The 50,691-nt window shown below is 60.4% G+C and carries 47 protein-coding genes; 24 read left to right on the plus strand and 23 right to left on the minus strand.

The window, feature by feature from the left end; translation table 11 throughout:
• Window positions 1-49: 49 nt before the first annotated feature.
• Window positions 50-1,075: a tRNA (adenosine(37)-N6)-threonylcarbamoyltransferase complex transferase subunit TsaD gene (gene tsaD / locus ACLEJR_RS19180; RefSeq protein WP_440796396.1), complete on the plus strand. Its 1,026-nt coding sequence runs from the start codon at window positions 50-52 to the stop codon at window positions 1,073-1,075.
• A 7-nt stretch (window positions 1,076-1,082) separates the two neighbouring features.
• On the opposite strand, the gene plsY is transcribed toward tsaD, so the two are convergent.
• On the minus strand, window positions 1,083-1,652 hold the full coding sequence (gene plsY, locus ACLEJR_RS19185) for a glycerol-3-phosphate 1-O-acyltransferase PlsY (protein ID WP_003177683.1): 570 nt from the start codon (window positions 1,650-1,652) through the stop codon (window positions 1,083-1,085).
• Between the two features lie 74 nt (window positions 1,653-1,726).
• Between plsY and folB the strand changes: the two genes are divergently transcribed.
• Both folB and folK read left to right on the plus strand, forming a co-directional pair.
• Window positions 1,727-2,080 carry a dihydroneopterin aldolase gene (gene folB, locus ACLEJR_RS19190; RefSeq protein ID WP_440796398.1) on the plus strand — a complete coding sequence of 118 codons (354 nt, stop codon included), beginning with the start codon at window positions 1,727-1,729 and terminating at the stop codon, window positions 2,078-2,080.
• On the plus strand, window positions 2,071-2,598 hold the full coding sequence (gene folK, locus ACLEJR_RS19195) for a 2-amino-4-hydroxy-6-hydroxymethyldihydropteridine diphosphokinase (RefSeq protein WP_440796400.1): 528 nt from the start codon (window positions 2,071-2,073) through the stop codon (window positions 2,596-2,598). Before folB ends, folK begins: the two co-directional genes overlap by 10 nt.
• Before the next feature lie 130 nt (window positions 2,599-2,728).
• Here the strand turns inward: folK and ACLEJR_RS19200 are convergent, their stop codons facing one another.
• From ACLEJR_RS19200 to ACLEJR_RS19250, 11 genes are all read right to left on the minus strand, one after another.
• The gene (locus tag ACLEJR_RS19200) at window positions 2,729-3,955 is read right to left on the minus strand and encodes a multifunctional CCA addition/repair protein (RefSeq protein ID WP_440796402.1); all 1,227 of its coding nucleotides are present in this window, start codon (window positions 3,953-3,955) and stop codon (window positions 2,729-2,731) included.
• A gap of 64 nt (window positions 3,956-4,019) precedes the next feature.
• Entirely contained in the window at window positions 4,020-5,585 is a 1,566-nt protein-coding gene (locus ACLEJR_RS19205; RefSeq protein WP_440796404.1) for a SpoVR family protein, read from the minus strand.
• Window positions 5,582-6,853, minus strand: a complete 1,272-nt coding sequence (locus ACLEJR_RS19210) for a YeaH/YhbH family protein (RefSeq protein ID WP_003206179.1) — start codon at window positions 6,851-6,853, stop codon at window positions 5,582-5,584. Before ACLEJR_RS19210 ends, ACLEJR_RS19205 begins: the two co-directional genes overlap by 4 nt.
• A 117-nt stretch (window positions 6,854-6,970) precedes the next feature.
• Window positions 6,971-8,893: a PrkA family serine protein kinase gene (locus ACLEJR_RS19215; RefSeq protein WP_440796407.1), complete on the minus strand. Its 1,923-nt coding sequence runs from the start codon at window positions 8,891-8,893 to the stop codon at window positions 6,971-6,973.
• 300 nt (window positions 8,894-9,193) lie between these two features.
• A complete protein-coding gene (glpE, locus tag ACLEJR_RS19220) occupies window positions 9,194-9,523 on the minus strand; it encodes a thiosulfate sulfurtransferase GlpE (RefSeq protein ID WP_440796409.1) in 330 nt (109 codons plus the stop codon).
• 25 nt (window positions 9,524-9,548) lie between these two features.
• On the minus strand, window positions 9,549-10,427 hold the full coding sequence (locus tag ACLEJR_RS19225; protein ID WP_440815805.1) for a symmetrical bis(5'-nucleosyl)-tetraphosphatase: 879 nt from the start codon (window positions 10,425-10,427) through the stop codon (window positions 9,549-9,551).
• On the minus strand, window positions 10,427-10,807 hold the full coding sequence (gene apaG / locus ACLEJR_RS19230; RefSeq protein ID WP_440796413.1) for a Co2+/Mg2+ efflux protein ApaG: 381 nt from the start codon (window positions 10,805-10,807) through the stop codon (window positions 10,427-10,429). Before apaG ends, ACLEJR_RS19225 begins: the two co-directional genes overlap by 1 nt.
• 110 nt (window positions 10,808-10,917) lie before the next feature.
• Window positions 10,918-11,736, minus strand: a complete 819-nt coding sequence (gene rsmA, locus ACLEJR_RS19235) for a 16S rRNA (adenine(1518)-N(6)/adenine(1519)-N(6))-dimethyltransferase RsmA (protein ID WP_440815808.1) — start codon at window positions 11,734-11,736, stop codon at window positions 10,918-10,920.
• Complete coding sequence (pdxA, locus tag ACLEJR_RS19240; RefSeq protein WP_440815811.1) at window positions 11,733-12,722, minus strand: 4-hydroxythreonine-4-phosphate dehydrogenase PdxA; 990 nt, start codon at window positions 12,720-12,722, stop codon at window positions 11,733-11,735. The genes rsmA and pdxA overlap by 4 nt, the downstream gene beginning before the upstream one ends.
• Window positions 12,719-14,035, minus strand: coding sequence for a peptidylprolyl isomerase SurA (surA, locus tag ACLEJR_RS19245; protein ID WP_440796419.1), 1,317 nt, complete (start codon window positions 14,033-14,035; stop codon window positions 12,719-12,721). The genes pdxA and surA overlap by 4 nt, the downstream gene beginning before the upstream one ends.
• Entirely contained in the window at window positions 14,016-16,814 is a 2,799-nt protein-coding gene (locus ACLEJR_RS19250; protein ID WP_440815814.1) for an LPS-assembly protein LptD, read from the minus strand. Before ACLEJR_RS19250 ends, surA begins: the two co-directional genes overlap by 20 nt.
• A gap of 130 nt (window positions 16,815-16,944) precedes the next feature.
• On the opposite strand from ACLEJR_RS19250, the gene ACLEJR_RS19255 reads away from it, so the two are divergent.
• From ACLEJR_RS19255 to ACLEJR_RS19265, 3 genes are read left to right on the plus strand one after another with little or no spacing between them, the layout of a single operon-like run.
• On the plus strand, window positions 16,945-17,970 hold the full coding sequence (locus tag ACLEJR_RS19255; protein ID WP_440815816.1) for an aminoglycoside phosphotransferase family protein: 1,026 nt from the start codon (window positions 16,945-16,947) through the stop codon (window positions 17,968-17,970).
• A complete protein-coding gene (gene murU / locus ACLEJR_RS19260) occupies window positions 17,967-18,638 on the plus strand; it encodes an N-acetylmuramate alpha-1-phosphate uridylyltransferase MurU (protein ID WP_440815818.1) in 672 nt (223 codons plus the stop codon). Before ACLEJR_RS19255 ends, murU begins: the two co-directional genes overlap by 4 nt.
• Window position 18,639: 1 nt before the next feature.
• Entirely contained in the window at window positions 18,640-19,407 is a 768-nt protein-coding gene (locus tag ACLEJR_RS19265) for a TerB family tellurite resistance protein (protein WP_440815821.1), read from the plus strand.
• 162 nt (window positions 19,408-19,569) lie between these two features.
• On the opposite strand, the gene ACLEJR_RS19270 is transcribed toward ACLEJR_RS19265, so the two are convergent.
• Window positions 19,570-20,565 carry an alpha/beta hydrolase family protein gene (locus tag ACLEJR_RS19270; protein WP_440815824.1) on the minus strand — a complete coding sequence of 332 codons (996 nt, stop codon included), beginning with the start codon at window positions 20,563-20,565 and terminating at the stop codon, window positions 19,570-19,572.
• Window positions 20,566-20,640: 75 nt separating this feature from the next.
• Here ACLEJR_RS19270 and ACLEJR_RS19275 point away from each other — a divergent pair, with 75 nt between their 5' ends.
• From ACLEJR_RS19275 to trpE, 10 genes are all read left to right on the plus strand, one after another.
• Window positions 20,641-23,037: a PAS domain-containing sensor histidine kinase gene (locus ACLEJR_RS19275; RefSeq protein WP_440815826.1), complete on the plus strand. Its 2,397-nt coding sequence runs from the start codon at window positions 20,641-20,643 to the stop codon at window positions 23,035-23,037.
• A 122-nt stretch (window positions 23,038-23,159) separates the two neighbouring features.
• The gene (locus ACLEJR_RS19280; protein ID WP_440796433.1) at window positions 23,160-23,789 is read left to right on the plus strand and encodes a response regulator; all 630 of its coding nucleotides are present in this window, start codon (window positions 23,160-23,162) and stop codon (window positions 23,787-23,789) included.
• Window positions 23,790-24,137: 348 nt separating this feature from the next.
• A complete protein-coding gene (locus ACLEJR_RS19285) occupies window positions 24,138-25,262 on the plus strand; it encodes an ABC transporter ATP-binding protein (RefSeq protein WP_440815828.1) in 1,125 nt (374 codons plus the stop codon).
• Between the two features lie 49 nt (window positions 25,263-25,311).
• A complete protein-coding gene (locus tag ACLEJR_RS19290) occupies window positions 25,312-26,355 on the plus strand; it encodes an ABC transporter substrate-binding protein (protein WP_042730717.1) in 1,044 nt (347 codons plus the stop codon).
• Window positions 26,356-26,580: 225 nt separating this feature from the next.
• Window positions 26,581-27,828: an ABC transporter permease gene (locus ACLEJR_RS19295; protein ID WP_440815831.1), complete on the plus strand. Its 1,248-nt coding sequence runs from the start codon at window positions 26,581-26,583 to the stop codon at window positions 27,826-27,828.
• A gap of 12 nt (window positions 27,829-27,840) precedes the next feature.
• Window positions 27,841-28,665 (plus strand): ABC transporter permease, encoded by an 825-nt coding sequence (locus ACLEJR_RS19300; protein WP_440796438.1) that lies wholly within the window; start codon window positions 27,841-27,843, stop codon window positions 28,663-28,665.
• 205 nt (window positions 28,666-28,870) lie between these two features.
• Entirely contained in the window at window positions 28,871-30,019 is a 1,149-nt protein-coding gene (locus ACLEJR_RS19305; RefSeq protein ID WP_440796440.1) for an iron-containing alcohol dehydrogenase, read from the plus strand.
• A 78-nt stretch (window positions 30,020-30,097) separates the two neighbouring features.
• Window positions 30,098-30,772, plus strand: coding sequence for a ribulose-phosphate 3-epimerase (gene rpe / locus ACLEJR_RS19310; protein WP_440796442.1), 675 nt, complete (start codon window positions 30,098-30,100; stop codon window positions 30,770-30,772).
• Complete coding sequence (locus ACLEJR_RS19315) at window positions 30,769-31,587, plus strand: phosphoglycolate phosphatase (protein WP_440815833.1); 819 nt, start codon at window positions 30,769-30,771, stop codon at window positions 31,585-31,587. The genes rpe and ACLEJR_RS19315 overlap by 4 nt, the downstream gene beginning before the upstream one ends.
• Window positions 31,588-31,657: 70 nt before the next feature.
• A complete protein-coding gene (gene trpE, locus ACLEJR_RS19320; RefSeq protein ID WP_440796446.1) occupies window positions 31,658-33,139 on the plus strand; it encodes an anthranilate synthase component I in 1,482 nt (493 codons plus the stop codon).
• 258 nt (window positions 33,140-33,397) lie between these two features.
• Here the strand turns inward: trpE and estP are convergent, their stop codons facing one another.
• A complete protein-coding gene (gene estP, locus ACLEJR_RS19325) occupies window positions 33,398-35,305 on the minus strand; it encodes an esterase EstP (RefSeq protein WP_440815836.1) in 1,908 nt (635 codons plus the stop codon).
• Between the two features lie 412 nt (window positions 35,306-35,717).
• Between estP and ACLEJR_RS19330 the strand changes: the two genes are divergently transcribed.
• Genes ACLEJR_RS19330 through ACLEJR_RS19345 form a run of 4 tightly spaced genes read left to right on the plus strand, consistent with a single transcriptional unit; the run spans window position 35,718 to window position 38,909 of the window.
• Window positions 35,718-36,311, plus strand: coding sequence for an aminodeoxychorismate/anthranilate synthase component II (locus ACLEJR_RS19330; protein ID WP_440796450.1), 594 nt, complete (start codon window positions 35,718-35,720; stop codon window positions 36,309-36,311).
• A 9-nt stretch (window positions 36,312-36,320) separates the two neighbouring features.
• Window positions 36,321-37,370 (plus strand): anthranilate phosphoribosyltransferase, encoded by a 1,050-nt coding sequence (trpD, locus tag ACLEJR_RS19335; protein ID WP_440815839.1) that lies wholly within the window; start codon window positions 36,321-36,323, stop codon window positions 37,368-37,370.
• Entirely contained in the window at window positions 37,367-38,203 is an 837-nt protein-coding gene (gene trpC / locus ACLEJR_RS19340) for an indole-3-glycerol phosphate synthase TrpC (RefSeq protein ID WP_440815841.1), read from the plus strand. Before trpD ends, trpC begins: the two co-directional genes overlap by 4 nt.
• A gap of 4 nt (window positions 38,204-38,207) precedes the next feature.
• Window positions 38,208-38,909 (plus strand): lipoate--protein ligase family protein, encoded by a 702-nt coding sequence (locus ACLEJR_RS19345; protein WP_440815843.1) that lies wholly within the window; start codon window positions 38,208-38,210, stop codon window positions 38,907-38,909.
• Here the strand turns inward: ACLEJR_RS19345 and crp are convergent.
• A complete protein-coding gene (crp, locus tag ACLEJR_RS19350) occupies window positions 38,906-39,550 on the minus strand; it encodes a cAMP-activated global transcriptional regulator CRP (RefSeq protein ID WP_245139161.1) in 645 nt (214 codons plus the stop codon). The two genes, ACLEJR_RS19345 and crp, sit on opposite strands and share 4 nt — an antisense overlap.
• A gap of 230 nt (window positions 39,551-39,780) precedes the next feature.
• Here crp and ACLEJR_RS19355 point away from each other — a divergent pair, with 230 nt between their 5' ends.
• On the plus strand, window positions 39,781-40,203 hold the full coding sequence (locus ACLEJR_RS19355; RefSeq protein WP_440815845.1) for an OsmC family protein: 423 nt from the start codon (window positions 39,781-39,783) through the stop codon (window positions 40,201-40,203).
• 67 nt (window positions 40,204-40,270) lie between these two features.
• Here the strand turns inward: ACLEJR_RS19355 and coq7 are convergent, their stop codons facing one another.
• The 6 genes from coq7 to hemJ form a co-directional block, all read right to left on the minus strand.
• Window positions 40,271-40,918, minus strand: coding sequence for a 2-polyprenyl-3-methyl-6-methoxy-1,4-benzoquinone monooxygenase (gene coq7 / locus ACLEJR_RS19360; RefSeq protein WP_440815848.1), 648 nt, complete (start codon window positions 40,916-40,918; stop codon window positions 40,271-40,273).
• Between the two features lie 74 nt (window positions 40,919-40,992).
• On the minus strand, window positions 40,993-41,331 hold the full coding sequence (locus ACLEJR_RS19365) for a histidine triad nucleotide-binding protein (RefSeq protein ID WP_440796460.1): 339 nt from the start codon (window positions 41,329-41,331) through the stop codon (window positions 40,993-40,995).
• Between the two features lie 80 nt (window positions 41,332-41,411).
• The gene (locus ACLEJR_RS19370; RefSeq protein ID WP_440796461.1) at window positions 41,412-42,200 is read right to left on the minus strand and encodes an SDR family NAD(P)-dependent oxidoreductase; all 789 of its coding nucleotides are present in this window, start codon (window positions 42,198-42,200) and stop codon (window positions 41,412-41,414) included.
• A gap of 62 nt (window positions 42,201-42,262) precedes the next feature.
• Window positions 42,263-43,216 carry a DUF805 domain-containing protein gene (locus ACLEJR_RS19375; RefSeq protein ID WP_440815850.1) on the minus strand — a complete coding sequence of 318 codons (954 nt, stop codon included), beginning with the start codon at window positions 43,214-43,216 and terminating at the stop codon, window positions 42,263-42,265.
• A gap of 51 nt (window positions 43,217-43,267) precedes the next feature.
• Complete coding sequence (locus tag ACLEJR_RS19380; RefSeq protein WP_440815852.1) at window positions 43,268-44,236, minus strand: NAD(P)H-dependent flavin oxidoreductase; 969 nt, start codon at window positions 44,234-44,236, stop codon at window positions 43,268-43,270.
• A 36-nt stretch (window positions 44,237-44,272) separates the two neighbouring features.
• Window positions 44,273-44,704, minus strand: coding sequence for a protoporphyrinogen oxidase HemJ (hemJ, locus tag ACLEJR_RS19385; RefSeq protein WP_440815855.1), 432 nt, complete (start codon window positions 44,702-44,704; stop codon window positions 44,273-44,275).
• A gap of 134 nt (window positions 44,705-44,838) precedes the next feature.
• Between hemJ and argC the strand changes: the two genes are divergently transcribed.
• Entirely contained in the window at window positions 44,839-45,873 is a 1,035-nt protein-coding gene (gene argC, locus ACLEJR_RS19390) for an N-acetyl-gamma-glutamyl-phosphate reductase (protein WP_440815857.1), read from the plus strand.
• A 133-nt stretch (window positions 45,874-46,006) separates the two neighbouring features.
• Entirely contained in the window at window positions 46,007-46,357 is a 351-nt protein-coding gene (erpA, locus tag ACLEJR_RS19395) for an iron-sulfur cluster insertion protein ErpA (RefSeq protein ID WP_003177727.1), read from the plus strand.
• A 67-nt stretch (window positions 46,358-46,424) separates the two neighbouring features.
• Here erpA and ACLEJR_RS19400 read toward each other — a convergent pair whose 3' ends face one another.
• Together ACLEJR_RS19400 and ACLEJR_RS19405 are read right to left on the minus strand one after the other, a co-directional pair.
• The gene (locus ACLEJR_RS19400; RefSeq protein WP_440815859.1) at window positions 46,425-47,516 is read right to left on the minus strand and encodes an anhydro-N-acetylmuramic acid kinase; all 1,092 of its coding nucleotides are present in this window, start codon (window positions 47,514-47,516) and stop codon (window positions 46,425-46,427) included.
• A 3-nt stretch (window positions 47,517-47,519) separates the two neighbouring features.
• A complete protein-coding gene (locus tag ACLEJR_RS19405; RefSeq protein WP_440796467.1) occupies window positions 47,520-48,935 on the minus strand; it encodes a peptidoglycan DD-metalloendopeptidase family protein in 1,416 nt (471 codons plus the stop codon).
• Between the two features lie 210 nt (window positions 48,936-49,145).
• Here ACLEJR_RS19405 and tyrS point away from each other — a divergent pair, with 210 nt between their 5' ends.
• Entirely contained in the window at window positions 49,146-50,345 is a 1,200-nt protein-coding gene (tyrS, locus tag ACLEJR_RS19410; RefSeq protein WP_440815861.1) for a tyrosine--tRNA ligase, read from the plus strand.
• The last annotated feature ends 346 nt before the right edge of the window (window positions 50,346-50,691 follow it).

Raw genomic sequence — 50,691 nt, forward strand, 5'->3', positions numbered from 1 at the left:
GCGACTATTATGCGCGCCTTCGAATTCAGCCCCTACAAGGCGCAGACCCATGCTAGTACTGGGATTGGAAACTTCCTGCGACGAAACCGGTGTCGCACTCTATGACAGCGAGCGCGGCCTGCTGGCCGATGCGCTGTTCAGCCAGATCGACTTGCACCGCGCCTACGGCGGCGTGGTCCCCGAGCTTGCGTCCCGCGATCACGTCAAGCGCATGCTGCCCTTGATCCGTCAGGTCCTGGCCGAAAGCGGCTGTGTACCGACCGAGATCGACGCCATCGCCTACACCGCCGGGCCCGGGCTGGTGGGCGCGCTGCTGGTTGGCGCGTCCTGCGCCCAGGCGCTGGCGTTTGCCTGGGGTATTCCAGCCCTCGGCGTGCACCACATGGAAGGTCACCTGCTGGCACCGATGCTCGAGTCCAAACCGCCCGAGTTTCCGTTCGTCGCTTTGTTGGTGTCGGGCGGCCATACGCAGCTCATTCGGGTTGACGGAATCGGCCAGTACGAATTGCTTGGCGAGACCCTCGACGATGCTGCCGGTGAAGCCTTCGACAAAACCGCGAAAATGATGGGCCTCAATTATCCTGGCGGACCGGAAATTTCCCGGCTGGCGGCTCAAGGCGTCGACGGGCGCTTCGTCTTCCCGCGTCCGATGTGTGATCGGCCCGGCCTGGATTTCAGCTTCAGCGGCCTGAAAACCTTTGCCCTGAACACCTGGCAGCAATGCGTCAGCGCCGGGGACGACAGCGAGCAAGCCCGTTGCGACATCTCGCTGGCGTTCCAGCAGGCCGTGGTGGAGACTTTGACCATCAAGTGCAAGCGGGCCCTGAAGCAGGCCGGGCTCAAGCGTCTGGTGATTGCCGGTGGCGTGAGCGCAAACAAGGCCCTGCGGCTATCGCTGGAGAAAATGCTTGGCACCATGGACGGCGACGTGTTCTACGCCAGGCCGCAGTTCTGCACCGATAACGGTGCGATGATTGCCTTCGCCGGCTGTCAGCGCCTGAAAGCCGGGCAGCACGAAAGCCTGGCGATCAGCGTGCAGGCGCGCTGGCCCATGGAGCAGCTATCGCCGTTGTGACGTTTATCTAGAAATGCCGTTCGCGCCCGGCGAACAGGTCGCGTAGATTGCCCCGGTGACGCCAGACGATCAGTGCGACCAAGGCGGTCATCGGCAGCAAGGCCGCCGGTTCCTGCCAAGCCAGCAGTGGCAGGGTCAGGGGGGTGGCAATCAACGCGGCCAGCGAGCTGGTTCGGGTGAGGTAGAACGTCAGTAGCCAGGCGCAGACCGCCAGCAGAGCTGCAGGCGGATACAGACCCAGCAACATGCCGGCAGCGGTGGCAACGCCCTTGCCGCCACGAAAGCGGAAGTACAGCGGAAACAGGTGGCCGATGACGGCGCAGACGCCGATCCAGGCCTGCTGTTGCAACGAGAGCCCTGCAAGGCTGGCGATCAATACGGGCACAAGGCCTTTGCAGAGGTCACCGAGCAGGGTCAGGACAGCCAGTTTGCGTCCTGCCAGGCGCAGCATGTTGGTGGCGCCGGCATTGCCTGAACCACTCATTCGCGGATCCGGGCGACCGGTCAGGCGGCTGAGCAAAATGGCGAAGGACAGCGAGCCGAGCAGGTAGGCGAGAATCGCCAGTAACCAAAACATGCTAACTATTCCGGGCGAGGACGCCCTGATTCTAACGGCGCATTGCGCCCTTGTCGTGCTGCGGAGAAGAGTGCTTGGACAGAGTGTTTATCGAAGGCCTGGAAGTCGACACCGTCATTGGTGCCTACGACTGGGAGCGAGGCATCCGACAGTGTCTGCGGCTTGATCTGAGTTTTGCCTGGGATAACCGTCCGGCTGCGGCGGGTGATGACCTGACCCTGGCGCTCGACTATGCCAGCGTATCGTCGCGCATCCAGGCGTTCGCCGCGCAAGCGCAGTTTCAATTGGTCGAGACCTTCGCCGAGCGACTGGCCCAAGAACTGATGGACGAGTTCAAGATCACTTGGCTGCGCCTGAAATTGACCAAGCCTGGCGCCGTTCCGGCCGCCAGTGGAGTAGGCGTGGAGATCGAGCGCGGATGTCGCTGACTCAGGTTTTTCTCGGGCTCGGCAGCAATATCGAGCGTGAAACCCATTTGCGCGCCGGGCTTGAAGCCTTGGCGAGTTTTCTTTCGGATATGCGCTGTTCGGCGGTATTCGAGAGCCAGCCGGTGGGGATCAAGAGCGGGCCGTTCTTCAACTTTGTCGTTTCGGCCTTCACCGATCTGCCGCTGATGGAACTGGATCGTCGCCTCAAGTTCATCGAGGCGGACAACGGTCGTTATGCACCGGACCGCAAGGGGTTGCCGCTGGACATCGACGTGTTGCTGTATGGCGAACAGGTCGGAAACTTCGATGGGTTGGTGTTGCCTCGCGCAGAAATTCTCAGGAATGCTTTCGTTCTGTGGCCGTTATCCTTGATCGCTCCTGATCGGGTTCATCCTGGCGTGGGTAAAAGCTTCGCCGCTTTGTGGGATGAGTCGCAGATCGATCAGGTTCTGGCGCCGGTGGCTTTCGAGTGGCGGGGCGAGCAGTTGACGCCATTGGAACTGCTGCGTCCTTCCTGACACCATCGCGAGCAGGCTCGCTCCCACATTGACGCAGGTTCGGCGCCCACCGCAAACCCTATGGGAGCGAGCCTGCTCGCGATGAAGATGGAACATCCGCCAAAGATGCCAACTGACACAACGTTCCCTGTCAGCCCGCCGCTTCCTTGTACACCTTCAATGCCCTGAGCCGCTCGCGCTTGATCGCCTCGCCCAGTTCCGGCCCCTTGAAACCTTTCTCCAGCAACGGCTGCACCGCTACCGCACGCGCCGCTGCTGCCGCGCCACGCAAATAGTCCGCCTGTGGATAACTCCGCTCCTCCAACCCTTTGCGCCCACGCGCATCCATCTCGCAGGCCGCGATGAATTCCTCGAAGCGCTGGGGGCGACGATACACGTCGAAACTTTGCAGCAGTTCAAGCAGGGTGGATGCTTTCAACTCGAGTGCCCTGTGGCCATGGGTGTGGTACTGACCGACCAGTAGTGCCAGCTCCTGGCAGTCGCGCGGCACCTTGAAGCGCTCGTTGATCGCCTTGATCGGTTTCAACCCCTTGTGTTCATGGGCGATATGACGCGGCCACTCATCCTCGGGTGTCAGGCCTTTGCCCAAGTCATGAAGCAGGCACGCCCAGCGAACCGTCAGCGGTTGGCAGTGCAGGGCGGCCTGCTCCAGCACGCTCAGGGTGTGGATGCCGGTGTCTATTTCCGGGTGATGCACCTCAGGTTGTGGTACGCCGAACAGCGCGTCGACTTCGGGCATCAGGACTTTGAGGGCCGTGCAGTCACGCAGTACCTGAATAAATACCTGCGGTTGTTTTTCCATCAGGGCGCGGGAGATTTCCTTCCAGCTGCGTTCGGCGGTCAGCGCTTGCAACTCGCCGGAGCCACTGAGTTGGCGCATCAGTTCCAGAGTTTCACCCGCGACCTTGAAACCCAGAGGCGCGTAGCGCGCGGCAAAGCGAGCAACCCGCAGGACTCGGAGCGGATCTTCGGCAAAAGCCGGGGAAACGTGGCGAAGCATGCGGGCTTCAAGATCGCGCTGGCCGTTATAGGGGTCGGTCAGGTTGCCGTCGTCATCTTCCGCCATGGCGTTGATCGTCAAGTCCCGGCGGATCAGGTCTTCCTCTAGGGTCACGTCAGGGCTGGCATGGAACACGAACCCGCCATAGCCTCGGCCGCTTTTGCGTTCGGTACGGGCGAGGGCGTATTCCTCGCCAGTGTCTGGGTCAAGGAAGACCGGAAAGTCAGCCCCGACGGGACGAAAGCCCAAGGCAAGCATTTGCTCGGCGGTGGCACCCACTACGACCCGGTCGATGTCGGTGACGGGAATGCCTAGCAGGCGGTCGCGAACGGCACCGCCGACTTTATAGATCTGCATAAAAAACCTCCGTTGGTCCGACAGGATAACCTTTGTGCCGGACCTTCGGAGGCGCAAACATCGGTCAAAGGTGGGTCACTGCCAGGTCCAGGCGGCCATAGTCCCCCTCGGCTTGTTCGTTTCTGGGCGGTACGTGATGGGTTTTCATGACCTGGTCGCCTTGCAGGGTTTCCAGATGAATATCGAACCCCCAGAGGCGATGCAGGTGCTTGAGCACCTCATCGGTGGAGTCACCCAAGGGTTTGCGGTTATGTGCCTGGTGTCGCAGGGTCAGTGAGCGATCTCCCCGGCGGTCGATGCTGTAGATCTGCACATTGGGCTCGCGGTTGCCCAGATTGTACTGCGCCGCCAGGGTTTCGCGGATGATGCGATAGCCACTTTCATCATGGATGGCGGGCACCACCAAGTCATCTTTCTGATCGTCGTCGAGGATGCTGAACAGTTTCAGATCGCGAATCACCTTCGGTGAGAGGTACTGCAGGATGAAACTTTCATCCTTGAAGCTGCTCATGGCGAATTTGATCGTGGACAACCAGTCGGAACCGGCAATTTCCGGAAACCAGCGGCGATCCTCTTCGGTGGGGGCCTCGCACATGCGACGGATGTCGCGGTACATGGCGAAACCCAGCGCGTATGGGTTGATGCCGCTGTAGTACGGGCTGTCAAAGCCGGGCTGGAACACCACGCTGGTGTGGGACGTCAGGAACTCCATCATGAAGCCATCGGTGACCAGGCCTTCGTCGTACAGATCGTTCATCAATGTGTAATGCCAGAACGTTGCCCAGCCTTCGTTCATGACCTGAGTCTGACGCTGTGGATAAAAGTACTGGGCAATCTTACGCACGATACGCACGATTTCCCGCTGCCATGGTTCCAGCAGCGGTGCATGTTTCTCAATGAAGTAGAGGATGTTTTCCTGGGGTTCGGCGGGAAAACGGGCGTTGTCCTTTTCGTTGTACTTGTCCGCGCCCTTGGGAATGGTGCGCCACAGATCATTGATCTGCTTCTGCAGGTGTTCTTCCCGGTCCTTCTGGCGTCGGCGCTCCTCTTCGGCGGAAATCGGATACGGTCGTTTGTAACGGTCCACCCCGTAGTTCATCAGGGCGTGGCAGGAGTCCAGCAGATCTTCTACCGCATCGATGCCGTGGCGCTCTTCGCATTGCATGATGTACTGCTTGGCAAACACAAGGTAATCGATGATCGAGCTGGCGTCGGTCCAGGTGCGGAACAGGTAGTTGCCCTTGAAGAAGCTGTTGTGCCCATAGCAAGCGTGCGCCACTACCAGCGCCTGCATGCAGATGGTGTTTTCTTCCATCAGGTAGGCGATGCAAGGATCCGAGTTGATCACGATTTCGTAAGCCAGCCCCATCTGGCCGCGTGTGTAGGACTTTTCGGTGCTGAGGAAGTGCTTGCCGTAGGACCAGTGGTGGTAACCCAACGGCATGCCGACCGACGCATAGGCGTCCATCATCTGCTCGGCGGTAATCACCTCGATCTGGTTCGGGTAGGTGTCCAGGGCATAGCGATCCGCGATACGGCTGATTTCCCGATCGTAGGCCTGGATCAGCTCGAACGTCCATTCGGAGCCTGTCGAAATGGGCTGGCGCTTCTGCTCTTTTTTGGCGGTCATGTCACTAACCTGCGCTGGAAGAGTTCACGGAAGACCGGGTAGATATCCCCGGCCGAGACCAATTGCTGCTGAGCAAATGTGTCGCTGAAGGCTTCGGCGATCCGCTCATATTCGTACCACAAGGCCTGGTGTTCCCGTGGAGTGATTTCCACATAGGTGTAGTACTGGACGAACGGCATGATCTGGTTGATCAGGATGTCGCGGCAAATCGGTGAATCGTCGTTCCAGTTGTCACCGTCCGACGCCTGCGCGGCATAGATATTCCACTCGTTGGCCGGATAGCGCTCGGCCATGATTTCCTGCATCAGTTTCAAGGCGCTCGAAACGATGGTGCCGCCGGTCTCCCTGGAGTAGAAGAACTCTTCTTCATCCACTTCCCTGGCGCTGGTGTGATGGCGGATGAACACCACGTCGATCTTGTCGTAGTTGCGTTTCAGGAACAGGTACAGAAGGATGAAGAAGCGCTTGGCGATGTCCTTGGTGGCCTGGGTCATGGAACCGGAAACGTCCATCAGGCAGAACATCACCGCCTTGGAGCTGGGGTTGGGTTGTTTGACCAGCAGGTTGTACTTGAGGTCGAACGTATCCAGGAACGGAACACGATGGATGCGTGCGCTGAGTTTCTCGATTTCCGCTTCCAGGTCCTGAATGTCGCCGAAATTGTCAGGTTCTTCGCGTTTGAGGCGGGCCAGTTCTTCTTTCGCCTCGCGCAGTTTGGCCCGGCTGCTGCCTGACAGCGCGATGCGCCGGGCATGGGCCGAACGCAGGGTCCGAATGATGTTGATGCGCGAAGGGTTGCCTTCGTTGCTGATACCGGCGCGTACGGTCTTGAAGGTATCGGTGCCGGTCAGGTTACGCTTGACCAGGTTCGGCAGCTCCAGGTCCTCGAACATGAACTCCAGGAACTCCTCCTGAGTGATCTGGAACACGAACTCATCCATGCCTTCGCCGGAATTGCCTGCCTTGCCAGGCCCCTTGCCGCCGCCACCGCCCTGGGGCCGTGGGATATGTTCGCCGCTGGTGAACTCCTTGTTGCCGGGGTGTACGACGGTCTGTTTACCGCCGCGGCCATGGTGTAGCACCGGCTCGTCGATATCGCGCCCGGGAATGCTGATCTGTTCGCCATGTTCCATGTCGGTAATGGAACGCCGGCTGACGGCCTCTTCGACGGCCTTCTTGATGTGGTCACGGTAACGCCGCAAAAAGCGCTGGCGGTTTACCGTGCTTTTGTTCTTGCCATTAAGGCGTCGGTCGATCACATAGCTCATGCGGCCCTCCGGGCAGCTTCAAGTGATGAGCTACAAGCTTCAAGTAGAAGCGGTTACCCGGTTGCCAGGGCTGACGCGCTTTTCCTTGCAGCTTGTAGCTTGTGGCTTGCAGCTGTTTTACTGCGATTTGCGGACCCGCAAGTACCACTCGGAGAGCAGCCGTACCTGTTTGTCGGTGTAGCCACGTTCGACCATGCGTGTAACGAAGTCGTTGTGTTTTTGCTGGTCCTCCTTGCTGGCCTTGGCGTTGAAGCTGATAACTGGCAACAGGTCTTCGGTGTTGGAGAACATTTTCTTCTCGATGACCACACGCAGCTTTTCATAACTGAGCCAGGTGGGGTTCTTGCCGTTGTTGTTGGCCCGGGCGCGCAGCACGAAGTTGACGATCTCGTTGCGGAAATCCTTCGGATTGCTGATACCGGCCGGCTTCTCGATTTTCTCCAGCTCTTCGTTGAGGGCGACGCGGTTGAGGATTTCTCCGGTTTCCGGGTCGCGGTATTCCTGGTCCTGGATCCAGAAGTCCGCGTACAGCACGTAGCGGTCGAAAATGTTCTGACCGTATTCGCTGTAGGACTCCAGGTATGCCGTCTGGATCTCCTTGCCGATGAATTCGATATAGCGCGGCGCCAGGTATTCCTTGAGGAAGCGCAGGTAGCGCTCACGGGTTTCCGCCTGGAACTGTTCCTGCTCGATCTGCTGCTCCAGCACATACAGGAGGTGGACCGGGTTGGCGGCAATTTCGTGTGGATCGAAGTTGAAGACCTTGGACAGGATCTTGAACGCAAAACGAGTCGACAGACCGTTCATCCCCTCATCGACCCCGGCGTTATCGCGGTATTCCTGAATCGATTTGGCCTTCGGATCGGTGTCCTTGAGGTTTTCCCCGTCGTACACGCGCATTTTCGAATAGATGTTGGAGTTTTCCGGCTCCTTGAGGCGCGACAGTACGGTGAATTGGGCGAGCATCTTCAGGGTGTCTGGCGCGCAATGGGCTTTGGACAGCGAGCTGTTGAACAGCAGCTTGTCGTAGATCTTCACCTCATCGCTGACCCGCAGGCAGTACGGCACCTTCACGATGTAGATCCGGTCGATGAACGCTTCGTTGTTCTTGTTGTTACGGAAGGTGTGCCATTCCGATTCGTTGGAGTGGGCCAGCAGGATGCCGGTGAAAGGGATAGCCCCCAGGCCCTCGGTACTGTTGTAGTTGCCTTCCTGGGTGGCCGTCAGCAGAGGGTGCAATACCTTGATGGGCGCCTTGAACATTTCGACGAATTCCATCAGGCCCTGGTTGGCCCGGCACAGCGCCCCCGAGTAGCTGTAGGCGTCGGCATCGTTCTGCGGGAATTCTTCGAGCTTGCGGATATCGACCTTGCCCACCAGTGCCGAGATATCCTGGTTGTTTTCGTCACCGGGCTCGGTCTTGGCGACTGCGATCTGGTTGAGGATCGATGGGTAGAGCTTGACCACCCGGAACTGGCTGATGTCTCCCCCGAACTCGGCCAGGCGCTTGGTGGCCCATGGCGACATGATGGTATTGAGATAGCGCCGTGGAATGCCGAAATCCTCCTCGAGGATCGCGCCGTCTTCAGTGGCGTTGAACAACCCCAGGGGCGATTCGAAAACCGGTGAGCCCTTGATGGCGTAGAAGGGCACTTTCTCGATCAGTTGCTTGAGCTTCTCGGCCAGGGATGATTTACCGCCACCAACCGGGCCAAGCAGATAAAGGATCTGCTTCTTCTCTTCCAGGCCTTGGGCGGCATGGCGGAAATAGGACACGATCTGTTCGATGCACTCTTCCATCCCATGGAAGTCGGCAAAGGCCGGATAGCGGCGAATCACCTTGTTGGAAAAGATCCGCGAGAGCCTCGAGTTGGTCGAGGTATCCAGCAGTTCCGGTTCTCCGATTGCCAGCAACAGACGCTCCGCGGCCGATACATAGGCACCGCGGTCCTGCTTGCAGAGTTCGAGGTATTCCTGCAGCGAGTATTCCTCCTGCCGCGTGGACTCGAAACGTTGCTGGAAGTGGCTAAAAATACTCATGACGTCACCTCGCTCGATACGTGGAGCCGGTGTCGGATCAATCAGTCGATGCTGGACAGCCGCTGGGAACCCAGTTGCCGTTTACCCCCCAGAATACTCCCAGGATTACAGGTTCCTGAAAGCTGACTCCCGATGACCCGCGCGCCGGTGTACCGGCTCTCCCCTGTTTTGGATGGCCTGAGGCTAAGGATAGTTCGGAATCCGAGAGGTAAAGGTGGAATACGTAATTAGTTGTGGCAGACCGTTCGTCTGCTGCCGCTCTAGCCCACGGTACACGCGGGCTTGAACGACATGAAAAAATTATTCCGATGTACCTTGTGCTGTTTCGTCCGGGTAAGTCGTGCGCCATAGCTCGAAACCGCCGTCCATGCTGTAGACATCAGTGAAGCCCTGGCTGATCAGATAGGCGGCTGCGCTCTGGCTGGAATTGCCGTGATAGCAGACCACCACGACGGGAGCGTCGAGGTCGGCGGCCCGGATGAAATCGGCGATGGAGTGGCTATCCAGGTGCTTGGAACCGCTGATGTGCAGCGCAGCGAAAGTCGCCGGGTCGCGGACATCGACGACGACTGCGCCTTGCTCACGCAGGACCTGGGCCTGCTGGGGGGGAATGCGTTTGAATTCGGACATGTGGGACTCCTGTAGCCAACACCGGTCAGATGGCAGTACCGGCCGACGATGATGCGGTGGTCAAGGGATGGTGGGGTTTGGGGTGGCCCTGTTCGTCGCAATCGCAACGCAGTAGCTCGCCGCTGTCGACGTTCATCAGCGTCATGGCGCTACCCCATACACAGCCGGTGTCGAGGGCAAATACCCCAGGTTCATCGGATTGGCCTTCAAGCGCCGCCCAGTGGCCGAAAATGATCCTGAGGCTACGGGTCTTGCGCTCCTTGTGCCTGAACCACGGGGCATAACCGGGAGGCGCAGTCTCGATGCCTTCCTTGCCCTTGAGATCGAGCTTGCCGTCGCGGGTGCAGAAACGCATGCGGGTGAAGTAGTTGGTAATGACCCGAAGGCGGGCAGCGCCGGTGAGGTCATTGTCCCACTTGACCGGTTCGTTGCCGTACATGCCATCCAGGTAGGGCCCGAACAGGCTGTCGTCGCGTAGTGCCTGTTCGACCTCGGCCGCACACTTGAGAGCCTTGCGCAATGACCATTGGGGTGGAATGCCGGCGTGGACCATCGCCAGGTTGCGCTGCTCGTCGTAATGCATGAGTTTCTGCTGGCGAAGCCATTCCAGCAGCTCGACGCAATCCGGGGCCGCCAGTATTTCAGCCAGCGTATCGGATTTTTTCAGTCGTTCGATGTTCCGCCAGGCCGCCAGCAAGTGCAGGTCATGGTTGCCAAGCACGCACACCAGCGACTGGCGGATGCTGTAGAGAAAACGCAGTGTCTCGAGCGATTGCGGACCTCGGTTGACCAGGTCCCCCACCAGCCACAGTGTGTCCTGCTGCGGGTCGAAGGCGACTCGTTCCAGCAGGCACTTGAGCGGGTCGAGACAGCCCTGCAGGTCGCCGACTGCATACGTGGCCATCAGTGCAGCGCCCCGGGCACCGCCAGGCGAAAGGGCTTGATGACGGCATCGAAGCGTTTGCCGTCCTCGGCCAGCATCTGGTAGGTGCCCTGCATCGTGCCGACCTGGGTGGTCATCACGGTGCCGCTGCTATAGCTGTGGCTTTGGCCGGCCTCGATCAGCGGTTGCTGGCCGACGACACCTTCGCCGCGAACTTCTTCGACATGCCCGTCACCGTCGGTGATGACCCAATGCCGCGACAGCAGCCTGGCGGGCAAGGAGCCGTTATTGCGCACGGTGATGTGGTAGGCGAAAGCGAAACGGTTGTGCTCGGGTTGGGATTGTTCTGTCAGATAACGGGTGGTGACGCTGACGTCGACCTGGTAGCGAGGATCGGACATGCAAAAGGCCTTAAAAACGAAGCGGGACGCAGGCGTGGCTGATGGCATCAGTCTAGGCCAAGTATCGGGTAGGAGACCAGCGTGGCGTCCTACCCGTTGCCGCGCACTCGTCAGTTGGCGTCGGCTTTCGATGCAGCCTGCTCGCTGAGCTTGTCGGCCAGGCGTACGAAGGCCGCCAGGTCCAGTTGCTCGGGGCGCAGGCCGCCATCGACGCCGGCGGCTTCGATCTCGGCGCTGCTGAGCAGCAGTTTCAAGGTATTGCGCAGGGTCTTGCGGCGCTGGTTGAAGGCTTCGCGCACCACGCGCTCCAGCAGGCGATGATCCTTGGCCGGATGCGGGAGGACGGCATGGGGAACCAGGCGAACGATGGCCGAGTCGACCTTGGGCGGCGGGTTGAATGCCCCGGGGCCCACGTTGAACAGGTGTTCGACCCGGCAATGGTACTGAACCATGATCGACAGGCGGCCCCAATCGCCGCCACCCGGACCTGCGGCGAGACGCTCGACCACTTCTTTTTGCAGCATGAAGTGCATGTCGCGGATCAGCCCGGCATTGCTCAGCAGGTGGAAAATCAGCGGCGTGGAAATGTTGTACGGAAGATTACCCACCACCCGCAGGCTGTTCGGTGCGGCGTCCAGGCTGTTGAAATCGAACTTCAGCGCGTCACCCTGGTGCAGGTTGAAATTGCTTCTGTCGGCAAACTGCTGGTTGAGGATCGGCACCAGGTCCTTGTCCAGTTCCACCACGTCCAGTTGCGCGCCGCTGTCAAGCAGGCCTTCGGTCAAGGCGCCCTGGCCCGGACCGATTTCCAGCATGCGATCGCCGGACTTGGCATTGATGGAGCGCAGGATGCGGTCGATCACGCCGGCGTCATGCAGGAAGTTCTGGCCGAAGCGCTTGCGCGCGCGGTGTTGGTATTGCTCAATCATAAACGGGTCTCGGCCATCTGGTAGGCGGTTTCCAGCGCGACTTGCAGGCTGCCGGTATCGATCTTGCCGCTGCCCGCCAGGTCCAGGGCGGTGCCATGGTCCACGGAAGTGCGGATGATCGGCAGGCCCAGGGTCACGTTGACTGCCGCGCCGAAGCCTTTGTACTTCAGCACGGGCAGGCCCTGGTCGTGGTACATCGCCAGCACCGCGTCGCAGTGCTCCAGATATTTGGGGGTAAACAGAGTGTCGGCAGGCAGCGGGCCACGCAGGTCCATGCCCTCGCTGCGCAAGCGCTCCAATGTGGGTTCTATGATGTCGATTTCTTCCCGGCCCAGGTGTCCGCCTTCACCGGCATGGGGATTGAGCCCGCATACCAGGATGCGTGGCTGCGCGATGCCGAACTTATTCTGCAGGTCGGCGTGCAGGATTCGTGTGACCCGCTCCAGGCGCTCTGCGGTGATGGCGTCGGCGACGTCGCGCAGGGGCAGGTGAGTGGTCACCAGCGCAACGCGCAGGCCATGGGTGGCGAGCATCATCACCACCTGGGCGGTGTGAGTCAGGTCCGCGAGGAATTCAGTGTGCCCGGAAAAGGCGATTCCGGATTCGTTGATCACGCCCTTGTGTACCGGCGCGGTGATCATGCCGGCGAACGCACCCTCCAGACAGCCCTGGCCGGCACGGCTCAGGGTTTGCAGGACGAATGCGGCGTTAGCCTTGTCCAACTGCCCGGTGACGACCGGAGCGCCCAGCGGGGTATCCCAGACGTACAGGCTGTTGGCGGGCGCCGGAGCGTCCGGCCAGGCATCGGGCGTCACCGGCAGCAGATCGACGACCAGCCCCAGCTGCGCGGCCCGCTCAATGAGCAGGTCGCGGCTGGTGATGGCAATCAAGGGATGTGGCTGGGGTTGCGAGGCGAGCAACAGGCACAGGTCGGGACCGATGCCGGCAGGCTCGCCGGGCGTCAGCGCAAAGCGCTTGGGTTTCACTGCGCGGCCTGGTCTGCACCAGGAAGTTTGATCTCGACGTAGGCTTCGTCGCGAATCTGACGCAGCCAGGTTTGCAGTTCTTCGTCGTATTTGCGATTACGCAATACGGTCATCGCTTGCTGTTCACGCGCCTGGGTCGTGCTATCGGTAGCGCGGCGGCCAAGGACTTCCAGCACGTGCCAGCCATAAGGGCTCTTGAATGGCTTGGACAACTGGCCTTGTGGCGTCTGGGCCATGACCTGGCGGAACTCGGGAACCAGCGCGTTAGGATCGACCCAGTTCAGGTCGCCGCCGTTGAGGGCTGAACCCGGATCCTCGGAAAAGCTCTTTGCCAGCTCGGCGAAATCCTCGCCCGCTTCGATGCGGTCGTAGAGTTTTTCCGCCAGGCGCTTGGTCTCGGCTTCGCTACGGATTTCACTTGGCTTGATCAGGATATGGCGGACATGCACTTCGTCACGCACCTGGGTGCCGCCACCGCGTTTTTCCAGGACCTTGAGAATGATAAAGCCGCCGGGCGTACGCGCTGGCTGGGTGATATCGCCTACCGCCATGGCACTCAGTTCGCGGTCGAACGGAGGAGGCAGTTGAGCGGGCTTGCGCCAGCCCATGTCGCCGCCTTCCAGGGCGTTTTCACTGGCAGAGCGGGCGACGGCCAATTGACCGAAATCGGCACCTTGCTTGAGCTGCTGGTAGACGTCCATTGCCTGGCGATAAGCGCTCTGGATCGCCTCGGAGTTAGCGCTTTCCGGGGTCGGGATCAGGATGTTCGCCAAGTGCAGTTCTTCGGAAAGCTGCATTTTGCCCAGGTCGGATGCGAGGAAGTTCTTCACCTCCTGCTCGGACACCTGGATGCGCTCGGCCACACGACGCTGGCGCACACGGCTGATGACCATTTCGCGACGGATCTGGTCGCGGGCATCGTCGTAGGAGAGACCGTCACGCGCCAGGGCAGCGCGGAATTGGTCCAGGGTCATGTTGTTGCGCTGGGCGATGGTACCGACGGCCTGGTTCAGCTCTTCATCAGTGATACGAATGCCGGAGCGCTCGCCGATCTGCAATTGCAGGTTCTCGACGATCAGGCGTTCGAGCACTTGCTGGTCCAGCACGCCCGGTGGTGGCAGGCCGCCGCCGCGCTTGGCGATGGTTTGCTGCACTTCATGGACACGCTGGTCGAGCTGGCTCTGCATGACCACATCATTGTCGACGATGGCCACCACTTTATCGATGGACTGTACCGCGGCGTTGGCCGCGGTCCCCAGGAACAGCGCGCCCAGCATCAGCGGGCGCAGACAATCAGAAAGCTTGGTCTTCACGTTCACGATAACCTTGGATGCCTTTGTCGAGGAAGCTCTCTACTTTGGCGCCAGTGAGGCCGCCGAGTCCCTTCAGAACAATTTGGAGGAAGACGCCGTGGTCGCCTTTTTCGTTTTCCGGAGCGTCTTGACTGAATTCGTCGTAATCGACCCAGTAACGGTTGATCAGGCGCAGTTTCCAGCAGCAATTGTCGTATTCGAAACCACCGAAGGCTTCCAGGGTCCGATTGCGGTTGTAGTCATATTGCCAGCGGCTGATGGCGTTCCACTGCGGCACGATCGGCCAGATGACCGAGAAGTCGTGCTGCTTGATCTTGTAGTAGTCCTTCACGTAGCCCGGGGTGCCTGGGGTGCCGTAGTCACCGCCACCGACTTGCCACCGTCCGGTGGTCTGGTCGTAACGAACCAGGTCATTGCGATAGCGATAGCCGGCGTTGATGACCTTGTTCGGGTTGTCTTCAGGCTGGTAGTGGAACATCGCGCTGCCCGAGCGAGGGCTGTGGGTGTCCGGGTCCCAGTTGTAGTCGGCGGTGGTGCGCCAGTCGCGGTTCCAGCGGTATTCGTATTCCAGGGCATAAGGCGAGACGCTGGAATGCGCATCTTCGCGAGTCTTGAAATCGATACCTGGCAGTTGAACCTCGCGGTCCTTGAAGTAGAAGGCCTGGCCGACGCTGATGCGCTGGCGTTCGAAGCCGTTTTCTTCGATCCAGCGGTTGGTCACGCCCAGGGACAGCTTGTTTTCGTCGCCGACACGGTCGGAGCCGGTGAAGCGGTTGTCCCTGAACAGCGAGGAATAGTTGAAGGTGCTTTCGCTGGTATCGAAGACCGGGATGTCGCTTTGGTCTTTCTCCGGCACATAGAGGTAGTACAGGCGTGGCTCCAGGGTCTGGCGATAATTCTTGCCAAACCATTGGGTATCACGGTCGAAGTACAGGCCACTGTCGATGCTGGCGATTGGTACGCTACGGCTCTGGTTGCGGCTGTAGGTGCCGTTCAGGCGATCGCCTTCGGCGCCTTGAGCCGCGATATCGGCCTTGCCCCGATTATCCAGGTCCAGGTCATACTGGGTGTATTGATACTTGAGCGATGGCTTGATGTACCCGTAGCTTGCGTTCATTGGCAGACTGATGACGGGAGCCAGGTTCATCCGGTCGCCGGTGGCGCGGGCTAGTCCTCGAACGTTTGTGTCCAGGAATGGATCGGCAGTGCCGTCCTCGTTCGTGTAATCCCCGATCCTCAAATCCCGATCAAAGCGCACAAACTCTGTGTTGTACGCAATATCCAACCCACCCGGATGCTGCGGCAACGCACCATTGAAGGTGATCTGCGGCAGGCGATCGTACGGGGTGATGTTGGACACGGTGGCCAGTTGATAGGCCTGAACGTTCAAACGTGCCGTGAAGTTATCGCCGCGGTAGCTGACCGCGCCCTGCTGGTTCACGAAGTCCCTGGATTCGACGCCGATCTGGTCGGTCTGCAGATCCTGGAAATAGTAGGGGTCGCTGATCTTGGTGTAGTCGACTTCGGTCGACACGCGCGAATCCAGGCCGCCCCTGTGCTGCCAGTTGTACATGTAGCGGGTCTTGCTGTAGTCGGTCTGCTTGCTGCGTTCGTCTTCCTCGTCATTGAGGTACGCAGCGCCGAACTGACCTTCGCTGGACTTGGTCAGGTAGCGGAATTCGCCTTCCATCAACAGGCCGCGCTTGGCCATGTAGCGCGGATACAACGTGGCGTCGTAGTTCGGCGCCAGGTTGAAGTAGTACGGGGTGACGAGCAGGAAGCCGGTGTCGCTGCCGCTGCCGATGGTCGGCGGCAGGAAGCCGGACTGGCGACGGTCATCGATCGGGAAATAGATGTACGGCGTATACAGGACCGGAATGTCCTTGACCCGCAATGTCACGTTGGTCGCGGTACCGAAGCCGGTGGCCGGGTTCAGGGTGATGTTGTTGCCCTTGAGCGTCCACGCGTTGCTGTTCGGTTCGCAGGTGGTGTACGTGCCGTCCTTGAGGCGGATGATCGCGTTTTCGGCACGCTTGGCGTACAGGGCGTTACCGCGGATACGCGACTTGTGCATCACGTATTCGGCATTGTCGACCTTGGCTTCGCCGGTATCCAGCTGCACATCGGCGTGGTCGCCAACGATCAGCGCACCGTTGTCGCGAACCCGCACGTTGCCGCTCAGCTCGCCACGGTTCTCGGCCTGGTACAGGCTGGCCTCGTCGGCCTCCACCTGCATGCTGCCTTGGCGCATGACCACATCGCCGGCCAGGGTCGCCACCTGTTGCTCCTGCTCGTAGCGGGAAGCCTTGGCGCCGAGGAAGGTCGGGGCGTCGCTTTTCGCGGTCTTGTCGTTCATGCCGGGACGCGTCGGCTCGATGTAGGCACCCGAGCAGTACGGACCGGTTTCAGCCAATTGGGCCGGGGTGAGGTTCTCGCGCGGAACCCAATCCAGGTGGCTGTAGTCTGCACTGCGCGACTTCAGGCCGCGGCCTTTGGATTCGGTGACGAGCATCGGCTTTTCGCCAGCCTCTTGGCCCGAACCGCTCTCGGCGGGAGCCTCGCCACTGGCGGAAACCGCACTGCCATCATGCACCGGGCGCGGCGGCAAGGCTGCGGCGGGCGTCTTTGGCGCACAGTCCCAGGCACCCGTAGCGGAGACAGAGCAGTCATACTGCTGCGCCGCAACGACGAATGAAGAGGCCAGGGGTTGCAGGGCCAGCAGACTGCCAGTGACCAACAACGGAAATTTTTTACGAAACGCGGGGGATTTCAATGCCATCTTATTAGTCCGGGCTTCCTGCGTGCCATCTGCCCGCGGTGTGGGCCGCACGCCTCTCGATGGTCTGAAAAAGATGCTGGATAATAAAGCATGACCCGCTTGACGGCTAGGGCCGTCGGAGACCCTTGCAATGCCCGACCAAGATGTACGCCTGCAACACCTGAAAGTTTGGCTCGATGAACAACTGCCGGGCCTTTTCGCTCGACAAGGATGGGGTACCGTACCCCCGGCCACATTGACCGCGGCCAGCAGCGACGCGAGTTTCCGGCGGTATTTCCGCTGGGAGGGCGAGGGCCGAAGCCTGATCGTGATGGACGCGCCACCGCCCCAGGAAAACTGCAAACCCTTCGTGGACATCGCTTTTCTGCTGGCGAAATCCGGCATCAACGTGCCGAAAATTTATGCAGAAGACCTTGATCGCGGGTTTCTTTTGCTCAATGACCTGGGCAGCAAGACCTACCTGGACGTCATCGACGGTGAGAATGCCGACGATTTGTTCCGCGATGCCTTGCAAGCGCTGCTCGCTTTCCAGCAACTGCCGATGGTCGCGCCATTGCCCAGCTATGACGTTGCGCTGCTGCGCCGCGAGCTGGAGCTGTTTCCCGAGTGGTACGTCAAGCGCGAGCTGGGGATCGAATTCGATCCGACCCAGCAGCAACTCTGGCAACAGGCGTCCGACCTGTTGATCAACAGTGCCCTGGCCCAGCCGAAAGTGCTGGTGCATCGCGACTTCATGCCGCGCAATCTGATGCTCAGCGTGCCGAATCCCGGTGTGCTGGATTTCCAGGATGCGGTCTATGGGCCCGTCACCTACGACGTGACCTGCCTGTTCAAGGACGCCTTCCTCAGTTGGCCCGAGGCGCGTGTGCGTGGTTGGCTCGAGGATTATTGGCAACAGGCCGGTGCGCTGGGCATACCGGTCCAGCCGGATCTCGAGGATTTCCTGCGGGCCAGCGACTTGATGGGCGTGCAACGTCATCTCAAGGTCATCGGGATCTTTGCACGCATCTGCCACCGCGATGGCAAGCCGCGGTACTTGGGTGACGTACCGCGCTTCTTTGCTTATATAGAGGCGGTTGTTGCCCGGCGTCCCGAGTTGGCACCGTTGGCCGAGCTGCTACAGAGCCTGCGTAAGGCGAGCGGAGCCACGGCATGAAAGCGATGATCCTGGCGGCCGGCAAGGGCGAACGCATGCGCCCGCTGACCCTTGCTACGCCCAAGCCGTTGATCCGCGTGGCCGGCGTTCCGTTGATCGAGTACCACTTGCGAGCCCTGGCCCGGGCCGGGTTCACCGAGATCGTGATCAACCATGCCTGGCTCGGCCAGCAGATCGAAGATCACCTCGGGGACGGTTCACGCTTTGGCGTGAATATCCGGTTTTCGCCGGAGGGGGAGCCGCTGGAAACCGGCGGCGGGATCTTCCGGGCCCTGCCGCTGTTGGGCGATGAAGCGTTTGTGGTGGTCAATGGCGATGTCTGGACCGATTACGATTTCAGCGCACTGCACCGATCCTTCGACGGGCTGGCGCACCTGGTGCTGGTGGACAACCCCGAGCATCATCCGGGCGGCGATTTCGTCCTGGTTGACGGAAAGGTTCACGATAGCGCGCAAGCTGCCGACAAACTGACCTACAGCGGCATCTCGGTCATTCACCCGCGGCTGTTCGAAGGCTGTTCGGATGGCGCATTCAAACTCGCACCCCTGCTGCGCAAGGCCATGGCCGAGGGGTGCGTCAGTGGCGAACGGCTGGAAGGACACTGGGTCGATGTCGGCACTCATGAACGTTTGGCGCAGGTCGAAACCTTGATAGAAACGGGCGGTTGATATGTGGTGGCCAGGGACTCTGATTGGAGCCGGTGCGGGCTTTGCCATAGCCAGCATTCCGGGGGCCATGCTCGGTGCGTTGTTAGGGCAGGCGCTAGATCGGCGCCTGAACCTGCACAGTTGGGCGCAGGTGCGTGAACGCCTGGGCGGACGCCCGGCGTTGCGCAACGATGAGCTGTTGTTCGTGTTGCTGGGCCGACTGGCGAAAAGCGATGGTCGGGTGGTCGATGGCCACATCCAGCAGGCTCGCCAGGAAATGCGTGCGTTGGGGCTGAGCGAACCGGCGCAACGCCGGGCCATCGCTGCGTTCAACCGGGGCAAGTCCGGCAACGATCGCTTGCGCGGTTATCTGCGCCGGCTCGCCACCCAGCCCCATGCGGCCGAAGGTGTATTAAGAGCCTGTTGGCGGATGGTTTACGCGGATGGGCGTGCGGGCACAAGCGAGCGCGAATTGATTGCCCGTTGGGGTAAGTGGCTGGGCTGGACGCAGCAACAGGTCCAGGCGCTGGCGGCAGATTACGGGCCGCAGAAACTGTCGCTGCCCAGCAGCGGCGTGACCTATCAGGAGGCGCTGCGCCTGTTGGGGGTTAGCGCCACCAGCGAGCCGTCGCAGATCAAGCGGGCTTACCGTCGTCTGCTCAGTCGCCATCATCCGGACAAGATCGCCGGCAGCGGTGCAACGCCGTTGCAGGTGCGCGAAGCCACGGAGAAAACCCGGGAGTTGCATCACGCCTATCGGCTGATTCGCGAGCGACGGGATTTTCGCTAGTCAGCCGCTCACCTGTGGCGAGGGAGCTTGCTCCCGCTCGACTGCGCAGCGGTCGCAATCGGTCTGGACCGTATCGGATGGAGTCAGGACTGCTTTGCAGTCCAGCGGGAGCAAGCTCCCTCGCCACGGGAGTGCGCACCGGCATAAGAGCCGGTGCAAGGCTCAATTCCCTGGATTCTGCGGATTCAACCAACCCCGGATCCGTCGAAACACTTGCTCCTGTTGCGCCGCTGAATCAGGCACCGATTTGAGGGACACCTGGCTGAACGTCGAGCCTTTCAAGCGTTTACTCGCCTGCAAGCGCTCCAGCGCCGCGTTGCGATCCAACGGTTTGTCCGTAAAGAAAATATCGGCGGTCGGCATTTTCAGGGGTGCCGTCAATTCTGCCAGCCCGGGTTTGGCGGTCACCGGGGTCTGGGCGGCGATCATCACGAAACGGGCGATTTGCGCGGGCTGCCTTTCATTCAGGTAGCGCGCTGCCCAATAGGCGCCGGTGCCATGGCCCAGCAGTACGACGCTGCGGGCACTCTGTTGCTCGGCGTAGGCCAGTGCCGCATCGATGCGTGCGAAGATGCGTTCGGCATCCGCCCGGGCGTGTTCTTCATCGGTTTGCGCAACCACCGGGTCTACCGCGTCGGCCTCGCCCCCGGCGATCTGTTCGATAGGTGCAGCGGTGGTGGCGTCCGGCGCCGCAGCCGCTGCGTCGGCTGGCTTGACCTCCGGCGGGGCTTCCACCGTGCGCGGTGCGATGACATCGCTTTGCAGGTCCGGCAGGGTGATACTCAGGCTGCTCCATTCAATGTCGGGCAACTTTTTACGCAACGGGCCGACCACTTGTGGCCAGTCAGCGGTTTCGCCGGCGCCGGGAACTATGATGACGGCACCCTTGGGTTCGCTGGTGTTGGCCGGTTTCCAGAGAGCCAGGAACGTGTCGCTGCCAGTCTGCAATTGTTGTTGCTCCTGGACCGGGACCGTTCTTTGCAGTGCGCTCGCTTCTTCCTGGCTACGCTCGAGCAAGGGCTGGCGTTGGGCGGGCTTTTGTTCGGAGGATTGTTCTGTGGCGTCGGGTGTTGGCTCGTCGGCCTGTACAGAAAACGCACCCGGCAGGATCAGCGACAGGCACAATGCTGGCAATGCCAGGCGGTAAACAGAGGGCATCGGATATTCCATGACCAGAAAATATTTCCGGCAGCCTAATGGGTTGGTCAGTGTTTGTCAGTGCATGAGACTTAGATGATGCGTTTTTGCTGCCTGTGGGTTATCGGCTGTTTATGGCTTCCCTTGATGACGTGGGCCGCGCCCGCGCCATCCACGCACGGAGCCCAACTCAATGCACAGCAGCGCCAGTGGCTGGCGCAACATCCGCAACTGCGGGTCGGCCTGGTATTGCAGGCGCCCTATGCGCAATATGACCGGCGCTTGCAGCGGCTGTCCGGGACCAACGTCGAGCTGATGCAGTGGCTGGGCAAGGCGTTGAATGTCGAACTGACCTGGCGCAATTTCCAGGACGTGGCGCAGCTGGAAGCGGCGGTGCGCGACGGCGAGGTGGATGTCGCCCCGGGCCTCACCCAGTCCCCGAGTGGGCTCAAGATCTGGCAATTTTCCGACCCCTACATGCGGGTGCCGCAGTTGATCGTCGGCGAGCAGAAAAGCGCTGAGGGCGTGGAGCTGGAAAAACTCGACCCCCAGGCCCGGGTCGCGGTGCGCATGCCCAGTCCCACGGCCGATTACTTGCGCAGCAACTACCCGATGCTGAATGTGCAAGGCGTACCCATGGAACGCCAGGCCCTGCAACTGTTGCTCAGCCAGCAGGCCCGCTACGCAGTGGTCGACGAGGCGCAGTTGGGGCGTTTGATGGTCGAACCCGAGTTCGCCGAGCTGGTGGTGGTAGGCGACATAGGTTTGCCGCAACTGCTACGGGTCGCCACCCGCCGCGACTGGCCGGAGCTGGCGGAGATTATTGACAGCGGTTTGCGGGCGATTCCGGCCAAGTCGCTGGAGCAGTTGCACAACCGGTGGATCAAGCCCAAATACCCGCGCTTGAGCGAAAGCCCGGGGTTCTGGCAGAACCTGACGCTATTGATGCTGGCGCTGCTGCTCGGCAGCATGGCGATCGTCTTCTGGCAGCGTCGTCAGCAGCGAGGGCTGGAGCGACGCCTGCGTGCCGCGCGAGAAGACATTGCCCAACGCGCCGCCAGCGAGGAAGCCCTGCGCCTGACGCAATTTTCCATTGACCAGAGCACGGTCGGCATCCTCTGGGTCAACTGGGACAGCCATGTGCGCTACGCCAACCGTGCCGCCGAAACGATGCTCGGCTACTCCTCGGGCGCGATCATCGACCGGCCGTTGATCGACTTCGAGCCGGGCCTCCATATGGATCGCTGGCTGAACCTGTGGAAGCGCGCCCGGGCCAGCGAGGACGGTCCGCAAAGCTTCGAAACCGAATGCGTGCGGGCCGATGGCAGTATCTTGCCGGCCGACGTGTCCTTGAGCTTCCTGCGTTTTCGCGACGCCGAATACCTGGTGGTCTACCTCAACGACGTGACCGAACGTCGCCGGGCCCTTGCCGCGTTGCGCGAAAGCGAGGCGCGGTTGCAGGGCATCGCCGCCAACGTGCCGGGCCTGGTCTTTCGCCTCGAGCGGGCGCCGTTGACCGGCCAGATCGACTTTGCCTATATCAGTGAGGGCAGTGAAAGCCTGGTGGGTTATTCCCCTGCGACCTTGGCGCGCAGCGACACCGGACTGCGTAGCCTGGTGCATCCCGAAGACAAGGCCGGCTACCACCGCACCCAGGATCAGGCGCTGGACAGCGACAGCGACTGGTCGTGGCAGGGCCGCATCCTGACCCGCGAAGGCCAGGAGCGCTGGGCCGAGATCAAGGCAATCACCCGGCGTCTCGAGGACGGCGCCTACGTCTGGGACGGCATCGTCTGGGACATCACCGACAGCAAGCGCATCGAACTGGAACTGGCCAGCTCCCGGGAGCAACTGCGGGAATTGTCGGCGCACCTGGAAAGCGTGCGAGAAGAAGAAAAGGCGCGCATTGCCCGGGAAGTCCACGACGAGTTGGGGCAGATGCTGACGGTGTTGAAGCTTGAGACGTCCATGTGCGAACTGGCCTATGCGCAACTGGATCCGGGCCTGCACGAGCGACTCAACAGCATGAAACGCCTGATCGCCCAGCTCTTCCAACTGGTGCGGGACGTGGCGACGGCGTTGCGCCCACCGATCCTCGATGCGGGCATTGCCTCGGCCATCGAATGGCAGGCCCGGCGCTTCGAAGCGCGCACCCAGATCCCATGCCTGGTGCAGGTCCCGGACAACCTGCCGCCGTTAAGCGACGCCAAGGCCATTGGCCTGTTCCGGATTCTTCAGGAGGCGCTGACCAATGTGATGCGACATGCCCAGGCCCACACCGTGGAGTTGACCCTGGTCCGGGAAGGCGATGAATTGTGTCTGACGGTCAGCGATGACGGTGTAGGATTCACCGCAGATACCGCTCGGCCGAGCTCCTTTGGCCTGGTCGGTATGCGTGAGCGAGTGTTGATCATGGGTGGGCATCTGACCCTGGACAGTGAGCCGGGGGAGGGGACCCGCTTGGAAGTGCGGGTGCCGTTGAATGAGGTCTGATGTTCTACGGTGTCTGGGCTGGCTCTATCGCGAGCAGGCTCGCTCCCACATTGCTTGACGCACGCACAATACCCTGTGGGGGCGAGCCTGCTCGCGATGAGATCCTGAATCTGGAGAAGAACGTGATCCGTGTATTGGTAGCCGAAGACCACACCATCGTGCGCGAAGGCATCAAGCAGTTGATTGGCCTGGCCAAGGATCTGGTAGTGGCGGGGGAGGCGAGCAATGGCGAGCAGTTGCTCGAAACCCTGCGGCAGGTGCCCTGCGAAGTGGTGCTGCTGGACATCTCCATGCCCGGTGTCAACGGATTGGAGGCGATCCCGCGGATCCGTGCGCTGAACAACCCGCCGGCCATCCTGGTGTTATCGATGCATGACGAGGCGCAGATGGCGGCGCGTGCGTTGAAGGTCGGCGCGGCCGGTTACGCGACCAAGGACAGCGACCCGGCCTTGTTGCTCATGGCGATTCGCAAGGTGGCCGCCGGTGGGCGCTACATCGACCCTGACCTGGCCGACCGCATGGTCTTCGAAGTCGGCCTGACCGACACCCGGCCGCTGCATTCGCTGCTGTCGGAGCGCGAATTCTCGGTTTTCGAGCGCCTGGCCCATGGCGCCAACGTCAACGACATCGCCCAGCAACTGGCCCTGAGCAGCAAGACCATCAGCACCCACAAGGCGCGGCTGATGCAGAAACTCAACATCACCTCGCTGGCGGAACTGGTGAAATACGCAATGGAGCACAAGTTGCTCTAACCCTTACGCAATTCCCTTGTGGGAGCGAGCTTGCTCGCGATGGCGGCGGCACATTCAATATTGACGTTGGCTGACACTCCGCTATCGCGAGCAAGCTCGCTCCCACAGGGGTAAATGTGTCGACATACCCATTTGCGACACGCCCATAACCCGCTTATGCCCCGTGCTTTCAGCTCGCCACTCGACGTTCGCTGCTGCATTTATCCAATCCCGCCATCCCTGTAGGGAAATCCCTACCCCGACGCTTCCATCCGGCTGAGGCAATTCTCTCTTGCGTCCCGATTTGCGCGGGCGCGAGGCTCCACTAGGCTTGATTCACAAGCAGTCATCAATACAAAAGGTGTGGGTATGAGCCAGGTCGATTCAAGCGCGGGGACCAGTGATGTGCTGGTCAGCTTTCGTGGTGTGCAGAAGAGCTACGACGGCGAAAACCTGATCGTCAAGGACCTCAACCTGGACATTCGCAAAGGCGAGTTCCTGACCTTGCTCGGGCCTTCCGGCTCCGGAAAGACCACCAGTCTGATGATGCTCGCCGGGTTTGAAACCCCGACCGCGGGTGAGATCCAGCTGGCTGGGCGCGCCATCAACAACGTGCCGCCGCACAAGCGCGACATTGGCATGGTGTTCCAGAACTATGCCTTGTTCCCGCACATGACCGTCGCTGAGAACCTGGCATTCCCGTTGACGGTACGTGGCCTGAACAAGAGTGATGTGAGTGATCGGGTCAAGCGCGTCCTGAGCATGGTTCAGCTCGACACCTTCGCCCAGCGTTACCCGGCGCAACTGTCCGGTGGCCAGCAGCAACGTGTCGCCCTGGCCCGGGCGCTGGTGTTCGAACCGCAGCTGGTGCTGATGGACGAACCCTTGGGTGCACTGGACAAGCAATTGCGTGAGCACATGCAGATGGAAATCAAGCATCTGCATCAGCGTCTCGGCGTGACCGTGGTCTACGTGACCCACGACCAGGGCGAGGCCTTGACCATGTCCGACCGCGTGGCGGTGTTCCACCAGGGCGAAATCCAGCAGATCGCCCCGCCGCGTACGCTCTATGAAGAACCGAAAAATACCTTCGTTGCCAACTTCATCGGTGAGAACAATCGCCTCAGCGGCCGTCTGCACAGCCATACCGGTGACCGTTGTCTGGTGGAGTTGGGGCGCGGCGAGAAGGTCGAGGCACTGGCGGTCAACGTTGGTCGGCCCGGCGAGCCGGTGACCCTGTCGATCCGTCCGGAGCGGGTGAGCCTCAACGGCGCCAGCGAACAATGTGTCAACCGCTTCTCAGGGAGGGTGGCGGAATTCATCTATCTGGGCGACCACGTCCGGGTTCGCCTGGAAGTCTGCGGCAAGGACGACTTCTTCGTGAAACAGCCGATTGCCGAGCTCGATCCCGAGCTTGCCGTCGGGGACGTGGTTCCGCTTGGCTGGCAAGTCGAGCATGTGCGTGCGCTCGATCCCCTTCTAGAGGCGAATTGATCGCCCCCTGCTGTACCAACACCAACCCTGCACGTGGAGAGAACAATAAATGTTGAGATCCCTGAAGTTCACAGCCCTGACCCTGGGCATGATGGGTGCGGCAAGCGCAATGGCGGCGGGCCCGGACCTGACCGTGGTGTCTTTCGGCGGGGCGAACAAGGCGGCGCAGGTCAAAGCCTTCTACGCACCGTGGGAAGCGGCCGGCAATGGCAAGATCGTGGCAGGCGAGTACAACGGCGAAATGGCCAAGGTCAAGGCCATGGTCGACACCAAGAGCGTTTCCTGGGACCTGGTGGAAGTCGAGTCCCCGGAGCTGTCCCGTGGCTGTGACGAAGACATGTTCGAGCAACTGGACCCGGCCCTGTTCGGCAAGACCGAGGACTACGTCAAGGGCGCGATCCAGCCTTGCGGCGTAGGTTTCTTCGTGTGGTCGACGGTACTGGCCTACAACGCCGACAAACTCAAGACCGCGCCGACCAGTTGGGCGGACTTCTGGGACACCAAGCAATTCCCAGGCAAGCGTGGCCTGCGCAAGGGCGCCAAGTACACCCTGGAATTCGCCCTGATGGCCGACGGTGTCGCGCCCAAGGACGTCTACAAGGTACTGGCCGGCAAGGACGGCCAGGATCGCGCGTTCAAGAAGCTCGACGAACTCAAGCCGAACATCCAGTGGTGGGAAGCCGGTGCACAACCACCGCAATACCTGGCCTCCGGTGACGTGGTCATGAGCTCGGCCTACAACGGCCGGATCGCTGCGGTACAGAAGGAAAGCAACCTGAAAGTGGTGTGGAACGGCGGCATCTACGACTTCGACGCCTGGGCCATCCCGCGTGGGCTGGACAAGACCCGCGCCGAAGCGGCGAAGAAATTCATCGCCTTCTCGGTGGCGCCGCAGCAGCAGAAGACCTACTCGGAAAACATCGCCTACGGCCCGGCCAATACCCAAGCCGTACCGCTGCTGGCCAAGGATGTCCTGAAAGACATGCCGACCACCCCGGAAAACATCGCCAACCAAGTGCAGATCGATGTCAGCTTCTGGGCTGACAACGGTGAGCAACTGGAGCAGCGTTTCAACTCCTGGGCTGCGAAGTAACCAAAGCGTCCATGGATGAACGGGCTTTTGTGGCGAGGGAGCTTGCTCCCGCTTGAGTGCGCAGCACTCACAAAATCGGCACTGCCGACAAAATTTTGGGGCCGCTTCGCAGCCCAGCGCGAGCAAGCTCGCTCGCCACAATGACTCGCTTGCACAGGTTGCTGTTCCAACATAACAGAGGCGGTACGCCGTCTCTGTAACGATAAAAGATTTGCGGAGTTCGCCATGGCCATCGCCGTTCCACTGAACGCGGGCACCAGCCCCACCCTGAAGCAGCGGCTCAAGCGCGCCGAGCGGGTCAACCGCTGGAAGGCCCAGGCCTTGATCGCGCCGCTGGTGCTGTTCCTGTTGCTGGTGTTCCTGGTGCCGATCGTGGCGCTGTTGTTCAAGAGTGTCAGTAACCCTGAAGTGGTCAGCGCCATGCCGCGCACCGTGGCCGCGGTCGTTGCCTGGGACGGACGCGGGTTGCCTGGCGAACCGGTGTACAAGGCCGCCAGTGAAGACCTGGCCGATGCGCGCAAGAATCAGACCCTGGGCGACTTGTCCAAACGCCTGAACATGGAACTGGCCGGCTATCGCAGCCTGCTGACCAAGACCGCACGGGCGCTGCCGTTTGCCAGCGAACCGGCGTCCTATAAAGAAGCCATGGAGAACCTCGATGAACGCTGGGGCGACCCCGCGTACTGGCAGGTGATCCGCCGCAATACCAGTAACGTCACCCCGTATTACCTGCTGGCGGCTGTCGATCATCGCATCGACGACCTCGGCGAACTGGCCACGGCTACCCCTGACCAGGCGATCTACCTCGACATTTTCGCTCGCACGTTCTGGATGGGCCTGGTGATCACCGCCATTTGCCTGGTGCTGGCCTATCCGTTGGCCTACCTGTTGGCGAACCTGCCGTCGCGCCAGAGCAACCTGCTGATGATTCTGGTGCTGTTGCCGTTCTGGACTTCGATCCTGGTGCGGGTGGCCGCGTGGATCGTGCTGCTGCAATCGGGCGGGCTGATCAACAGCGCTCTGTTGGCGATGGGGGTGATCGATAAACCTCTGGAGCTGGTGTTCAACCGCACTGGCGTCTACATCTCCATGGTCCACATCCTGCTGCCGTTCATGATCCTGCCGATCTACAGCGTGATGAAGGGCATCTCGCCGACCTATATGCGGGCGGCGATTTCCCTGGGCTGCCATCCGTTCGCCAGTTTCTGGCGGGTGTATTTCCCGCAGACCTATGCCGGTGTGGGCGCCGGTTGCCTGTTGGTATTCATTCTCGCCATCGGCTACTACATCACACCGGCGCTGCTGGGCAGCCCGAACGACCAGATGGTCAGCTACTTCGTCGCGTTCTACACCAACACCAGTATCAACTGGGGCATGGCCACGGCGCTCGGCGGCCTGCTGTTGCTGGCAACCATCGTGCTTTATCTGATTTACAGCTGGCTGGTAGGCGCCAGTCGCCTGCGCCTGGGCTGAGGAGAGATCGAAATGGTAAGTCCATACATGTCCCCCGTTGAACGGGTGTGGTTCTACTGCTTGCGCATACTCTGCGGGCTGATCCTGCTGTTTCTGATCCTGCCGGTGCTGGTGATCGTTCCGCTGTCGTTCAACTCCGGCAGTTTCCTCGTCTACCCGCTGCAGGGCTTCTCCTTGCAGTGGTACCACGATTTCTTCGCCTCGGCTGAATGGATGCGGGCGCTGAAGAACAGCATCATCGTGGCCCCGGCGGCAACGGTACTGGCAATGATTTTCGGCACGCTGGCGGCCATTGGCCTGACCCGTGGCGATTTCCCGGGCAAGGCCCTGGTGATGGCGCTGGTGATTTCGCCGATGGTGGTGCCAGTGGTGATTATCGGCGTAGCCAGCTACCTGTTCTTCGCACCGCTTGGAATGGGCAACAGTTTTGCTTCCCTGATCGTGGTCCATGCAGTGCTGGGTGTACCGTTCGTCATCATCACGGTGTCAGCGACGCTGCAAGGCTTCAACCACAACCTGGTCCGGGCCGCCGCCAGCCTCGGGGCTTCGCCATTGACCACGTTTCGTCGGGTGACCCTGCCGCTGATTGCCCCAGGCGTGATCTCCGGTGCGCTGTTTGCCTTCGCGACCTCGTTCGATGAAGTCGTGGTCACTCTGTTCCTCGCCGGCCCCGAACAAGCCACCCTGCCACGACAGATGTTCAGTGGCATCCGCGAGAACCTCAGCCCGACCATCGCTGCGGCGGCAACGCTGCTGATTGCATTCTCGGTAATTCTGTTGCTGACGCTGGAGTGGTTGCGTGGGCGCAGTGAGAAGCTGCGTACCACGCAGGCCTGAAGTCACGACTCCGATCCAATTGTGGGAGCGAGCCTGCTCGCGATAGCGGTGTACCAGTCGATAGATATACCGTCTGAGCCACCGCTATCGCGAGCAGGCTCGCTCCCACAGGGCGCGTCAGGGCATTCATGAGCTGAATGACGGAACAAGCCTCAATACCGAGCTATCCTTGTGCCAGCCCACACTCGAACAAGAGGCCGCGCACATGAGTCTTTCCTCATTCAAGATCGCCCACAAACTGATTACCGGTGCCGCTGCCATCGAGCAACTGGCAAACGAACTGGCCCGGCTGGACGTCGATAATCCGCTGATCGTGACTGATGCGGCGCTGGTGAAATCCGGCACCGTGGAACTGGCGCTGCAACACCTGGGCGGGCGCGATTATGAGATTTTCGACCGGGTCATGCCCGATCCGGAGATCGCCATCGTCAAGGACTGCATGCAGGCCTACCGCGATGGCGGCCATGACGGATTGATCGGTCTGGGCGGCGGCAGTGCCATCGACATTGCCAAGTGCGTGGGCGCCTACGCTGGGTATCACGGCGAGCTGGAGGATATGTTCGGTGTCGACCAGGTGCCGCGCAAAGGCCCGCCGATGATCGCCATCCCCACCACGGCGGGCACCGGCTCGGAAGTCACCAACGTCGCGATTCTCTCCGACAAGGCCGCGCAGCTGAAAAAGGGCATCGTCAGCGATTATCTGTTGCCGGATGTAGCGCTGGTCAGTCCACAGATGACCCTCACCTGTCCGCGCAGCGTGACCGCCGCCAGTGGTGTTGATGCGCTGGTGCACGCCATCGAGTCTTATCTGTCACTCAATGCCTCGCCGATCACCGACGCCTTGGCCATCGGCGCCATCAAACTGATTTCCCGTGCGTTACCCAAGGCCTATGCCAACCCTTCGCACTTGCAAGCACGCGAGGACATGGCCACTGCCAGCCTGATGGCCGGCATGGCGTTCGGTAACGCCGGGGTCGGGGCGGTGCATGCGCTGGCGTATCCACTGGGCGGCCGGTTCCATGTCTCCCACGGCGTTGCCAACGCCTTGCTGTTGCCGTATGTCATGGCATGGAACAAATTGGCCTGTGTGGAGCGCATGCGCGATATCGCCGAAGCCATGGGCCTCAAGACCGCGCACCTGAGCGATCCCGAAGCCGCCGACGAAGCCGTGCAGGCCATGGTTGCGCTGTGCGCCGCCGTGGAGATTCCCAAGGGCTTGAGCAGCCTGGGAGTGACCGAAGATGTCATCCCCTCGATGGCACTGGAGGCGGCGGGAATCGAGCGCTTGATGCGTAACAACCCGCGCCAGCTGAGCGCCGACGACATCGAGAAAATCTACCGCGCGGCGTATTGACCGACGGCCACGGTGGGCGCGCCAAATCTTGCGGTATACAATGCGCGCCATCGTGATTTCGCTCAAAACAGGTGCGTCATGCAGCCCTTCGCTATTGCTCCGTCGATTCTCTCCGCCGACTTTGCCCGCCTGGGCGAGGAAGTGGACAACGTTCTGGCCGCCGGGGCCGACATCGTTCACTTCGATGTCATGGACAACCACTACGTGCCCAACCTGACCATCGGTCCGATGGTCTGCGCGGCGCTGCGCAAGTACGGCATCACCGCGCCCATCGACGCACACCTGATGGTCAGCCCGGTGGACCGTATCGTCGGCGACTTCATCGAGGCCGGCGCCACCTACATTACGTTCCATCCGGAAGCCACGTTGCATGTCGACCGCTCGCTGCAGTTGATCCGCGAAGGTGGCTGCAAGGCTGGCCTGGTATTCAATCCGGCTACGCCCCTGGACGTGCTCAAGTACGTGATGGACAAGGTCGACATGATCCTGCTGATGAGCGTCAACCCCGGTTTCGGTGGGCAGAAGTTCATTCCCGGCACCCTCGAAAAGCTGCGCGAAGCCCGTGCCCTGATCGATGCCTCGGGGCGTGACATCCGCCTGGAGATCGACGGTGGCGTGAACGTGGGCAATATCCGTGAGATCGCCGCCGCCGGCGCCGACACCTTCGTGGCTGGCTCGGCAATCTTCAATGCTCCGGATTATCAGGAAGTGATCGGTAAAATGCGTGCTGAACTGGCCCTGGCACGCCCATGAGCGGTTTCGAGCAGCTGTTTCCCGGCAGCCTGCCGCGTCTGGTGATGTTCGATCTCGACGGTACCCTGGTCGACTCGGTCCCGGACCTCGCGGCTGCGGTGGATAAAATGCTGCTGCAGCTCGGTCGACCGCCGGCCGGTATCGACTCGGTGCGCCATTGGGTCGGCAATGGCGCGCCCATGCTGGTGCGCCGGGCCCTGGCCAACCACATCGACGCCGAGGGTGTCGATGATGCCGAGGCCGAACGGGCGCTGGAGTTATTCAACGAAGCCTATGAAGGCCATCACTCGCTGACCGTGGTCTATCCCGGCGTGCGCTCCGCCCTCAAGTGGTTGCACAAGCAAGGCGTGGAAATGGCGCTCATCACCAACAAGCCGGAGCGCTTCGTCGCGCCGCTGCTGGACCAGATGAAAATCGGCCGTTATTTCCGCTGGATCATCGGCGGCGACACCTTGCCACAGAAAAAGCCTGATCCGGCCGCGCTGTTCTTCGTGATGAAAATGGCCAACATCCCGGCCTCACAGTCGTTGTTCGTCGGTGACTCGCGCAGCGATGTGCAAGCGGCGAAAGCGGCAGGGGTCAAATGCGTGGCGCTGAGTTACGGTTACAACCATGGTCGACCGATTGCCGAGGAGCTTCCAGCACTGGTGATCGACGATTTGCGCCTGTTAATTCCCGGTTGCCTGGACCCGGCCGCTGAGATAACGTTGCCCGACGCTGTTCAATCCTCTTCTGGAAACGCCATCGTGGTGGTCACCCGCAAACTCTGGATGAAAGTCATCAAGGCCCTGGCCCGCTGGCGTTGGCGCGCCTGACGTGATCCTGGCCGGCTATCCGGCGCGTTTGCACACCTGACTATCCGCTCCTCACGCCACGAGGCACCCCATGATTCGCGAAGAATTCCTGCGCCTGGCCGCTGCCGGCTACAACCGCATCCCCCTGGCCTGCGAAACCCTGGCCGACTTCGACACGCCGCTGTCGATCTACCTCAAGCTGGCCGACCGACCCAACTCCTACCTGCTCGAATCGGTGCAGGGTGGCGAGAAATGGGGCCGGTACTCGATCATCGGCCTGCCGTGCCGCACGGTGCTGCGGGTTCATGGCCATCATGTCAGCGTGACCCATGACGGCGTCGAAATCGAAAGCCTGGACGTGGAAGACCCGCTGGCGTTCGTCGAAACCTTCAAGGCCCGCTACAACGTGCCGACCATCCCGGGCCTGCCACGGTTCAACGGCGGGCTGGTAGGCTACTTCGGCTACGACTGCGTGCGCTACGTGGAGAAACGCCTGGGCACCTGTCCTAACCCGGATCCGCTGGGTGTGCCGGACATTCTGCTGATGGTGTCCGATGCGGTGGTGGTCTTCGACAACCTGGCCGGGAAAATGCACGCCATCGTCCTGGCCGATCCATCTCGGGAAGATGCGTACGAGCAGGGCCAGGCAAGCTTGCAGGCATTGCTGGAAAAACTCCGTCAGCCGATCACGCCGCGCCCCGGCCTGGATTTCAGCAAGCAGTCGGCAGCCGACCCGGTGTTCCGCTCCAGCTTCACCCAGGCCGATTACGAACGGGCAGTGGATACGATCAAGGAATACATCCTCGCCGGTGATTGCATGCAGGTCGTGCCGTCGCAACGGATGTCCATCGACTTCAAGGCCGCACCCATCGACTTGTATCGGGCGCTGCGCTGCTTCAATCCGACACCTTACATGTACTTCTTCAACTTCGGCGACTTCCACGTGGTGGGCAGCTCGCCGGAAGTGCTGGTGCGGGTCGAAGACAACCTGATCACCGTGCGGCCGATTGCAGGCACCCGCCCTCGTGGCGCCACGGAGGAGGCTGACCGGGAACTTGAAGATGACCTGCTGTCGGATGCCAAGGAAATTGCCGAACACCTGATGCTGATCGACCTGGGCCGCAACGACACTGGCCGTGTCTCGGAAGTGGGCTCGGTAAGGCTCACCGAGAAGATGGTCATCGAGCGCTATTCCAACGTCATGCACATCGTATCCAACGTCACCGGCCAGTTGAAGGCCGGGCTGACGGCGATGGACGCCTTGCGGGCGATCCTTCCGGCGGGCACGTTGTCCGGCGCGCCGAAGATCCGCGCAATGGAAATCATCGACGAGCTTGAGCCGGTCAAACGCGGAGTCTATGGCGGTGCAGTGGGCTACTTCGCCTGGAACGGCAATATGGACACTGCCATCGCCATCCGCACAGCGGTAATCAAGAACGGTGAGCTGCACGTGCAGGCGGGCGGCGGCATCGTCGCCGACTCGGTGCCAGCCTTGGAATGGGAAGAAACCCTGAACAAACGCCGGGCGATGTTCCGTGCCGTGGCGCTGGCCGAGCAGACATCGAACGACTGAAGCCCTTCAGTTCCCGTGGCGAGGGAGCCTGCTCCCGCTGGGCCGGTCCGCGTTCGGGCGCAGCAGACCCCTCTTTGTGGGTGCTGCGCCCGAACGCGGACCGACCCAGCGGGAGCAAGCTCCCTCGCCACAGTTCTTGTGACGCTCAAAACAGTGTGGGAGCTAGCCTGCTCGCGATAGCGGTCTTCCATTCAATGTCGATACTGACTGGATGGGCCTCATCGCGAGCAGGCTAGCTCCCACAGGATTTCCCAACGGTCAGAAATCCAGGCTGACCCCCAGGCTCACCCCCTGCTGGGTAAGGTCATCATCCTTGCGCAACGTATAGCCGCCCCGCAGCGCCAGGTCGTTGGTCAACTTGTGGCTGACCCCCAGGCTCAGGCGATTGAGGTGGCTCTGGGGCGTATAGCCTTCCAGCGTGAAGTCATTGGCCGGCAGACTGTTGAGGGCGATGTTCACTTTTTGCGTGTCGTCTTCGTACTCGCGTTCGTGGGCATACTCACCGAAAACCTGGGTCTGGCGGGTGAGGTTGTACTTGCCCTGCAGGCCGATCCCCAGGCGTTTCGAATCGCGGTTCTGGTCATCGAAGGTCAACGCCGTGGAGCGATTGCTCTTTTCCGAATAGCCGTCGACTTCCACCTTCGCGTAATCGGCGCTGACAAATGGCGACAAGTGCCATTCGCTGCCCGGTTGGGCAATGTCGTAGCCCACGCGGGTGCTGAACGCCCACAGGTGACCATCGGTATCGCCTTTCTCCTGTGCCTGGTTGACGCCCAGGTCGAACTTGCGTTTCAGGCTGTCATAGTCGAGCTTGCCGCCGGTCAAGGCTGCATCGGCCCACCAACGGTTTTGCTGGAACTGGGCGAACGCGGTCGCCAGGTAGCTGTTGAGTTTGTAGTCCGAATCGTTGTGGCCGGCCTCCATATCCTGGCGGTAGAACCCGGCGGCTACGCCAACGCGCCAAGCGTCGTCGAGGCGGTAGCTGCCCCCGATGTTCAGGCTGTAGCCACTGCCGTTGGCGCTGGCGCCGCTGTCCTGGCTGTCCACATCCAGGTGCTGGCCGCCGCCTGCGACGATCGCTCGCCATTGGCCGACCGCCTGCCAGTTCTCCCAGTCCGACTGCCATTGGTTGCGTAATTCGTCCTGATGCGCCCGCAAGGTCGAGTGGGCCATTTCCGGGAGCAGCGTCAGCTCCCAGGGCGCGGCCAGCAGCGAGTAGGCGTAGTCGGCAATCAGCTTCTGCCCGGCCTCGGTCGGGTGGACCGCGTCGTTGTAGATCAGTTTGCTGGGATCAGGGGTAGCGCTGTTGATGCCATAGGTGGCGTTTTCGGTGCAGCCGTTGCCGCTGAAGCAGGTGGCGGTAAGGTTCTCGCCGGTGGCGAGTCCGAATCGTGCTGGATCGGCGAAACTTTCCTTCAACAGAAGAGGGATGTTCAACGGAATGATTTCCGCGTCGATGCCTTGCAGTCGCGTGATCAATTGTTGGTTGAATTGATTGCCCAGTTGCGAGAAGGGTTCTTGCAGGGGGCTGCCGTTGAGTGCCGGGGTCAAGCCCAGGTCGGGTAACAGCCAGACCATGACATAACGGGCGCCGGCGGTTTGCAGTACCTGGACACTGTCAGCCAGGCGATCGGCAGCAGCGTTCGCTTGTTCGGGGGTCAGTACTCGGCCTTGAAGGAAGTCGTTGCCACCACCGGACAGGTAATACAGTGCATTCGGATCGGCCCGCAGCCCATTGGATTGCAGATAGCCGGGACGGCTGCGGTCTCCGGTGTCGGACACGCCGGTGATCGATTCGAGGATCTGGTCGGTGCGATAACCGCCCACTGCCCAGTTATTGCCGTCCGCCAGGCCCTGTTCAGCGCGAACCGCCGATGTGGAGGCGGCAGTCTGGTCGGCGGAGTAGCCCAAGCGCCCGCCGAGCAGTTGGGTTGAGTTGGAGGAATAGCTTTCGCCGCTGCCGCCGTGATAGTTCGGTCCGGTGCGATTGGTATAACGCTCGGTGGATCCGGGTGGACCGTTCGGGTCGGCGAACTGGCCGGCGTCGTTGAGGCTGTCGCCGAACACGACGAACTTGGAATAGGGATTGGGGGCGGCGCTCGCCTGGGCACAGGCCATCGCCAGCAGGCAGCCGGCAAGCGGTACGAACAACTTCTGTTTGATCATGGGAAAGTCCGTTTTTATCTTTTTTTTGTTAGAAAACGAAACGACAGTACCAAAAACTTCCTGCGCATTGCCATCCATCCTGAGCATCCTGAATTGTTTCAAGGCCCTTCGGGATCCGTCATATTGCGTGCTCCGTCCAGCTAGGCTACTGTGCCGGGACGTATGAACGAGACTGTCCCTGTGTCGATTGTCAGCAAACTTCCGGATCAAATGATCAAGGCACACGCCCGCTGGCGTTGGCGCGCCTGAATTATTCTCCGCCGGCTACGCCGGACCTGTACCGATTTGCCTTCTTTACCTGCTTGAACGCCGCTTCGCCGGGGCACTACACGCCTCGCCAACGGCAGTACCGTGCGGGTCATTATCCGAAGGCTGTATTTAAAGTCAGTGAATTCAAAAGGTTGCTAACGCCATGTTGCTGATGATCGATAACTACGACTCCTTTACCTATAACGTTGTGCAGTATCTCGGTGAGCTGGGCTCCGAGGTCAAGGTCGTGCGCAACGACGAACTGACCATCGCGCAGATCGAAGCCCTCAAGCCCGAGCGCATCGTGGTCTCGCCCGGTCCTTGCACGCCGACCGAAGCGGGCGTCTCCATCGACGCCATCAAGTACTTCGCCGGCAAGTTGCCGATCCTCGGTGTCTGCCTGGGACACCAGTCGATCGGCCAGGCATTCGGCGGTGACGTCGTGCGGGCCCGCCAAGTCATGCACGGTAAGACTAGCCCGGTATTCCACGAGGACAAGGGTGTCTTCGAAGGGTTGAATCGTCCGCTGACCGTCACTCGCTATCACTCTCTGGTGGTCAAGCGAGAAACCCTGCCTGACTGCCTGGAACTGACCGCATGGACCCAGTTTGAAGACGGTTCGGTGGATGAAATCATGGGGCTGCGACACAAGACGTTAAATATCGAAGGTGTGCAATTTCATCCCGAGTCTATTCTCACCGAGCAGGGTCACGAGCTGTTCGCCAACTTCCTCAAACAAACCGGCGGCACGCGCTAAGGACTTTTCATGGATATCAAGACAGCCCTGAGCCGTATTGTCGGCCATCTCGACCTGAGCACCGAAGAGATGCGCGATGTGATGCGCGAAATCATGACCGGGCAATGCACGGATGCGCAGATCGGCGCGTTCATGATGGCCATGCGCATGAAGAGCGAGAGCATCGATGAGATCGTCGGTGCAGTCTCGGTCATGCGCGAGCTGGCGGACAAGGTCGAGCTCAAGACCCTGGACGGCGTCGTGGATGTGGTTGGCACCGGCGGTGACGGCGCCAATATCTTCAATGTGTCCACTGCCTCGGCATTTGTCGTCGCAGCGGCCGGCTGCACCGTTGCCAAGCACGGCAACCGCGCCGTCTCGGGCAAGAGCGGCAGCGCCGATCTACTGGAGGCGGCGGGCATCTACCTGAACCTGACCCCGGTGCAGGTCGCACGTTGCATCGACAATGTCGGCATCGGCTTCATGTTTGCCCAGACCCACCACAGCGCCATGAAGCACGCCGCTGCTCCCCGTCGTGACCTGGGATTGCGCACCCTGTTCAACATGCTCGGCCCGCTTACGAATCCGGCTGGCGTTAAACATCAGGTGGTCGGTGTGTTCAGCCAGGCTTTGTGCCGGCCGCTGGCCGAGGTCTTGCAACGCCTGGGCAGCAAGCACGTGCTGGTGGTGCATTCGAAGGATGGCCTGGATGAGTTCAGCCTGGCGGCACCGACGTTTGTGGCGGAACTGAAAAATGATCAGATCAGCGAGTATTGGGTCGAACCTGAAGACTTGGGCATGAAAAGCCAGAGCTTGCACGGCCTGGCGGTCGACGGTCCGGCCCAATCGCTGGAACTGATCCGCGATGCGTTGGGGCGGCGCAAGACTGAGAACGGCCAGAAAGCTGCCGAGATGATCGTGCTCAACGCCGGCGCTGCGTTGTACGCCGCCGACCATGCCAGCAGCCTCAAGCAGGGCGTGGAGCTGGCCCACGATGCGTTGCACACTGGCCTTGCCCGGGAAAAACTCGAAGAATTGGGCGCATTTACCGCCGTATTCAAAGTGGAGAACGAAGGATGAGCGTGCCAACGGTTCTGGAAAACATTCTGGCTCGCAAGGCTCAAGAAGTGGCCGAGCGCAGCGCTCGCGTCAGTCTGGCCGAGCTGGAAAGCCTTGCGCGCTCGGCGGACGCGCCGCGTGGTTTCGCCCAGGCGCTGATCGATCAGGCCAAGAAAAAACAGCCGGCAGTGATTGCCGAGATCAAGAAGGCCTCGCCAAGCAAGGGCGTCATCCGCGAACACTTCGTGCCGGCGGACATCGCCAAAAGCTACGAGAAGGGCGGCGCGACCTGTCTGTCGGTGCTGACTGACATCGACTTCTTCCAAGGGGCCGACGACTACCTGAAGCAGGCGCGGGCCGCTTGCAAACTCCCGGTGATCCGCAAGGATTTCATGATCGATCCGTACCAGATCGTCGAGGCGCGTGCGTTGGGTGCCGATTGCGTGCTGTTGATCGTTTCGGCCCTGGACGATGTGAAAATGGCCGAGCTGGCGGCAGTCGCCAAAGGCGTGGGGCTGGATGTCCTGGTGGAGGTCCACGATGGTGACGAGCTGGAGCGGGCACTGAAGACCCTCGATACCAAGCTGGTCGGGGTGAACAATCGCAACCTGCACACCTTCGAAGTCAGTCTGGAAACCACCCTGGACCTGCTGCCTCGTATTCCGCGTGATCGCCTGGTTATCACCGAAAGCGGGATTCTCAACCGCGCGGATGTAGAGCTGATGGAAGTCAGCGATGTGTATTCGTTCCTGGTGGGCGAAGCGTTCATGCGGGCCGAGAGCCCGGGTACGGAACTGCAACGCTTGTTCTTCCCGGAGCGCGGCCTGCCGGTCAGCGGTTCGACACTGGACTGAGCCCATGTCGCCAACGATTTCCCTGACCGTCGAAGGCGGGCTGCAAGCCGAACAGGACCTGCTGGCGAGCATTTGCGCGGGCGATGCCGAGTTCGGCCTGTTGTTCTGGCAACCCAGCGATCGTGCGTTGGTGATGCCACGTCGTTTGAGTCGCCTGGCAGGGTTTGAACACGCCAGTGCGGTCTCGGCTGCCAACGGTTGGCCCGTGCTGTTACGGGAGACCGGTGGTGAGCCGGTGCCGCAGTCGGCCGCTACCGTCAATATCGCCCTGGTCTACGCCCCGCCGCGCAGCGAAGGCGACCACGGCCGGATCGAAACCGCGTACCGACGGTTGTGTGATCCGATCTGCGAGCTGTTGGATGAAATGGGCGGTGTCGCGTCGCTGGGAGAAGTGGACGGCGCCTTTTGCGACGGGCGATTCAACGTCAACCTCGACGGCCGGAAAATGGTCGGCACCGCGCAGCGCTGGCGCCAGAGCAAAGGCGGTCAGCGTCCGGTGGGGCTGGTGCATGGCGCACTTCTGCTGGACGACGAACGAGAATCGATGGTCGCTGCGGTCAATCGCTTCAATGAAGCCTGTGGCTTGGAGCAACGGGTGCGCGCCGAGAGCCACATCGCATTGCATGAAAAATTCCCGGCGCCTGATGCGCTCGCGCGGCTCGAAGCGCTGTATCGAGAGCTACTGATTGATCTGCTGGGCGCCTAACGGGTTCCGAACACCACCATCGTCTTGCCTTTGACGCTGACCAGGTTGCGTTCTTCCAGATCCTTGAGCACGCGACCGACCATTTCCCGCGAGCAACCGACAATCCGCCCGATCTCCTGACGGGTCACCTTGATCTGCATGCCGTCCGGGTGGGTCATGGCGTCGGGCTGTTTGCACAGTTCCAACAGGCAGCGTGCGACACGTCCGGTCACGTCGAAGAACGCGAGGTCGCCGACCTTGCGGGTGGTGTTACGCAGGCGCTGTGCGATTTGTCCGCTGAGGACGTAAAGAATGTCCGGATCTTGCAGAGACAGTTCCCGGAACTTGGAGTAGCTGATTTCCGCGACTTCACATTCGACCTTGGTACGCACCCAGGCACTGCGTTCCTGTTCCTTGCCCGCCTGCTCGAACAATCCCAGTTCGCCGAAAAAATCGCCCGAATTGAGATAGGCGATGATCATCTCCCGCCCGTCGTCGTCCTCGATCAGGATCGTGACCGAACCCTTGATGATGAAGAACAGCGTTTCAGAACGATCCCCCGCGCAAATGATGTTGTGTTTGGCTGGGTAGCGGCGACGCTGGCAATGCATCAAGAGCTTGTCGAGATTCTTGATCTTGAACGTGGGAGTAATGGCAACCATGGTTGTATCCCGAAAGACTTCGCGTGTGGGGTTTGGTTTTTATGTGGGCGCGATTGGCTATCGCTAAAAGCTGGCCAAAAGCCAGCGAGATGACGCCAGCTTAACAGAGGCATCTGTAATTATTTCGAGAATTTACTTACAGGCAGACGCCCGGCCTCCTAAGGCGGGGGCCGTCATCTCAAATCGCTGTGCTAAGCTGGCGACCCTTTTTTAACAGTGGAGTCTTGGCGATGAAGGCACGCATCCAATGGGCTGGCGAAGCCATGTTCCTCGGCGAATCAGGCAGCGGTCATGTGGTCGTCATGGATGGGCCGCCAGACGCAGGCGGTAGAAACCTGGGCGTTCGACCGATGGAAATGCTCCTGCTGGGCGTAGGTGGCTGCAGCAACTTTGACGTGGTCAGCATTCTCAAGAAGTCCCGCCAGGCTGTTGAAAGTTGTGAAGCCTTCCTGGAAGCGGAGCGTGCCACTGAAGATCCGAAAGTATTTACCAAGATCCACATGCATTTCGTGGTGAAGGGGCGGGCCTTGAAGGAAGCGCAGGTCAAGCGCGCCATTGAGCTGTCTGCCGAAAAGTACTGCTCGGCCTCGATCATGCTGGGCGCCGCAGGTGTTAAAATCACCCACGATTACGAAATCATCGAATTGGGTTGAGCCGCGTCCCGCGCTGAAGATTCACTGCGTGAGGGAGCTGCCTCCCTCATCGCGCATGCCCTTGTTGTCAGATCCGATAAGTGCTTTTGGTCATGACCTTGGCCAGCAGGCTCATGCCGAACTTTACCGGGGCCGGAAAGCGAAAACCGCCGGCTTCGAGCGCGCTCTCGGCGTGGTGCTCTTCGTCCTCGCGCATCTGTTCCAGGATCGCCCGGGATTTTCCGTCCTCGGCCGGCAGTTGCTCCAGATGCTCGTTCAGGTGTTTGCACACCTGGTGTTCAGTCGCCGCAACGAAGCCGAGACTGACCTTGTCGCTGATCAACCCGGCTACTGCGCCAATACCGAAAGACATTCCGTAGAACAGTGGATTCAGGACGCTGGTGTGGCTGCCCAGTTGGCGAATCCGCTGCTCACACCACACCAGATGATCGATTTCCTCCTCGGCGGCATGCTCCATCGCCTCACGCACCTGCGGCAGCTTTGCGGTCAGCGCCTGGCCCTGATACAGCGCCTGGGCACAGACTTCGCCTGTGTGGTTGATGCGCATCAGGCCGGCGACATGGCGGCTTTGCTTGTCACTCAATTGCGCGTCCGGCTGTACGATGGCCGGGGATGGGCGGTACGGCTGACCACTGAAGGGCAGCAGCGTGCGCATCGCGGTATCGGCTTGCAGCAGCAGGCGGTCAATCGGCGAGTAGTGACGTTGGGTAGTCATGCTTACCTCCGGGAAAAATCACGGCAGCCAGTTTAACCCAACCGGCCGCTGAACATTTGCGTTGGGTCAGGCTATCAACCCGGTGGCCAATTCATCTGGCGTTGACCCAGCACATGCATATGAATGTGATAGACGGTTTGGCCGCCAAGTTCATTGCAGTTCATCACCACGCGGAAACCTTGCTCGCAACCCAGCTCGAGGGCCAGGCGCTGGGCGGTGAACAGGATATGTCCTGCCAGTCCCTTGTCTTCTTCGGTCAGGTCGTTGAGCGTGCGGATCGGCTTTTTCGGAATGACCAGGAAATGCACGGGCGCCTGCGGGGCGATGTCATGGAAGGCCAGGACCTGGTCATCCTCGTAAATGATCTTGGCCGGGATCTCCCGGTTGATGATCTTGGTAAACAGAGTATCCACAGCTGTTTCTCCGTTGGGTTAGTCGAAGTCGAGTGTACTGAAGGCTCGGTTGTCGAGCCTGGGTTTTTAACGTCCAGGTGTCAGCGCGGGCAATAGGCCTTGTTGATCCTGCCGGCGATGGTCCGGACCAGCCAGCGCGATCCGAATCGGGGCAGCGCCGCCAGCCAGCGATTGCGCCGTCCGGGGATGATGATTGCTCGGTTGCGGTCCAGTGCGCGTACAGCGTACAGCGCGACTTCTTCCGGGCTCATCATCGACGTGTTGGCGTCGCATTTATGCTCATCCAGCTGTGCCCGGGCGAAGAAACCGGTGCGGGTCGGGCCGGGGCAAAGCACGGAGACTTTGATCGCACACTTCTTCAGTTCGACCCGCAGGGCTTCGGAGAAATGCAATACGTAGGCCTTGCTGGCGTAATAGGTGCTCATCCACGGCCCGGGCTGGAACGCGGCAATCGATGCTACGTTGAGGATCTGGCCGCCCCCCTGCAATGCCATGGTATTACCAACGGCGTGACAAAGACGCGTCAGGGCGAGGATGTTGACCTCGATCAGGTCCTGCTCTGTCATCCAGTCCTGACCCAGGAACGGGCCGCTGGTGCCGATGCCGGCGCAGTTGACCAGCAGGTCGATCTGCCGTTCGCCTTCCTCCAGTTCCAGGAGAAAGCCTGAAAGCCTCAACGGTTCGCTCAGGTCGCAGGCGCGGAACAGCACCTCGACGCCAAACCGTTGAGTCAGTTCTATTGCAATACTTTCCAGCCGATCACGCTGTCGGGCCACCAGAATCAGGTTGCGGCCGCGCCGGGCCAGCGCTTCGGCCATGGCCAGGCCAAGGCCACTGGAAGCGCCAGTGATCAGAGCGTAACGGGTCATGCAGTTCTCCATCGCAACGGCCCGCCGCCGGTGGACTGAACTGTCACCGGCACCGAACGCGTTTATTGTTCCTCTTCAGAGTCTACAGAAGGATCGCCAGGTTCGGTCGCAGGTTCCGCAGCTTCATCAGCAGGTTCGATGGCTTCGCTGCTTTCATAGCTGTTCAAGGCGCTGCTGTCGTAGTCCCCCTGGAGAGCACCGAAGATGCCGGCGAATGTGGCTAGGAAAATCAGCACGATCATCACCAGCCAAAGCGACGCCAGTACCTTGACCGCAGTGGTATTGCGCGGCGGAGGCGGGCCGTATTGGTTGGCACCGGCGTTGCCTGGGGCGAAGATCAGGACGAACGGGAAGATGCTGCCCACCACCGGCACAAGGTTCACCAGCCACAACCAGCCCGACCAGCCGAGGTCGTGCAGGCGCTGGACGTTGAACTGGATGCTCACGAAGGCAAAGGCAAACAGGATCACAGCGGCGAACAGGCCGCCGATGACCAGAGCCGCCAACGAGTTGGAAGCTAACAGCCAGGTCGTGCCCAGCCAGAAGCCCAGGCCGACCACCGGCATGACGGCCAACGTCAACACCATGGTCCAGGCCAGGTAGCGCAGGCGCCCGATCCGCCCATCGAAACTGAACGGCTTGAGCGTTGCGTATTCGGCCACGGCCTCGCCCACATGGGCCCGGGGCGGTGCGTAAGGGGAGACCGGTTCGATGGTCGGGGCCGATTGGTGTGCAGTGGGTTGGGGTGATTCCTGCACTTCACCAAGGCTCAATTGCAGGCCTGGCTCGGCTTCGATCCGGGCATCGATTCCACTTTTATTGAGCGCTTCCAGGTACTTTTGCGCCTCGTTGTGCGACAGGTTGCTTTTCAGGGCCACCTTGTTGCCACTGAACAGTCGTTCAATGGCGCTGACATCGCTCTTGAACAGCTCGGCGAGATTGAACTTGGCTGTGTTGGCATCGACGCCTGGCAGCAGCGCTCCGTCGAATACGATATTGAAGCGGGTCTCATTCATGCCCGGCATCCTTGTCTATGGAAGTTGATGTTATGTTTTTATCGGCTTGCTTCAGCGCGGCCATTGTCCGCCAAGCCGTGCCGCTTGGGCTTGTGCCTGACGGTACTCCTCGTCCAGGCGTGCAACCAACTGGTCGACGCTGGGCAGATCATGGATCTCACCGACGCCCTGGCCGGCGGACCAGACGGTCTTCCAGGCCTTGGCTTCATCGTTCAGCGGTTTGAGTTTCGAGCCGAAATCCACTTCGCCCTTGCCTTGCAGGGCCGCCAGGTCAAAACCGGCGTTCTCCAGGCTCTGGCGCATGAAGCTGGCAGGCACCCCGGACACCGCGGGAGTATGCACGATGTCGGCGGCTCTGGATGTGAGCAACATATCTTTATAAGCGTCAGGTGCATGACTTTCGGTGGTGCCGATAAATCGTGTGCCGAAGTAGGCCAGGTCTGCCCCAAGCAACTGTGCCGCGAGGATCTGATGGCCATGGTTAAGGCATCCTGCGAGCAACAGGGTTTTATCGAAGAATTGTCGTATCTCGGCGATCAGCGAGAACGGGCTCCAGGTCCCGGCGTGCCCACCGGCGCCAGCGGCGACGGCGATCAGGCCATCGACGCCGGCTTCGGCGGCCTTTTCGGCGTGGCGGCGGGTGGTCACGTCATGAAAGACCAGGCCGCCATAACCGTGGACCGCATCGACCAGTTCCTTCACCGCGCCGAGGCTGGTGATGACGATCGGCACCTTGTGATCGATGCAGATGGCCAGGTCGGCCTCGAGCCGTGGATTGCTGTGGTGCACGATCAAGTTCACTGCGTAGGGCGCGGGATTGTCCAATGTCGCCAGGCCTGCTTCGATTTCTTCCAGCCATGCCTCGAAACCGCTGCTCTCGCGCTGATTCAACGCCGGGAAGCTGCCGACGATGCCGTTGCGGCAGCAGGCCAGTACCAACTGAGGATTGGAAATCAGGAACATCGGTGCCGCCACGACGGGCAGGCGCAGGCATTGTGCGAGCAGAGCGGGCAATGACATAGAGGTGTCCCCCGGTTAGGTGATGCCGATTGGAGGTTAGAACGGACGAACCACGACCAGAATTACAATAGCCAGCAATATCAGAACCGGCACTTCATTGAACCAGCGATAAAAGACATGGCTGCGGGTGTTTTCGCCACGGGCGAAGCGTTTCACTTGGGCCCCGCACATATGGTGATAGCCGATCAGCAGCACGACCAGGGTCAACTTGGCGTGCATCCAGCCACCTTGGGAAAAGTAGGCGCCGGCGTTGAGGCTGAGCAGCCAGATACCGAACACCAGGGTGGCGACCATCGCCGGCCCCATGATGCCGCGATACAACTTGCGCTCCATGACGCTGAAGCGTTCCTTGCTGATACTGTCTTCGCTCTGCGCGTGATAGACGAACAGCCGAGGCAAGTAAAACAGGCCGGCAAACCAGCAGACCATGCTGACAATGTGGAGCGCTTTGAGCCATAGATAGAGCATTTTGGTTGATTCCCAGATTCACGGTGGCCCGATAGTAGAGGTTAGGGCGGCCACACGTCACCTTGACAGTTGTAGCGCCGCCGCGTGGCCCCTATCATCGACGGCTTTCCAGTGGGTTCGTTGAGGGCAGGTTTATGGTCAAGGTCGGTATCGTCGGCGGCACGGGTTACACCGGTGTCGAACTGCTGCGTCTGTTGGCGCAGCATCCGCAAGCTGAGGTGGTGGTCATCACCTCCCGATCCGAGGCTGGCCTGGCCGTTGCCGACATGTATCCAAACCTGCGAGGCCATTACGATGGGCTGGCGTTCAGCGTTCCGGATATCAAGACCCTGGGCGCTTGCGACGTGGTGTTCTTCGCCACGCCCCATGGCGTTGCCCATGCCTTGGCAGGCGAGCTGCTGGCCGCCGGGACCAAGGTCATCGACCTGTCGGCGGACTTTCGTCTGCAGGATGCCGATGAGTGGGCCAAATGGTATGGCCAACCCCATGGCGCGCCCGAGTTGCTCGATGAAGCGGTCTATGGCTTGCCGGAGGTCAATCGCGAGAAAATCAGGCAGGCGCGGTTGATCGCGGTACCCGGTTGCTATCCGACCGCTACCCAGCTGGGCTTCCTGCCTTTGCTGGAGGCCGGCCTGGCCGATGCCTCGCGCCTGATCGCCGACTGCAAGTCCGGTGTCAGCGGTGCCGGGCGTGGCGCCAGTGTGGGTTCGTTGTACTCCGAGACGTCGGAAAGCCTGAAGGCCTATGCGGTCAAAGGTCACCGTCATTTGCCGGAAATCCGCCAGGGGTTGCGTCGGGCTGCAGGCAAGGAGGTCGGCCTGACCTTCGTGCCACACCTGACGCCAATGATCCGTGGCATCCACTCCACCCTTTACGCGACTGTCGTTGATCGCTCGGTGGATTTGCAGGCGCTCTTCGAAAAACGCTACGCCAATGAACCGTTCGTCGATGTGATGCCTGTCGGAAGCCATCCGGAAACCCGTAGCGTTCGCGGTGCGAACGTTTGCCGGATTGCTGTGCACCGTCCTCAGGATGGCGATCTGGTGGTGGTCCTGTCGGTCATTGATAACCTTGTCAAAGGCGCGTCCGGCCAGGCTGTACAGAATCTGAACATCCTGTTCGGGCTGGATGAGCGCTTGGGCTTGTCCCATGCGGGCATGTTGCCTTGATGGCGGCTGCGCAAACTGCAAGTTTGAAGTGAAAGACTTGCGGCTGCGCAAATAGTTGACCGATTTTGTAGGAGAAGCGGATAATGCCCGCCATCACGCATTATGGCGGCGTAAGCGCCGGGAGATATTCAGCATGAGCGTCGAAACCTTCACCCCCACGGCTTTGCAATTCACCCACGGTGCCGCGCACAAGGTGAAGAGCCTGGTCGATGAAGAGGGCAATGATCGTTTGAAGCTGCGCGTATTCGTCACGGGCGGCGGTTGTTCGGGTTTCCAGTATGGCTTCACTTTCGATGAGGAAGTGGCCGAGGACGACACCATCGTCGAGCGCGAAGGCGTCAGCCTGGTAGTGGACCCTATGAGCTTCCAGTACTTGGCGGGTGCCGAGGTGGATTATCAGGAAGGTCTGGAAGGGTCGCGTTTCGTGATCAAGAATCCGAACGCTACCACCACCTGTGGTTGCGGTTCTTCGTTCTCGATCTGACGGCTCGTTGGCAAAACGCCGCAGGTGCCTCACGGCCCTGCGGCGTTTTGCTGTCCGGCACTATTGCTCAAGCAGGGTAAATGGCGCCGAGTACGCGTAAGCCTCGGGCGCCGGTGACACTTGGACGGTTGCCTGGAATACCCTCCAGGCAACAGTGGGCCAGCCAGGCGAACGCCATGGCCTCGACCCAATCAGGGTCTACACCGTATACGGCAGTACTGCTGACCCGGGTCTTGGGCAGCAATTCGCCCAGACGTTTCATCAGTGTCCCGTTGTGCGCGCCGCCTCCGCATACCAGCAACTCTTGGGTGTCCAGTTGAGCGTGCTGCAAGGATTCGACGATGGTCAACGCCGTCAGCTCGAGCAGTGTCGCCTGTACATTTTGCGCGGGGATGCTTGGCAGCAGTGACAGGTGTCGGGTCAGCCATGGCAGATTGAAGACTTCGCGACCAGTACTTTTCGGGCCCTTGGTGGCAAAGAACGGGTCGCTGAGCATCGCCTTCAGCAGGACCGGCTCGACGTTTCCACTGGCAGCCCATCGACCATCGCGATCAAAATGATCGCCCTTCTGCTGGTGTATCCAGGCATCGAGCAACACGTTGCCGGGGCCGCAATCAAAGCCGGCGACCGGCTTTCCGGGTTCGATCAGACTGAGGTTGCTGAAGCCGCCAACGTTCAGTACAGCGCGATTACCGATCCTCTCCTCGAACAGCGCTTCGTGAAACGCTGGAACCAGAGGGGCGCCTTGTCCGCCGGCGGCCACGTCTCGACTGCGGAAATCACTGACGATGGTAATGCCAGTCAACTCACTCAGCAGTGCGGGATTGCCGATCTGGACGGTAAAGCCTCGCGCCGGTTCATGGCGGATGGTCTGGCCATGGCTGCCAATCGCCTTGATGTCTTCAGGCTTGAGTTGCTGTTCGTTGAGTAGGGCATGAATGCCTTGTGCGGCAAGCTTCACCCAGCTTTGTTGGGCCATGGCAGAGCGGGCGATTTCATCGGGCCCGCTGCTGCACAATCCGAGCAGTTCGGTGCGCAGAGAGGCGGGCATCGGGATGTAATGCGTGGCGACCAATTTGATCGCCGGGGCCAGTTCGATCAGTGCGATATCCAAACCGTCCAGGCTGGTCCCGGACATCACACCGATATAAAGCGCCATGGCTCAGCGCTTGCTCGAAGCCAGCATGGTGGCCTTCTCTTGGTCCATGCGTGCCATCAGCGGTTGGCTCTGCGCCAGGAAGCGTGCGCGCTCGGATTTGGCGATCGGATCGGCCATCGGCAGTTTCTGGCCCAGTGGATCGACGTGAACGCCATTGACCTGGAACTCGTAGTGCAAGTGCGGGCCGGTAGACAGGCCGGTAGTACCGATATAACCGATAACCTGGCCTTGCTTGACGGTGCCGCCGGTCTTCACGCCTTTGGCGAAGCCCTGCATATGGCCATAGAGTGTGCGGTAGGTGTTGCCGTGCTGGATGATGACAGTATTGCCGTAGCCGCCGCGGCGCCCGGCCAGCAATACCTTGCCGTCACCGGCGGCCTTGATCGGCGTACCACGAGGAGCTGCGTAGTCGACTCCTTTGTGGGCACGAATCTTGTTCAGGATTGGGTGTTTGCGGCCTGCGGAAAACTTCGAGCTGATGCGGGCGAAATCAACCGGCGTGCGGATGAATGCCTTGCGCATGCTGTTGCCATCGGCAGTGTAGTAGCTGCTGTTGCCTTGTTTGTTGGTGTAGCGAACTGCTGTGTACGTCTTGCCGCGGTTTGTGAAACGGGCGGAAAGAATCGGGCCGTTGCCGACGCTTTTCCCGTTGACCACTTTCTGCTCGTAGATGACATCGAATTCATCGCCTTGGCGAATATCCTGGGCGAAGTCGATGTCGTAGCCAAACACGCTGGCCATGTCCATGGTCAGGCTATGGGACAGCCCGGCGCGTGCGGCCGATTGCGACAGCGAGCTGTTGATGACGCCATGAACATAAGCTGAACGGACGGTTGGCTTGGCGGTGACGCGGTTGAAGACATAGCCCGTTCCATTTTTGGTCAGGGTGATGCTTTCCAGGTCGCTCAGCTTGGTATGCAGATTTGTCAGCTGGCCCTCTGGGTTGAGTTCGAATTCGAGTTTCTGGCCGCGTTGCAGTTGGGTGAATTGTTTGGCTTGCTTGTCGCTCGCCAGGATTTCGTGAACCGAAGCTGAAGGCAGGCCGACCTTTTCGAAGAGGGTGGAAAGCGTGTCACCCTTGGCAACAATCACCTCGCGATGGTCTGGTCCTTTCTTTTCTTCTACGGCAGGAGGCTGCGCCTGGGCCGCTTCGGTGGTTTCTTCGGAGTTGTTGTCAATCTGGGCAAAAGGAGAGGCGGCCGGTTCGTTTGTGGCTTGAACGGCTTCGGCAGCGTCTTGTTCTTGTGTCAGTTGTTCAGCAGGGCTTTCCAGTTCAAGGCTCAGCGTCGTCTTTTTGGCTTCAACGTCGCTGGATGGAAACACCAGCAGCGCCAGACTGAGGAGGGCGGCGATGCCACTTGCGGCGAGCAGGTGGGTCTTCGGGTAAAGCGGCGGCGCTTTAGACGGTTCGGTGGTCATAAGTAATTTGACTTTAAAAAAGATGAATTGGAAAAGATGAATGACATGATGAAGATGAAATAACTGTATAAAATATAACCAAAACCCCTTCGAAGCAAGCCCGCGGACGCTCTGTTCGTGGATTGGCGCCAGTGCGCTGGCCAAACCTTGTATTTGGTGCGCGATCTTGTATGGTTGGGGCCCTTTGAATCTGAGCCTTGCGGGTCTGTTATGAAGTCGGTTGAAGAGCAGCTAGCGCTGATCAAACGTGGTGCGGAAGAACTGTTGGTCGAGTCCGAGCTGATCGAAAAGCTCAAGCGCGGGCAGCCGCTGCGCATCAAGGCTGGTTTTGACCCGACCGCGCCCGACCTGCACCTCGGGCATACCGTGCTTATTAACAAGCTGCGTCAGTTCCAGGAGCTGGGGCATCAGGTCATTTTCTTGATCGGCGACTTCACTGGAATGATCGGTGATCCGAGCGGAAAGAGTACGACGCGTCCACCGCTGACCCGCGAGCAGGTTCTCGACAATGCCGAGACCTACAAGACCCAGGTTTTCAAGATTCTCGATCCGGCCAGGACTGAAGTGGCATTCAACTCCACCTGGATGGATCAGATGGGGCCGGCGGACTTCATTCGGTTGACGTCGCAATACACCGTGGCTCGTATGCTTGAGCGCGATGACTTCGACAAGCGTTACACGACCAATCAGCCAATCGCCATCCACGAGTTCCTCTATCCACTGGTTCAGGGCTATGACTCGGTCGCTTTGCGCGCTGATGTAGAGCTTGGCGGCACGGACCAGAAGTTCAACCTGCTGATGGGGCGTGAGCTGCAGCGCAGTTATGGCCAGGAAGCCCAGTGCATTCTGACCATGCCGTTGTTGGAAGGCCTGGATGGCGTGAAGAAGATGTCCAAATCATTGGGCAACTACGTCGGCATTCAAGAGGCTCCGGGTGTGATGTACGGGAAGCTGGTGTCGATTCCGGATGCGCTGATGTGGCGTTATTTCGAGTTGCTGAGCTTCCGCTCCATGGAGGAGATCAACGCTTTTCGTGTTGATGTCGAGGCGGGTGCGAATCCGCGGGATATCAAGATCAAGCTGGCGGAAGAAATTGTTGCGCGTTTCCATGGTGAAGAGGCTGCGGCCAGTGCTCACCGCGCTGCGGGCAATCGGATGAAAGATGGTGAGCTGCCGGAAGATCTGCCGGAGATCGAATTGGTTGCTGTTGAGGATATGCCAATCGCGGCCGTCCTCAATAAAGCCGGATTGGTCAAGAACGCTGCGGTGGCGCGAGACCTCCTGGGGTCGGGTGGTGTGCGTGTAGATGGTGAAGTGGTTGATCGTGCTTATATATATAAGCTGGGTTCTACCCATGTTTGCCAGGCGGGCAAGAAGGCTTTTGCGCGTATTACGCTGAAATTCGAATAAAACTGAAATCAAGGGTTGACGGCAGATTTCAGGTGTCTATAATTCGCCCCACTTCCGGCGCAGTCGAAACGGAAAACTCCTTGAAATTCAATGAGTTACTTAGTTTTCGACGGCGGGCTGCTTCAGTTCATCGAGGCCTGGAGGGAGTCAACAGGGCAGTGTGGTAGTGCCCGTTGACGGTTCGATCTTCTCGGTCGAAAGCGGTAAAAAGAGGTGTTGACAGCAGCGGCTAACGCTGTAGAATTCGCCTCCCGCTAACGAGAGATCGGAAGCGCAAGTGGTTGAAGTTGTTGTGGTTTCTCAAACGAAACTTTGAAAACTTCCTGAAATAACCGCTTGACAGATG

The organism is Pseudomonas sp. SMN5 (assembly GCF_052041925.1).
Classification (GTDB): Bacteria; Pseudomonadota; Gammaproteobacteria; order Pseudomonadales; family Pseudomonadaceae; genus Aquipseudomonas.

Coding starts and splice junctions, on each gene's coding strand:
- rpe (WP_440796442.1), top strand. CDS start 30,098: ATGCAGCCCTTCGCTATTGCTCCGTCGATTCTCTCCGCCGACTTTGCC.
- ACLEJR_RS19375 (WP_440815850.1), bottom strand. CDS start 43,216: ATGAATGAGACCCGCTTCAATATCGTATTCGACGGAGCGCTGCTGCCA.
- ACLEJR_RS19380 (WP_440815852.1), bottom strand. CDS start 44,236: ATGTCATTGCCCGCTCTGCTCGCACAATGCCTGCGCCTGCCCGTCGTG.
- ACLEJR_RS19355 (WP_440815845.1), top strand. CDS start 39,781: ATGAAGGCACGCATCCAATGGGCTGGCGAAGCCATGTTCCTCGGCGAA.
- ACLEJR_RS19255 (WP_440815816.1), top strand. CDS start 16,945: ATGCCCGACCAAGATGTACGCCTGCAACACCTGAAAGTTTGGCTCGAT.
- tyrS (WP_440815861.1), top strand. CDS start 49,146: ATGAAGTCGGTTGAAGAGCAGCTAGCGCTGATCAAACGTGGTGCGGAA.
- ACLEJR_RS19370 (WP_440796461.1), bottom strand. CDS start 42,200: ATGACCCGTTACGCTCTGATCACTGGCGCTTCCAGTGGCCTTGGCCTG.
- ACLEJR_RS19400 (WP_440815859.1), bottom strand. CDS start 47,516: ATGGCGCTTTATATCGGTGTGATGTCCGGGACCAGCCTGGACGGTTTG.
- ACLEJR_RS19285 (WP_440815828.1), top strand. CDS start 24,138: ATGAGCCAGGTCGATTCAAGCGCGGGGACCAGTGATGTGCTGGTCAGC.
- ACLEJR_RS19225 (WP_440815805.1), bottom strand. CDS start 10,427: ATGGCCACGTATGCAGTCGGCGACCTGCAGGGCTGTCTCGACCCGCTC.
- ACLEJR_RS19210 (WP_003206179.1), bottom strand. CDS start 6,853: ATGAGCTATGTGATCGACCGACGCCTTAATGGCAAGAACAAAAGCACG.
- ACLEJR_RS19330 (WP_440796450.1), top strand. CDS start 35,718: ATGTTGCTGATGATCGATAACTACGACTCCTTTACCTATAACGTTGTG.
- ACLEJR_RS19290 (WP_042730717.1), top strand. CDS start 25,312: ATGTTGAGATCCCTGAAGTTCACAGCCCTGACCCTGGGCATGATGGGT.
- erpA (WP_003177727.1), top strand. CDS start 46,007: ATGAGCGTCGAAACCTTCACCCCCACGGCTTTGCAATTCACCCACGGT.
- ACLEJR_RS19295 (WP_440815831.1), top strand. CDS start 26,581: ATGGCCATCGCCGTTCCACTGAACGCGGGCACCAGCCCCACCCTGAAG.
- ACLEJR_RS19215 (WP_440796407.1), bottom strand. CDS start 8,893: ATGAGTATTTTTAGCCACTTCCAGCAACGTTTCGAGTCCACGCGGCAG.
- murU (WP_440815818.1), top strand. CDS start 17,967: ATGAAAGCGATGATCCTGGCGGCCGGCAAGGGCGAACGCATGCGCCCG.
- trpE (WP_440796446.1), top strand. CDS start 31,658: ATGATTCGCGAAGAATTCCTGCGCCTGGCCGCTGCCGGCTACAACCGC.
- trpC (WP_440815841.1), top strand. CDS start 37,367: ATGAGCGTGCCAACGGTTCTGGAAAACATTCTGGCTCGCAAGGCTCAA.
- tsaD (WP_440796396.1), top strand. CDS start 50: ATGCTAGTACTGGGATTGGAAACTTCCTGCGACGAAACCGGTGTCGCA.
- plsY (WP_003177683.1), bottom strand. CDS start 1,652: ATGTTTTGGTTACTGGCGATTCTCGCCTACCTGCTCGGCTCGCTGTCC.
- ACLEJR_RS19315 (WP_440815833.1), top strand. CDS start 30,769: ATGAGCGGTTTCGAGCAGCTGTTTCCCGGCAGCCTGCCGCGTCTGGTG.
- glpE (WP_440796409.1), bottom strand. CDS start 9,523: ATGTCCGAATTCAAACGCATTCCCCCCCAGCAGGCCCAGGTCCTGCGT.
- crp (WP_245139161.1), bottom strand. CDS start 39,550: ATGGTTGCCATTACTCCCACGTTCAAGATCAAGAATCTCGACAAGCTC.
- ACLEJR_RS19265 (WP_440815821.1), top strand. CDS start 18,640: ATGTGGTGGCCAGGGACTCTGATTGGAGCCGGTGCGGGCTTTGCCATA.
- trpD (WP_440815839.1), top strand. CDS start 36,321: ATGGATATCAAGACAGCCCTGAGCCGTATTGTCGGCCATCTCGACCTG.
- coq7 (WP_440815848.1), bottom strand. CDS start 40,918: ATGACTACCCAACGTCACTACTCGCCGATTGACCGCCTGCTGCTGCAA.
- ACLEJR_RS19305 (WP_440796440.1), top strand. CDS start 28,871: ATGAGTCTTTCCTCATTCAAGATCGCCCACAAACTGATTACCGGTGCC.
- ACLEJR_RS19205 (WP_440796404.1), bottom strand. CDS start 5,585: ATGACCGCCAAAAAAGAGCAGAAGCGCCAGCCCATTTCGACAGGCTCC.
- argC (WP_440815857.1), top strand. CDS start 44,839: ATGGTCAAGGTCGGTATCGTCGGCGGCACGGGTTACACCGGTGTCGAA.
- ACLEJR_RS19250 (WP_440815814.1), bottom strand. CDS start 16,814: ATGGCATTGAAATCCCCCGCGTTTCGTAAAAAATTTCCGTTGTTGGTC.
- ACLEJR_RS19405 (WP_440796467.1), bottom strand. CDS start 48,935: ATGACCACCGAACCGTCTAAAGCGCCGCCGCTTTACCCGAAGACCCAC.
- hemJ (WP_440815855.1), bottom strand. CDS start 44,704: ATGCTCTATCTATGGCTCAAAGCGCTCCACATTGTCAGCATGGTCTGC.
- ACLEJR_RS19200 (WP_440796402.1), bottom strand. CDS start 3,955: ATGCAGATCTATAAAGTCGGCGGTGCCGTTCGCGACCGCCTGCTAGGC.
- apaG (WP_440796413.1), bottom strand. CDS start 10,807: ATGTCCGATCCTCGCTACCAGGTCGACGTCAGCGTCACCACCCGTTAT.
- ACLEJR_RS19270 (WP_440815824.1), bottom strand. CDS start 20,565: ATGCCCTCTGTTTACCGCCTGGCATTGCCAGCATTGTGCCTGTCGCTG.
- ACLEJR_RS19275 (WP_440815826.1), top strand. CDS start 20,641: ATGATGCGTTTTTGCTGCCTGTGGGTTATCGGCTGTTTATGGCTTCCC.
- folK (WP_440796400.1), top strand. CDS start 2,071: ATGTCGCTGACTCAGGTTTTTCTCGGGCTCGGCAGCAATATCGAGCGT.
- estP (WP_440815836.1), bottom strand. CDS start 35,305: ATGATCAAACAGAAGTTGTTCGTACCGCTTGCCGGCTGCCTGCTGGCG.
- rsmA (WP_440815808.1), bottom strand. CDS start 11,736: ATGATTGAGCAATACCAACACCGCGCGCGCAAGCGCTTCGGCCAGAAC.
- ACLEJR_RS19300 (WP_440796438.1), top strand. CDS start 27,841: ATGGTAAGTCCATACATGTCCCCCGTTGAACGGGTGTGGTTCTACTGC.
- ACLEJR_RS19345 (WP_440815843.1), top strand. CDS start 38,208: ATGTCGCCAACGATTTCCCTGACCGTCGAAGGCGGGCTGCAAGCCGAA.